General features: G+C 60.1%; 54 protein-coding genes and 1 other RNA gene (2 of these 55 running past the window's edge). 36 read left to right on the top strand and 19 right to left on the bottom strand.

Going from position 1 to position 56,258, the window contains the following annotated elements; genetic code table 11:
• From ADH66_RS13770 to ADH66_RS21345, 7 genes are all read left to right on the top strand, one after another.
• Positions 1-1,104, top strand: the 3' portion of a protein-coding gene (locus ADH66_RS13770; RefSeq protein ID WP_066539551.1) for a cell division protein FtsQ/DivIB. The gene continues 195 nt to the left of window position 1, outside the view; 1,104 of the gene's 1,299 nt are visible here — the last part of the coding sequence; its start codon lies beyond the left edge, outside the window; its stop codon occupies positions 1,102-1,104.
• A 223-nt stretch (positions 1,105-1,327) separates the two neighbouring features.
• Positions 1,328-2,527 (top strand): cell division protein FtsZ, encoded by a 1,200-nt coding sequence (gene ftsZ / locus ADH66_RS13765; RefSeq protein ID WP_066539552.1) that lies wholly within the window; start codon positions 1,328-1,330, stop codon positions 2,525-2,527.
• A 12-nt stretch (positions 2,528-2,539) separates the two neighbouring features.
• Positions 2,540-2,929: a VOC family protein gene (locus ADH66_RS13760; RefSeq protein WP_066539554.1), complete on the top strand. Its 390-nt coding sequence runs from the start codon at positions 2,540-2,542 to the stop codon at positions 2,927-2,929.
• A gap of 265 nt (positions 2,930-3,194) precedes the next feature.
• Positions 3,195-3,695 carry a GNAT family N-acetyltransferase gene (locus ADH66_RS13755; protein ID WP_084384463.1) on the top strand — a complete coding sequence of 167 codons (501 nt, stop codon included), beginning with the start codon at positions 3,195-3,197 and terminating at the stop codon, positions 3,693-3,695.
• A 7-nt stretch (positions 3,696-3,702) separates the two neighbouring features.
• Positions 3,703-4,239 (top strand): FumA C-terminus/TtdB family hydratase beta subunit, encoded by a 537-nt coding sequence (locus tag ADH66_RS13750; RefSeq protein WP_084384626.1) that lies wholly within the window; start codon positions 3,703-3,705, stop codon positions 4,237-4,239.
• Positions 4,236-5,372, top strand: coding sequence for a cation diffusion facilitator family transporter (locus tag ADH66_RS13745; RefSeq protein WP_066539563.1), 1,137 nt, complete (start codon positions 4,236-4,238; stop codon positions 5,370-5,372). Before ADH66_RS13750 ends, ADH66_RS13745 begins: the two co-directional genes overlap by 4 nt.
• A 140-nt stretch (positions 5,373-5,512) precedes the next feature.
• Complete coding sequence (locus tag ADH66_RS21345) at positions 5,513-5,641, top strand: hypothetical protein (RefSeq protein WP_257789529.1); 129 nt, start codon at positions 5,513-5,515, stop codon at positions 5,639-5,641.
• Positions 5,642-5,808: 167 nt separating this feature from the next.
• Here the strand turns inward: ADH66_RS21345 and ADH66_RS13740 are convergent, their stop codons facing one another.
• Positions 5,809-6,699, bottom strand: coding sequence for a hypothetical protein (locus ADH66_RS13740; protein ID WP_066539564.1), 891 nt, complete (start codon positions 6,697-6,699; stop codon positions 5,809-5,811).
• Positions 6,700-7,269: 570 nt separating this feature from the next.
• Entirely contained in the window at positions 7,270-8,646 is a 1,377-nt protein-coding gene (locus ADH66_RS13735; protein ID WP_066539567.1) for a citrate/2-methylcitrate synthase, read from the bottom strand.
• A gap of 141 nt (positions 8,647-8,787) precedes the next feature.
• Here ADH66_RS13735 and ADH66_RS13730 point away from each other — a divergent pair, with 141 nt between their 5' ends.
• Entirely contained in the window at positions 8,788-9,846 is a 1,059-nt protein-coding gene (locus ADH66_RS13730) for a SpoIID/LytB domain-containing protein (RefSeq protein ID WP_066539568.1), read from the top strand.
• Between the two features lie 392 nt (positions 9,847-10,238).
• The gene (gap, locus tag ADH66_RS13725; RefSeq protein ID WP_066539569.1) at positions 10,239-11,252 is read left to right on the top strand and encodes a type I glyceraldehyde-3-phosphate dehydrogenase; all 1,014 of its coding nucleotides are present in this window, start codon (positions 10,239-10,241) and stop codon (positions 11,250-11,252) included.
• A gap of 105 nt (positions 11,253-11,357) precedes the next feature.
• Here gap and ADH66_RS13720 read toward each other — a convergent pair whose 3' ends face one another.
• The gene (locus ADH66_RS13720) at positions 11,358-11,660 is read right to left on the bottom strand and encodes a hypothetical protein (protein ID WP_066539571.1); all 303 of its coding nucleotides are present in this window, start codon (positions 11,658-11,660) and stop codon (positions 11,358-11,360) included.
• Between the two features lie 430 nt (positions 11,661-12,090).
• On the opposite strand from ADH66_RS13720, the gene ADH66_RS13715 reads away from it, so the two are divergent.
• The 5 genes from ADH66_RS13715 to ADH66_RS13700 all read left to right on the top strand — a co-directional run bounded on the left by ADH66_RS13715 (position 12,091) and on the right by ADH66_RS13700 (position 16,185).
• Positions 12,091-12,738 (top strand): nucleotidyltransferase domain-containing protein, encoded by a 648-nt coding sequence (locus tag ADH66_RS13715; RefSeq protein WP_066539572.1) that lies wholly within the window; start codon positions 12,091-12,093, stop codon positions 12,736-12,738.
• Between the two features lie 241 nt (positions 12,739-12,979).
• Positions 12,980-13,963: a MerR family transcriptional regulator gene (locus tag ADH66_RS13710; protein ID WP_066539574.1), complete on the top strand. Its 984-nt coding sequence runs from the start codon at positions 12,980-12,982 to the stop codon at positions 13,961-13,963.
• Positions 13,964-14,099: 136 nt separating this feature from the next.
• Positions 14,100-14,249, top strand: a complete 150-nt coding sequence (locus ADH66_RS20135) for a hypothetical protein (RefSeq protein WP_157130679.1) — start codon at positions 14,100-14,102, stop codon at positions 14,247-14,249.
• The gene (locus ADH66_RS13705; protein ID WP_066539575.1) at positions 14,246-15,304 is read left to right on the top strand and encodes a Gfo/Idh/MocA family protein; all 1,059 of its coding nucleotides are present in this window, start codon (positions 14,246-14,248) and stop codon (positions 15,302-15,304) included. Before ADH66_RS20135 ends, ADH66_RS13705 begins: the two co-directional genes overlap by 4 nt.
• Before the next feature lie 41 nt (positions 15,305-15,345).
• Positions 15,346-16,185: a sugar phosphate isomerase/epimerase family protein gene (locus ADH66_RS13700; protein WP_066539576.1), complete on the top strand. Its 840-nt coding sequence runs from the start codon at positions 15,346-15,348 to the stop codon at positions 16,183-16,185.
• A 40-nt stretch (positions 16,186-16,225) separates the two neighbouring features.
• Here the strand turns inward: ADH66_RS13700 and ADH66_RS13695 are convergent, their stop codons facing one another.
• On the bottom strand, positions 16,226-16,564 hold the full coding sequence (locus ADH66_RS13695) for a helix-turn-helix domain-containing protein (protein WP_066539577.1): 339 nt from the start codon (positions 16,562-16,564) through the stop codon (positions 16,226-16,228).
• Between the two features lie 109 nt (positions 16,565-16,673).
• Here ADH66_RS13695 and ADH66_RS13690 point away from each other — a divergent pair, with 109 nt between their 5' ends.
• From ADH66_RS13690 to tsaA, 5 genes are all read left to right on the top strand, one after another.
• Complete coding sequence (locus ADH66_RS13690) at positions 16,674-16,907, top strand: helix-turn-helix domain-containing protein (RefSeq protein WP_066539578.1); 234 nt, start codon at positions 16,674-16,676, stop codon at positions 16,905-16,907.
• Between the two features lie 121 nt (positions 16,908-17,028).
• Positions 17,029-17,271 carry a helix-turn-helix domain-containing protein gene (locus ADH66_RS13685; protein ID WP_066539580.1) on the top strand — a complete coding sequence of 81 codons (243 nt, stop codon included), beginning with the start codon at positions 17,029-17,031 and terminating at the stop codon, positions 17,269-17,271.
• 101 nt (positions 17,272-17,372) lie between these two features.
• Positions 17,373-17,615, top strand: a complete 243-nt coding sequence (locus ADH66_RS13680; RefSeq protein WP_066539583.1) for a helix-turn-helix domain-containing protein — start codon at positions 17,373-17,375, stop codon at positions 17,613-17,615.
• Positions 17,616-17,641: 26 nt separating this feature from the next.
• Positions 17,642-17,815, top strand: coding sequence for a helix-turn-helix domain-containing protein (locus ADH66_RS13675; protein WP_236757043.1), 174 nt, complete (start codon positions 17,642-17,644; stop codon positions 17,813-17,815).
• A 6-nt stretch (positions 17,816-17,821) separates the two neighbouring features.
• Positions 17,822-18,496: a tRNA (N6-threonylcarbamoyladenosine(37)-N6)-methyltransferase TrmO gene (gene tsaA / locus ADH66_RS13670; protein WP_066539586.1), complete on the top strand. Its 675-nt coding sequence runs from the start codon at positions 17,822-17,824 to the stop codon at positions 18,494-18,496.
• On the opposite strand, the gene ADH66_RS13665 is transcribed toward tsaA, so the two are convergent.
• The 5 genes from ADH66_RS13665 to aroD are packed head-to-tail and all read right to left on the bottom strand — an operon-like array spanning position 18,490 to position 23,938.
• Positions 18,490-19,224 (bottom strand): ABC transporter ATP-binding protein, encoded by a 735-nt coding sequence (locus tag ADH66_RS13665; RefSeq protein WP_066539588.1) that lies wholly within the window; start codon positions 19,222-19,224, stop codon positions 18,490-18,492. The genes tsaA and ADH66_RS13665 overlap by 7 nt on opposite strands.
• Positions 19,221-20,270, bottom strand: a complete 1,050-nt coding sequence (locus ADH66_RS13660; protein ID WP_084384466.1) for a FecCD family ABC transporter permease — start codon at positions 20,268-20,270, stop codon at positions 19,221-19,223. The genes ADH66_RS13665 and ADH66_RS13660 overlap by 4 nt, the downstream gene beginning before the upstream one ends.
• On the bottom strand, positions 20,239-21,123 hold the full coding sequence (locus ADH66_RS13655) for an ABC transporter substrate-binding protein (protein WP_066539592.1): 885 nt from the start codon (positions 21,121-21,123) through the stop codon (positions 20,239-20,241). The genes ADH66_RS13660 and ADH66_RS13655 overlap by 32 nt, the downstream gene beginning before the upstream one ends.
• Positions 21,123-23,165 carry an AAA family ATPase gene (locus tag ADH66_RS13650; RefSeq protein WP_066539594.1) on the bottom strand — a complete coding sequence of 681 codons (2,043 nt, stop codon included), beginning with the start codon at positions 23,163-23,165 and terminating at the stop codon, positions 21,123-21,125. Before ADH66_RS13650 ends, ADH66_RS13655 begins: the two co-directional genes overlap by 1 nt.
• 32 nt (positions 23,166-23,197) lie before the next feature.
• Positions 23,198-23,938, bottom strand: a complete 741-nt coding sequence (gene aroD / locus ADH66_RS13645; protein WP_066539595.1) for a type I 3-dehydroquinate dehydratase — start codon at positions 23,936-23,938, stop codon at positions 23,198-23,200.
• 178 nt (positions 23,939-24,116) lie between these two features.
• Here aroD and ADH66_RS13640 point away from each other — a divergent pair, with 178 nt between their 5' ends.
• Positions 24,117-24,518, top strand: coding sequence for a type II toxin-antitoxin system PemK/MazF family toxin (locus tag ADH66_RS13640; protein WP_066539597.1), 402 nt, complete (start codon positions 24,117-24,119; stop codon positions 24,516-24,518).
• A gap of 41 nt (positions 24,519-24,559) precedes the next feature.
• Here the strand turns inward: ADH66_RS13640 and ADH66_RS13635 are convergent, their stop codons facing one another.
• A complete protein-coding gene (locus ADH66_RS13635; RefSeq protein ID WP_066539598.1) occupies positions 24,560-25,627 on the bottom strand; it encodes a CCA tRNA nucleotidyltransferase in 1,068 nt (355 codons plus the stop codon).
• Positions 25,628-25,720: 93 nt separating this feature from the next.
• On the opposite strand from ADH66_RS13635, the gene ADH66_RS13630 reads away from it, so the two are divergent.
• Genes ADH66_RS13630 through pepF form a run of 4 tightly spaced genes read left to right on the top strand, consistent with a single transcriptional unit; the run spans position 25,721 to position 29,328 of the window.
• Positions 25,721-26,215 (top strand): SEC-C metal-binding domain-containing protein, encoded by a 495-nt coding sequence (locus ADH66_RS13630; protein WP_066539600.1) that lies wholly within the window; start codon positions 25,721-25,723, stop codon positions 26,213-26,215.
• Positions 26,216-26,267: 52 nt separating this feature from the next.
• The gene (locus ADH66_RS13625; RefSeq protein WP_066539602.1) at positions 26,268-27,083 is read left to right on the top strand and encodes a sugar phosphate isomerase/epimerase family protein; all 816 of its coding nucleotides are present in this window, start codon (positions 26,268-26,270) and stop codon (positions 27,081-27,083) included.
• Positions 27,080-27,532, top strand: coding sequence for a low molecular weight protein-tyrosine-phosphatase (locus ADH66_RS13620; protein ID WP_066539603.1), 453 nt, complete (start codon positions 27,080-27,082; stop codon positions 27,530-27,532). Before ADH66_RS13625 ends, ADH66_RS13620 begins: the two co-directional genes overlap by 4 nt.
• A complete protein-coding gene (pepF, locus tag ADH66_RS13615; RefSeq protein ID WP_066539604.1) occupies positions 27,532-29,328 on the top strand; it encodes an oligoendopeptidase F in 1,797 nt (598 codons plus the stop codon). The genes ADH66_RS13620 and pepF overlap by 1 nt, the downstream gene beginning before the upstream one ends.
• 148 nt (positions 29,329-29,476) lie before the next feature.
• Here the strand turns inward: pepF and smpB are convergent, their stop codons facing one another.
• The 5 genes from smpB to ffs form a co-directional block, all read right to left on the bottom strand.
• The gene (gene smpB, locus ADH66_RS13610) at positions 29,477-29,944 is read right to left on the bottom strand and encodes an SsrA-binding protein SmpB (protein WP_066539606.1); all 468 of its coding nucleotides are present in this window, start codon (positions 29,942-29,944) and stop codon (positions 29,477-29,479) included.
• Between the two features lie 157 nt (positions 29,945-30,101).
• Positions 30,102-30,701 carry a recombination mediator RecR gene (gene recR, locus ADH66_RS13605; RefSeq protein WP_066539611.1) on the bottom strand — a complete coding sequence of 200 codons (600 nt, stop codon included), beginning with the start codon at positions 30,699-30,701 and terminating at the stop codon, positions 30,102-30,104.
• Complete coding sequence (locus ADH66_RS13600) at positions 30,701-31,051, bottom strand: YbaB/EbfC family nucleoid-associated protein (protein ID WP_066539612.1); 351 nt, start codon at positions 31,049-31,051, stop codon at positions 30,701-30,703. The genes recR and ADH66_RS13600 overlap by 1 nt, the downstream gene beginning before the upstream one ends.
• A gap of 53 nt (positions 31,052-31,104) precedes the next feature.
• On the bottom strand, positions 31,105-32,757 hold the full coding sequence (dnaX, locus tag ADH66_RS13595; RefSeq protein WP_066539614.1) for a DNA polymerase III subunit gamma/tau: 1,653 nt from the start codon (positions 32,755-32,757) through the stop codon (positions 31,105-31,107).
• Between the two features lie 37 nt (positions 32,758-32,794).
• An RNA gene (gene ffs, locus ADH66_RS13590) (signal recognition particle sRNA small type) lies at positions 32,795-32,892 on the bottom strand.
• Positions 32,893-33,039: 147 nt separating this feature from the next.
• Between ffs and ADH66_RS13585 the strand changes: the two genes are divergently transcribed.
• From ADH66_RS13585 to ADH66_RS13565, 5 genes are all read left to right on the top strand, one after another.
• Positions 33,040-34,305 (top strand): glycosyltransferase family 39 protein, encoded by a 1,266-nt coding sequence (locus tag ADH66_RS13585; RefSeq protein WP_066539616.1) that lies wholly within the window; start codon positions 33,040-33,042, stop codon positions 34,303-34,305.
• A gap of 58 nt (positions 34,306-34,363) precedes the next feature.
• Positions 34,364-35,365, top strand: a complete 1,002-nt coding sequence (locus ADH66_RS13580) for a stage V sporulation protein AD (protein ID WP_066539618.1) — start codon at positions 34,364-34,366, stop codon at positions 35,363-35,365.
• 125 nt (positions 35,366-35,490) lie between these two features.
• Positions 35,491-36,273, top strand: coding sequence for a 23S rRNA (guanosine(2251)-2'-O)-methyltransferase RlmB (gene rlmB / locus ADH66_RS13575; RefSeq protein ID WP_066539621.1), 783 nt, complete (start codon positions 35,491-35,493; stop codon positions 36,271-36,273).
• Entirely contained in the window at positions 36,270-39,491 is a 3,222-nt protein-coding gene (locus tag ADH66_RS13570; RefSeq protein ID WP_066539625.1) for a hypothetical protein, read from the top strand. The genes rlmB and ADH66_RS13570 overlap by 4 nt, the downstream gene beginning before the upstream one ends.
• A gap of 213 nt (positions 39,492-39,704) precedes the next feature.
• Positions 39,705-41,777, top strand: coding sequence for an elongation factor G (locus tag ADH66_RS13565; protein WP_066539626.1), 2,073 nt, complete (start codon positions 39,705-39,707; stop codon positions 41,775-41,777).
• An 82-nt stretch (positions 41,778-41,859) separates the two neighbouring features.
• Here the strand turns inward: ADH66_RS13565 and ADH66_RS13560 are convergent, their stop codons facing one another.
• From ADH66_RS13560 to ADH66_RS13545, 4 genes are all read right to left on the bottom strand, one after another.
• Positions 41,860-47,241, bottom strand: a complete 5,382-nt coding sequence (locus ADH66_RS13560) for an S-layer homology domain-containing protein (RefSeq protein ID WP_066539631.1) — start codon at positions 47,239-47,241, stop codon at positions 41,860-41,862.
• 168 nt (positions 47,242-47,409) lie between these two features.
• A complete protein-coding gene (locus ADH66_RS13555; protein WP_066539633.1) occupies positions 47,410-48,042 on the bottom strand; it encodes a PilZ domain-containing protein in 633 nt (210 codons plus the stop codon).
• Between the two features lie 11 nt (positions 48,043-48,053).
• Complete coding sequence (locus ADH66_RS13550; protein ID WP_084384467.1) at positions 48,054-48,455, bottom strand: EscU/YscU/HrcU family type III secretion system export apparatus switch protein; 402 nt, start codon at positions 48,453-48,455, stop codon at positions 48,054-48,056.
• Positions 48,436-49,860: a hypothetical protein gene (locus ADH66_RS13545; protein WP_084384468.1), complete on the bottom strand. Its 1,425-nt coding sequence runs from the start codon at positions 49,858-49,860 to the stop codon at positions 48,436-48,438. Before ADH66_RS13545 ends, ADH66_RS13550 begins: the two co-directional genes overlap by 20 nt.
• 237 nt (positions 49,861-50,097) lie before the next feature.
• Here ADH66_RS13545 and ADH66_RS13540 point away from each other — a divergent pair, with 237 nt between their 5' ends.
• The 7 genes from ADH66_RS13540 to flgK form a co-directional block, all read left to right on the top strand.
• Positions 50,098-52,176, top strand: coding sequence for a chemotaxis protein CheA (locus tag ADH66_RS13540; RefSeq protein ID WP_066539635.1), 2,079 nt, complete (start codon positions 50,098-50,100; stop codon positions 52,174-52,176).
• 105 nt (positions 52,177-52,281) lie between these two features.
• Positions 52,282-52,779, top strand: a complete 498-nt coding sequence (locus tag ADH66_RS13535) for a chemotaxis protein CheW (protein WP_084384469.1) — start codon at positions 52,282-52,284, stop codon at positions 52,777-52,779.
• On the top strand, positions 52,766-53,608 hold the full coding sequence (locus ADH66_RS13530; protein ID WP_084384470.1) for a CheR family methyltransferase: 843 nt from the start codon (positions 52,766-52,768) through the stop codon (positions 53,606-53,608). The genes ADH66_RS13535 and ADH66_RS13530 overlap by 14 nt, the downstream gene beginning before the upstream one ends.
• 43 nt (positions 53,609-53,651) lie before the next feature.
• Positions 53,652-54,698 (top strand): protein-glutamate methylesterase/protein-glutamine glutaminase, encoded by a 1,047-nt coding sequence (locus ADH66_RS13525; RefSeq protein WP_066539637.1) that lies wholly within the window; start codon positions 53,652-53,654, stop codon positions 54,696-54,698.
• Positions 54,699-54,854: 156 nt separating this feature from the next.
• Positions 54,855-55,163, top strand: a complete 309-nt coding sequence (locus tag ADH66_RS13520; RefSeq protein WP_066539639.1) for a flagellar biosynthesis anti-sigma factor FlgM — start codon at positions 54,855-54,857, stop codon at positions 55,161-55,163.
• 2 nt (positions 55,164-55,165) lie between these two features.
• On the top strand, positions 55,166-55,621 hold the full coding sequence (flgN, locus tag ADH66_RS13515) for a flagellar export chaperone FlgN (RefSeq protein ID WP_066539641.1): 456 nt from the start codon (positions 55,166-55,168) through the stop codon (positions 55,619-55,621).
• A gap of 109 nt (positions 55,622-55,730) precedes the next feature.
• Positions 55,731-56,258, top strand: partial view of a flagellar hook-associated protein FlgK gene (gene flgK / locus ADH66_RS13510; protein ID WP_066539643.1) — the beginning only. The gene runs 1,281 nt beyond the window's last position; only the first 528 of its 1,809 coding nucleotides appear in the window; it begins with the start codon at positions 55,731-55,733; its stop codon lies off the right edge, out of view.

Here is a 56,258-nt window from a genome sequence, read left to right as displayed (position 1 = left end):
AAGAAGAAGGCGAAGCCCTCAAAGCCCAGCACCACCTCCACCAGGGCCAGCGGGCGCCCAGCCAGCGGCCAGCGGCAGCGCCCGGGCTCCAGCCAGCGCCAGCGCCCAAACGAACGGAGCCGTTCAGCCGAGCGGAGCCGTTCAGCTGAACGGGGCCGCGAACGTCCACGCAAAAAGCCCATGAGCCTTTTGAAGCGGCGGGTGCTGATAGTGCTGACGCTGGCGGCGATGCTTTTGGGCACGGGCTTCCTGGTGGAGTCCCTGCTGTTGCGGGTGACCACGGTGCGGGTGTCCGGCGACCAGATATACGAGGAGACCGATATACTGAAAATATGCGGCTTCAAGACCGGCGATAACCTGCTGCTGATACCCGCCGCCGACCGGGAGAAAAAGCTGGAGCGGGAGCTGCCATATATAGCAAAGGCAAAGATAACCCGGCAGATACCCGGCACGGTGAACATAGAGATAACCGCCGCCGTCCCCCTCTGCTCCATGCAGGGGGACGGCGTGTGGTACGTGGTGGACGCGGGGGGCAAGGTGCTGGAGACCGGGGCGGGGCCCAAGGAGGGGCTCCTGCAGGTTATCGGAGTGTCCCCCAAGGCCGTGAGCCCCGGGGATATAATGGAGCTTCAGAACGAGGAGCGCTCAACGGTGTTTTTGGAGCTGATGGACGCTATGGGCAGCCTTTCCGAGGAGGGGCAAAACCCCGCCGGGGAGTTCACGAGGATGGACCTGTCGGACCTGATGAACCTCCGGCTGTGGTACCAGGACCGGGTGGAGTGCAGGTTTGGGGGCGAGGTGCAGCTGGAGTATAAGCTCAGATGGGCCTGGGGGAACCTTACGGACGAGAGGGGCATAAAGCCCGAGGAGAGCGGCGTGCTGGACCTTTCATACCTGCCCACAAAGAAGAGCTCCTACTTCACCCCCGGCGAGGGCAGCCCCACCCCCGCCCCCGGCGGCACTACGCCTGAGACCGGCGCGGAGCCCACCCCTGCCCCTGACGGTACTGTTCCCGAAGACGGCGCCGCTCCTGAGAACGGCGCGGAGTCCACGCCGGAGCCGGGCCGGGGGGAGGGCATCCCGGACACGCCCTTTACCGGGTGACCCATATATATTGTATGCGGGGGTTGGGTGCGGCGTATTTTTAAGAAAAAAACACGGTTTTCCAAGGTTTTTTACAAGTTTGACCTTGCAATTTCCCGTAAAAAGTGTTAAATTATACTTTGTAACATTAGGTTGACGTAATCCGGCGACGGAGGAGAAGCCAGGATTTGGACGTCGGATATATAAAGCTAAAAGAAAGAGAAATGAAGGGTGGAAGTAAAAAATGCCTTTTGAAGTTGACAATCTGCTGGACGAGACCCCACAGACCATAAAAGTGGTGGGCGTGGGCGGCGGCGGCGGCAACGCCGTGAACCGCATAGCTTCGGCCGGGGTGCGGAGCGTGGAGCTGGTGTGCATGAACACCGACAAGCAGGCCCTTCTGCGCAGCCAGGCCTCTATAAAGGTGCAGCTGGGGGAGAAGCTCACCAGCGGCCGGGGCGCGGGCTCTAAGCCCGAGGTGGGCGAGAAGGCCGCCGAGGAGAGCCGCGAGGTGATTTTGCAGACCCTGAAGGACGCGGACATGGTCTTTATAACCGCCGGCATGGGCGGCGGCACAGGCACGGGCGCTGCGCCGATGGTGGCAAAGATAGCCAGGGAGCAGGGGGCCCTAACGGTGGGCATAGTCACAAAGCCCTTCGCCTTTGAGGGCCGCCGCCGGATGGAGCAGGCGGAGCAGGGCATAGCGCAGCTGCGGGAGCATGTGGACTCTTTGGTGGTGATACCCAACGAGCGCTTGAAGCTGGTGTCCGACGAGCGGATAACCTTGGCCAACGCCTTCCAGGTGGCGGACGACGTGCTGCGCCAGGGCGTGCAGAGCATCTCCGACCTTATCCAGCTGCCCGGCATAGTGAACCTGGACTTTGAGGACGTGAAGTCCGTCATGCAGGACGCGGGCTACGCCCATATGGGCGTGGGCCACGGCAAGGGCAAGGACAAGGCCGAGCAGGCGGCTATGGCGGCCATCTCCAGCCCCCTCTTAGAGACCAAGATAGCCGGGGCCCGGGGCGTTATCATCAACATAACCTCCAGCGCGGACATAGCCCTGGACGAGATAGACACCGCCTCTCAGATAGTCACCGAGCGGGCCCACCCGGACGCGAACATAATCTGGGGCGCCACCTTTGACGAGAATATGCAGGACGAAATGCTGGTGACGGTCATCGCCACGGGCTTCGAGGGGATGAACGGCGAGAAGCGCCCGGCCCTGGACATCGACCTGGACGAGGACTTTCTGAGCCCCAACCCCGCCTCTAACGCCAACAAGGCCGACAGCCACATAATCACCAGCCGCAGCCCCGGGAACGCGGGCACCACGGTGCGCTCCACCTCCAGCTACCGCACGCCGGAGCCCAAGGTGGACCCGGCGGTGATAGACGACGACGACACCTTTACGGACATCATGTCCATATTCAACCGCAAATAAGAGAGGTACAGGATGACTAAAATCACAGGCGTACACCATATTGCCGTGTTCCCGACGGCGGATAAATATACCGAGACCGTGGATTTTTATACAAAGCTCCTGGGCTTCCCCATTAAGGACAGCTGGGGGGACGAGGACACCCCGTGCCTGATGGTGTCCTGCGGGGACAACTCCTGCATGGAGATTATACCCAGCGAGACCGCCCACGGGGCCGATGGCCCCCTGGTTCACGTGGCCTTCTGGTGCGGGGACGGACTGGACGAGATAGTTGAGGACGTGCGCAGGGCCGGGTACACCGTGCGGGTGGAGCCCCAGGATTTGGAGCTCTGCGGCAAGCCCATACGCAACGCGTTCTTCTATGGGCCCCTGGGTGAGGAGATCGAGCTGTTCTGGGTGAAGTGACTTCGCCCGCCCACCCACCCCATTTAGAGATGTGGGGGCAAGCCCCCACGCCCCCTGTTGGGCTTCGCCCAACACCTCTGAACTGACTGGGGGCAAAACTCGGCCGGTCAAGCTGGCCTTAAGCTTGCTAGGGTTTGGGGCGAGAGCCCCACGACCTGTTGCCGACGACATTGGCCTTTGGCCAAGTCGGGCTCTAAACATACCAAGAAAAAATCAAGCGGTTCCGGCATCGCCGGGACCGCTTACTATACCAAAGGAGAACCCCATGCCAATCCCAGGAATGCCCCAGCCCCATCAGATACAGCTAACCGGAGAGTACCGCCTGCACCGCTACGACGGCCATTACGAGCTGGCGCTAGAGGGCTACCGGGACCCGGCGGTCTACGAGAACTCCGAGGGTATCTTCGACCGGGACAAGATACCCGACCTTGAGTATGTGCGCTGGATGTTCGCATACCTTGACAAAAACGGCGAGCTCTACTTTATCGAGGCCCTGGAGAACGGCGAATACGTGCCTGTGGGCGATGTGACAGTGAAGGACGAGAACCCGCCCCTTGCCATCTGGCGGGGGGAGTACCGGGGGCGGGGCCTGGGCACGCTGGTGATGAAGGCGGTCATCGACAGGCTGAGAGAGCTGGGGTACACAAGGATTAGGAACTCCACGGTGTACAAATGGAACGAAAGCTCCCTTAAAATGCACCAAAAGCTGGGCTTTAAGGTGGTAAGGGAGACCGAAAGGGAGTATTTTCTTGACCTTGAGCTATGAGAGGGAGATGTCAGATATGGACGAGATAAAGCTAAACACATCGGAGCTAAAAGACCGCGCCAAAGACCTGCGGGCGGGCCAGCGGGTGCTGCTCTCCGGCACGGCGTACACCTCAAGGGACGCGGCCCATAAGCGCATAACGGAGATGCTGGACCGGGGCGAGGAGCCGCCTTACTCCCTCTCGGGGGCGGCAATATACTACGCCGGGCCCACCCCCGCGCCCGAGGGTATGCCCATCGGCTCCTGCGGGCCCACTACCAGCGCCCGGATGGACCCCTATACCCCGCGCTTTCTGGACCTGGGGCTTCGGTGCATGATAGGCAAGGGCGGCCGCTCCAAAGAGGTCATAGAGGCCATGAAGCGAAACGGCGCTGTGTACCTCTGCGCCATTGGCGGGGCGGGGGCCCTGGCGGCCAAGTGCATCACTGGGTGCGAAGTGATAGCCTTTGAGGACTTGGGCTGCGAGTCGGTGAAGAAGCTGACTTTAAAGGACTTCCCGCTGATAGTGGGCATTGACAGCCTTGGGGGGAGCATACTGCAATGAAGGAGATGTCGAGAGAGAAACAGGGAAGTTTTGCCGGGGCCGTGGGCATCGGCACGAACATACTGCTGTTTGTGATAAAGCTCTTGGCCGGGCTCCTCTCGGGCAGCGTGGCAATTATGGCGGACGCGGTGAACAACCTGACGGACTCCGGGTCCTCTATCATCATGCTGGTGGGCTTCCGGCTCTCGGAAAAGCCCGCCGACCGGGAGCACCCCTTCGGCCACGCCAGGATCGAGTACCTCTGCGGGGTGATAGTGTCCTTTATCGTGCTGTTTCTGGGCCTGGAGCTGGGGCGCACGTCCTTTTTGAAGATACTCTCGCCGGAAAAGGCGGAGTTCGGGCCCATAGCCCTCTCGGTGCTGGTCATATCCATACTCATAAAGCTCTGGCTCTGCCTTTTTTATACCCGGGTGGGCAAAAGGATAGACAGCGGGAGTTTACTTGCCACCGCCAGCGACAGCCGCAACGACGTTATCTCCACCGGGGTGGTGCTGCTGGGGGCTATTATCACCCGCCTCACAAGCCTTAACCTGGACGGCTTTCTGGGCCTTATTGTGGCGGCGTTTATCGTCATTTCCGGCGTAAAGCTCATTATGGAGACCGCCGACCCCCTTCTGGGACCAGCCCCCAAAAGGGAGCTGGTCCGGGGAATATGCGAGAAGATACGCGGCTATGAGGGCATAATCGGCATACACGACCTGACGGTCCACAGCTACGGCCAGGGCCGCACCTTCGCCAGCGTCCACTGCGAGGTCCCCGCCGAGGAGGACATACTCATAAGCCACGACCTTATCGACAACATCGAGCGGGACTTTCTGGAGCAGGAGGGCATTCACCTAGTGATACACCTGGACCCGGTGATAACCTGCGACGAAAAGGCCAACGAGCTGCAAAAAAAGGTGCTGGAGGGGGTGAAGACCCTCTATCCCCAGGGGGCCCTCCACGACTTCCGAGTGGTCTGGGGGGTGACCCACTCCAACGTGCTGTTCGACGTGGCGGTGCCCTTCTCCGTAAAGGACAGCGACCAGCAGGTGAAGGAGCGGGTGACCCGGGCCGTGGAGGCCCTGGACCCCGCATACCGGGCGGTGCTGGCGGTGGACCGGGTGGGGGTCGTCAACGAGCTGGAGGATTGACAGCCCGCAAAAAATAGGATATAATGTCGGATAAGGACAACTGTCAAAAACGGTGAGGGTTGAGGGATTCCTTCAACTCAGCGGCTGGGTCTTTTACGGAAGGCCTGATACTTCCGATTACATAGAGCTCCCCCTTTCGCGTGGAGACGCTCATATGGACGGAGGTGATACTTTTGGATACCTACCAGGCTCTTGAAGTTGTGCTGGACCTGCTCCAGCTTATCGTGACCATGCTTCTGGCATTCACGATTGGTAGCATGAAAAAGTAGCCGCACCCGGACCAGGGAAATGGCTACTTTTTCAAAAATAACTATTAACTGGGCCCAGCCGTTCCGGCTTCTTTTCAGAAGCAAGCTTCAAAGTCGCAAACTTTGAAACTTTTGGCAGTTGCCCGCTTTTTTCTCTATGCTTATTATACCCGATCACAGCCCCTTTGTCAAGCCCCCTCGCCCTTTGCCGTCACCGCGCCGTCAAGGCTCTTGTCCACGCCGGTCCTGTATACGCTCAGGATAAAGGACAGCAGGAACATACACACGGACAGCCGTCCCAGGGCGTATATGGCGGGCAGCTCCCCGAAGTAGGTCGTGCCCCTCAGGGCAAGGACTATGTTGGAGAGGTCATAGGGTATCGTCAGCACCGCCGAGAGCCCCCCGAAGATATAGAGCCGCATAAGGGCCCGGGGTTCCCCCGCGCCCGAGAGGGCCGCCGAGAGGTAGAACAGCGCCAGCAGCATAAGGCCGCTGGAAATAAGGGAGTAGAGGTTTTCCACCGTTGAGGAGGACCGGGCGTAGAACACGTACACGGCCACCAGCTGGGCCATGCCCCAGGCCACCCCGGGCAGGTACAGCAGGGGGGCCTTTTTAAAGGGGTCCCGGCCCGCGCACAGGCAGACGGCCAGAAAGCAGTGCAGGGCCCCCAGGACAAGGCACAGCACGCAGAGGGACAGGTGCAGCCCGGGGTTCACGGCGGTCTCAAATTCCGCAAAGCCCGTGGCGGCGCGGCTCAGGTGGTCCCGCAGCATATATAAGCCCATCACCAGCAGCACCCCCCCGGAGAAGCCCGCGAATATGCCGGGCCCACGGGCCATGCCCCGGTCTCGGGGCATAAAGGCCCCGGCGTTCTTATAGAAGCACCAGGCCCCCGCCCCCGCCATCGCCGCCGGAAGCAGCAGACCCAGCCAGGCCAGCGCCGCCCCCGGGCCGGTGTAGAAGCCGGTGTCGAAGTCGAAAAACAGGTTCATCTGTATCAGCCGGAGCGTCAGCCCCAGGGGTATCCCCCAGACCACCAGCTTCAGCCCGGTGTTTATGCTTATCCTGAATTTATCCATAGAATTGTTCCCCCTTTTTAGGTTACGGATTATTATAGCACATTTGCGGTGGAGTTCCAAGACCTTTTACTGTAGAAATTCCTTGACAAATCCCCGCCCGGCGATTATAATATAAACAAAGGGCACGACTGTATAGCGGTCTGGCCCGAAGGGTTTATAGCTGACTTAAAAGACAGCTGGCCGCCTGGGGGCTATCCGGGCGGCTAGCACGCTTTTTGGGATATGTAGATAAGGAGGAGCATCGCGATGATTAAGCACACCGCAAAGCGCAGAGCCCTTTTACCCATAAGCTCACCCCCCTTTCCAGAGGGATTCGCCAAACCGCCTTTATATACAGCCGTGCCGCCCCCAGTCCGGGGGCATTTTTATTATACATCTCCTGCGGCCGAATTGCAATATCTTAAGTTTACCTTGATTTGAAACAAAGAAGAAATCCCTGAGACTATCACTCTCGGGGATTTCTTCTTTTGTGGTGAATTATATGTCCTATATACACCTGTATTATACCACTCCGCCCCAAAAAAGCAGGCCCCTTACCGTGCATATTTCCGCCCGGGCAGAAATAAATATTTACCGTACCCGCCTTTCAGAGAAGGGCACATACCTCTGCTTCACCGGCAGGGCACGGTAGGCCGGGCGCATTATCCGGCCGCCGGTGGTCAGCTCCTCTATGCGGTGGGCGCACCAGCCCGCTATCCGGGACACGGCGAACATGGGGGTAAAGAGGTCCTCGGGTATGCCCAGCATCTCGTACACCAGCCCCGAGTAGAAGTCCACGTTGGCGCAGAGGACCTTCTCGCTGCCGGTGACCTTCAGGAAAGCTTTGGGCGCAAGCCGCTCCACGGTTTCGTAGAGGGACAGCCTTTGAAGATAGCCCTTCTCCTTTGCCAGGGCCCTGGCCTTCCCCTTGAGTATCACCGCCCGGGGGTCCGACAGGGTGTAGATGGCGTGGCCCACGCCGTAGATAAGGCCGCTGCCGTCGTGGGCCTCGCCCCGCAGTATCTTCTCGAGATAGGCCTCCACCTCGTCCTCGTCGTCCCAGTTCTTCACGTTCTCCATTATCTCCGTCATCATGTTCTTTACACGGTGGTTCGCCCCGCCGTGCCTATAGCCCTTTAAGGAACCCACCGCCGCGCCTATGGCCGAGTAGATGTCCGTCCCCGCCGAGGTCAGCACCCTCGTCGTGAAGGTGGAGTTGTTGCCGCCGCCGTGCTCGGCGTGGAGCACCATGCAAAGGTCCAGAAGCTCCGCCTCTTCTCTCGTGAACTGCCGGTCCGGGCGCAGGGCGTTGAGTATGGCCTCTGCCGTGCACTGGCCGGGCTCATAGGGGTGGAAGAACATACTCTCCTTGTCAAAATGCCGGCGCTTCACCTGATAGGCGTAGGCCATTATAGAGGGCATCCGGGCAATAAGGGATATGCTCTGGCGCATATTGTTCTCAAGGGACATATCCTCCGGGTCGTCGTCATAGGAGTATAGGGCCATCACGGACCGGGCCAGCTTATTCATGATGTTCTTAGAGGGGGCCTTTATTATCATATCCTCGGGGAAGTATTCGGGCAGCTCACGGTTGTCAAAAAGCAGGTCGCACATACGCTTATACTGGCGTTGGTCCGGCAGCTCCCCGAAGATGAGCAGCCACGCCACCTCCTCAAAGCCGAAGCGCCCCTCAGCCGCACAGCCGCTTACGATGTCCTCTATGTCTATGCCCCGATAAGTCAGCCGCCCCTTGTCCGGGACCTTGTCGCCGTCGTCGATAAGGTAGCCGTGGACGTTGCACACATGGGTAAGCCCGGCCATGACCCCGGTGCCGTCGGCATTCCTAAGGCCCCGCTTCACGTCGAAGCGCTCCAGCTCCCGGCGGCTGATGGAGTTGTTCCTTCTGTATTCCTCACAGAGCTCGGAGACGGTGGTGCTCTCGGGGCTCTCTTTATTAAGTCTCTGCATAATCCACTTACCTCTCTTTCATTACTCTATATTATATTACCCCTTCGGCCCGGACAAGTCAAGGGATTTTGCAGGTTTCGGCATTATGTTATGCAAAACCGCCCGGTTCAACAAAAATTCTGGAAGAAAAAGGAGCGTAAAATGAAAAAGTCCAGCCGCCCGGCCTTAAAGCGTCTGTTTCTCTGCTTTCTCCTGCTCTATCTGCTGATAACCCTCCTGCCGCCACTTTTGTACTATTACATACCCGGCCCCACGGCCAGCGCCCCGGGACAGGCCGTGCCGGAGCCCACGCCCGGTCCGGCCCTGTCGCCCGCGCCGTCCCAGGACCCCGGCGTAAGCTCAGCCCTGCCAGAGCCCGCGGCCGGACCCGGAAGCAGCGACAGCTTCACCCTATACGACTCCGCCACGGAGAAGTCCCTGACCGTCCCCGCCCGGGAGTTCCTCATGGCGGACCTGGCCTGCGAGATGGACCTGCACGCCCCTAAAGAGGCGCTGAAGGCCCAGGCCGTGGCCGCCTATACCTATTACAGCCGCCAGAGGGCGGCGGGCGGGGAGATAGCCTGCGACAGCGGGAAATGGCTGGTCTACGTGCCCGAGGAGGTCATGAGGGAGCGCTGGGGAGAGGACTATGAGGAGTACCGGCAGATACTCAGCGGGGTGGTGGACGAGGTGTACGGCCAGACCCTGACCTATGGGGGCGAGCTTATCCTGGCCTCATATTTCGCCATCTCTCCGGGCGGCACCGAGAGTGTACAAAATGTCTGGGCCGAAGATGCGGATAAGGACCACCCCTACCTACAGGCCGTGGCCAGCCCCGGGGATATGTTCAGCGACGGGTACCTGAGCTATGCCGGGTTCACCCTTGAGGAGCTTGAAGGTGCCCTGGGGGTTTCCGGCCTGGACCCGGAGGAGCCTCTCTCCGGGGCGGAGTACACCCCCTCGGGCACGGTGCTGTCCGTGGACATAGGCGGCGAAAGCTTTACCGGCCAGGAGGTCCGCGCCGCCCTGGGCCTGAGAAGCGCCGCCTTCACCTGGGAGCCCACAGAGGGCGGCCTGCGGTTCACCGTCCGGGGCTGGGGCCACGGTGTGGGGCTGAGCCAGGCCGGGGCGGTGTTCATGGCAAAGGCCGGGGCGGGGTACAGGGAGATACTGGAGCATTATTATCCGGGGGCGGAGCTGGAGGTGGATAAACGGTCCTAGAGGGTTATATAATAAAGACATAAAAAAGCGGAGCCCGCCGGCAGACAGCTGGCCCGGTCGTGCTATACTTTTGATTTAGATACAGCGAAACAAGCCCCTGGGGGACTTGACAAACCCGCTCCATTGGTGTATAATATCTCTTAAGATTCAAGAAAACAAGATGGCCATCGCTGGGGGTTTCTGCGGAGCCCGCAGGGCCATAAGAAAATCTCCTTTCTCAAAAGGCAGCCGTTTGCAGCGGCTGTCTTTTGTTTGCGCATTTTCCTTTTGGGCGCAGAAGATATCCCGCGGAATTTTCCCGTTAAAAATATTGGAGGGGTCTTGTAATTTTGGAAAAAATGTATTAGAATAAGAGTAAGTACGGCACCATAAACTTTTAGGAGGTCTTTCCAATGTCTGTAAAAGTTGCAATCAACGGTTTTGGCCGCATAGGCCGCCTGGCCTTCCGCCAGATGTTCGGCGCAGAGGGCTACGAGGTCGTGGCTATCAACGACCTGACCAGCCCCAAGATGCTGGCCCATCTTCTGAAGTATGACTCCGCCCAGGGCCGCTACGCCCTGTGCGACAAGGTGGAGGCCGGCGAGGACTCCATCACTGTGGACGGCAAGACTATCAAGATCTATGCCGAGAAGGACGCCAAGGACCTGCCCTGGGGCCAGATTGGCGTTGACGTTGTGCTGGAGTGCACAGGCTTCTACTGCTCCAAGGAGAAGAGCCAGGCCCATATCGACGCGGGCGCAAAGAAGGTCGTCATCTCCGCCCCCGCCGGCAAGGACCTGAAGACCATCGTGTTCTCCGTCAACGAGGGCACCCTGGACAGCAGCGACACTATCATCAGCGCCGCCTCCTGCACCACCAACTGCCTGGCCCCCATGGCCAACACCCTGAATAAGTACGCCGAGATTCAGAGCGGCATCATGACCACCGTGCACGCCTTCACCGGCGACCAGATGGTTCTCGACGGCCCCCACCGCAAGGGCGACCTGCGCCGTGCCCGCGCCGCCGCTGTGAACATCGTTCCCAACTCCACCGGCGCCGCCAAGGCCATCGGCCTGGTTATCCCCGAGCTTAACGGCAAGCTGATAGGCTCCGCCCAGCGCGTGCCCGTACCCACCGGCTCCACCACCCTCCTGGTGGCCGTTGTCAAGGGCGAGAACGTGACCGTTGACGGCATCAACGCCGCCATGAAGGCCGCCGCCAGCGACTCCTTCGGCTACACCGAGGAGCCCCTGGTGTCCTCTGACATCATCGGCATCACCTACGGCTCCCTGTTCGACGCCACCCAGACCATGGTCACCGAGATAGGCAATGGCCTGTATCAGGTCCAGGTCGTGTCCTGGTATGACAACGAGAACAGCTACACCAGCCAGATGGTACGCACCATTAAGTACTTCGCTTCTATCTAAGAAGTAATTCAGAACGCAAAAAGGCCCCCGGGGACAGGCTCCCTGGGGGTTTCTTTGTTGGTTGACAGAAAACAGGAAACGCAACTGAAATCTGCCGATGTTATACTATGCCGGACTTCTGGAAAATTTTATAAATTCATATGGCAGTCCCATATCTTCAGAATATTTACAAATCTCCCGCCTTTCGTCATCACTCATTTCGTCATAGAAAGGGCGGTCTGACACTTTCCAGTATGTTTCAACTTTGTCTATTCGCAATACATCGCCCCACGGGGCAGTATATAATTCCCCGGCTTTATATTTCCCGACCTCTTTATACACCCTCGTGGTGTAACAATACCCCAGTTTATCTAAATAATTTTGAATTGACTCATACTCGTGCTCGGGGAAGGATATTTCTTCAAGCATACTGTAGACCTCCTGACAAGGGCGAAGCTGCCGGCGCGAAAGATAAAAAGGGGATTTTGTTTGACATAATATAGGGAATGTGGTAGAATGTCTATAGACGCTGTCGTGCGGTTAGCCCTCCCGAAAGGGGGTGGTCACTTTCCTTGATGTTTAATTTCCATAAGGAAAAATAACAAGGGAGGTGGCGCTGATGGGAAAAGTATGGAAGTACGCCCTGGCCATTCTTTTGTGGCTTGCGGTGCTGATATACATAGCCCCAAAAGTCTGCTAGCCGCCCGGCTAGGCCCCGGACGGCTAGTGTGGTAAAATAAAATCACATAAAACGTTCAAGGTGAGCTAACCGCTCAACGGCAGCGTCCCCTTATGCTTATTATACCCCGGATCCGCCCAAATGTCAAGGGTGCTCCCCGGGATTTTTTGGAGGTGCAAAATGATAGAGATAGGCTCATGGACCCGGGAGTTCGCCCAAAGGCTCCGAGCGGAATTCGGCCCCCGGCTGCTGTTTATGGGGTATCAGGGCAGCTACGCCCGGGGAGAGGCCACGCCGGAGAGTGACATTGATATTGTGACTATCCTGGATAAAGCTGACATTGCCGGTTTACGGCGCTACCGCTCCGTCGTGGGCGCTATGCCCCAGAGCGGGCTTGCCTGCGGCTTTATCTGCGGGCGGCGGGAGCTTGAAAATTGGCCCCGGTACGACCTTCTGAGCCTTGCCCTGGACACGAAGCCCGTTGTGGGGGAGCTTGCGCCGTACCTGCCGGAGTTCACCGATGGGGACCGGCGGGAGGCACTGCGAATCGGGGCCGCGAACCTCTATCACGCCGTCTGCCACACCTACCTTTATGGGGACCTGGCCGGGGCCCTTCCGGGGCTTTTGAAGTCGGCCTTCTTCTGCCTGCGGCTTTGGGCGCTGGTGAGAGACGGAGGGTACCGCGCCACAAGGGCCGAGCTTGCGGGGGCGCTGTCAGGGCGGGAGCGCAGGATACTGGATATGCTGGCGGGCCCGCGCCCGGATAATGTGGGCGAAGCCTACAGCCTGCTGATAGACTGGTCCTCAGAGGTGCTCAGGCAGACGTAACGGGCCATTAATTCCTTGATATCGTAAGACTTGGGAGCGGTTGAAAGAGTTTAAGCGGTCTATATATGTCACTTGGTTCACCTCCTTATTAAAACCCCTCTCAACCTTCCCTCTAAAACCCCGAAATGTTTCGTATGAAAGGCGAACTTTTCCAAAAATATTTTCTGTTCTTTTTGAAATTTATCCCTTGACTTCGACACCGTGTCGCACCTTATACTGATACCCAGAGAGGAGTGAGTCCATGGAAAACATGCTGACCGTCACTGACGTTTCGAGAAGCCTGGGGCTCTCCACCCGGATGCTCCGTTACTATGAGGAGCAGGGGCTCATAGAGAGCGGCCGGGCAGAAGGGTATGCCTACAGGATGTACGACCAGGAGGCCGTGAGACGGCTGCGGCAGGTCATCGTCCTGCGCCGCCTGCGCATACCCCTTCGGGAGGTGAAGCTTATCCTTGACGACCCCAGCGCCCAGTGGGCCATCTACGTGTTCCAGCAGAAGCTTTCGGAGCTGGGCACGGAGCTGGAGAGCCTCGGGGCACTGAGGGAAGTGATCGGGGAGCTTTTGGGCTCGCTTAAAAGCCGGTACTGGCTCCCGGCCGGGGACGTGCTTTTGGACGAGGATATCAGCGCTGTGCTTCCGGCTCTCACAAACTCATACGAATTAGAAAAGGAGCGTGCAAGGAAAATGGAGAATTTACAGAAGGCCGAGGAGAACATGAAGCTGACGGACGTGCGCATAGTGCACCTGCCCGCCGCCACCGTGGCTGCCGCCCGATACTTCGGGCCCGACCCCGAGGACCACGCCGGGCTGATGATAGCGGACTTCACAAGGGAGCATAAGCTCTGGAAGACCGGCGACGTGCGCCTCTACGGCTTCAACTCCCCCAATCCCCCGCCCGAGGGCGGCGAGTACGGCTATGAGTTCTGGGTGACAATACCTGACGACATGGACGTGCCGGAGCCTCTAGAGAAGAAGCGGCTTGAGGGGGGCACCTACGCCGCCCACGCCATAAAGATGGGCGACTTCCACGAGTGGCAGTGGCTCTTCAAGTGGGCCAATGAGAGCGAGGAGTATGAGATAGCGGGCTCCGGCACCCCGGAGGATATGTACGGCTGCCTTGAGGAGCACCTGAATTTCTACGGCCATATCCAGGAGACCACCGAAGGCGAGCCGGAGATACCCCAGCTGGACCTGCTGATACCGGTGAGGAAAAAGGGGGGTTGACACGCGCCGCGCCCCACTGAAAAAAACTTTCAGCCGGGAGGGAGATTATTCTCTCTCCCTATTGCTTTTTCCCTCAGCTTAGGTTATAATCACACTAATACCGGGGCGACCTGAAAATCCAAAGGAGAGTGCGATAATGCCTACAGAAAGAGAACAGCTTATCATCACAAAAGCGGCAGTGTTCGATTTGATTGAGATATTTGAATCAAACAGCGAAAAGGATAGCTATACCATCGAGGAGATAAAGACTATCCTTAAAGCGTATTTAAAGGAGGTAGCAAAATGAAAGTAGCAGTTATCGGCTGCGGCACCATTGCAAACGCCGCGCATATCCCGTCCTATATGAACAACCCCGAAGCGGAGATAGTCTATTTCTGCGACATAATCCTGGAGCGCGCCCAGAAGGCCGTGGCACAGTACGGCTGCGGCAGGGCTGTCACGGACTATCACGAGGTTCTAAATGACCCGCAGATAGAGGCGGTGTCCGTGTGCACCCCCAACAACGTCCACGCCCAGATAGCCATCGACGCCCTGCGGGCCGGTAAGCACGTACTCTGCGAGAAGCCCGCCGCCAGGACCTATGCCGAAGCTTTGGAGATGCAGAAGGTCCAGCACGAGACCGGCCGGGTGCTGAACATCGGCGTTGTGAACCGTTTTAACGACAGCGTCAACCGCATAAAGGAGTATATCGACGCCGGAAAGCTGGGCGACGTGCACCACGTGTACGCAAGCTTCCGGGCCCACCGCTCTATCCCGGGCCTGGGCGGGGCCTTTACCACCAAGGCCATCGCCGGGGGCGGGGCCCTTATCGACTGGGGCGTGCACTATCTGGACATTGTCATGTATTGCTGTGGGGATCCGAAGGTCAAGACCGTCACCGGCGAGACCTTCTGCAAGCTGGGTAAGGACATGAAGAACTACACCTATGTGGATATGTGGGCCGAGCAGAGCAGCGACAAGGAGAACGGCACCTATGACGTGGACGACTCCGTCACCGGCATGATTCGCACCGAGGGCCCGGTGATTACCCTGAACGGCGCCTGGGCCCAGAATATCGGCGAGAGCGAGACCTACATCGACTTTATGGGCGATAAGGGGGGCATACGGCTCCATTACGGCTCGGACTTCACCCTTTATACCACGGAGAACGGCGCTTTGGTGGAGTATACCCCCAAGTTCAAGATGCGCGACCACTTCCAGAACGAGATAGACGCGTTCATCGACTGCATCAAGACCGGGCGGAAGCTGCCGTCACATATTGACACGGTTATCATCACGGCGGAGATGATGCAGGCTATCTACGATTCAGCAGAGCAGCACCACGAGATAGATTTGACTTGAGGACAATATAATCATAATTTGCGAGAAACAGGAGAACAAATATGTATAACTTTCCCATAGGCGTACTGCTGGAGAGCTTCAAGCTTCCCGTCATCGAGTCCCTGGACAAGGCCAAGGCCCTGGGCATGGACGGCGTGCAGATAAGGGTCACCGACGGCGAGCTGACCCCCGAGAACCTGACCCCAGACAGGCGTCGGGAGCTCCTAAAGGCCGTGAAGGACCGGGGCCTTACGGTGTCGGCCCTCTGCGGCGACATCGGGCGCTTCGACGACCCGGAGATAAACCCCGGAAGGATAGAGCGCTCAAAGCGCATACTGGACCTTGCCCTGGACCTTGAGACAGACGTGGTCACCACCCACATAGGCGTTGTGCCAAAGGACAGCAAGCACCCCAGGTATGGCATAATGCAGGAGGCCTGCGGGGAGCTGGCCCAGTACGCGGACAGTCTTCGGGCCCACTTCGCCATAGAGACCGGCCCCGAGGAGGCGGCCACCTTAAAGGGCTTCCTGGACGGGCTGCACTCCAAGGGCGTGGCGGTGAACCTGGACCCCGCGAACTTCGTCATGGTCACCGGCGACGATCCGGTTGGGGCGGTGTACACCCTTAAGGATTATATTGTCCACACCCACGCCAAGGACGGCAAGCGCCTTCGCTATGTGGAGCCGGAAATAGTCTACGGTCTTGCCGAGGCGGAGATGCTGGGCAGCAGCAGCTTTGAGGAGCTGCCTCTGGGCGAGGGCGTTGTGGACTTCCCGGCGTACCTTAAGGCCCTCGAGGAGATAGGTTTCAAGGGCTTCCTTACCATCGAGCGCGAGGTGGGCGAGGATCCCGGCAGGGACATCGCCGCGGCGGTGGGGTTCCTTAAAGATATCTGCCGGTAAATACAGTGATAAAAACCCCTAGCTTACTAGGGGTTTTTACTTAGGGCTTCTCCGCCCGCAGCCGGGCGATAAGCTCCTTCTCCGCCTCGCTGAGGTCGCCGATGGTCCGGGGGTCGGCGGCGGGAGTGTGCCGGGCCCTCACGCCCTGGGGGGGCAGCTCGGGGCTCTCCTCGGGCAGCGCCAGCTGCCCGAAGGATACGCCGTATATCTTGGCGAGCTTTGTCAGGGTCTCTACATCGGGGACGGTCTTGCCGCTCTCATAGTAGGAGTAGGTGGGCCGGGACACGCCCAGAGCCGCCGCCACCACGTTTTGGGTGAAGCCGCAGGCAACGCGCAGGCTTTTAAGATTGTTCCGCAGAAATTCACTGTATTCAGACATATTTTTCCTCCTTGTATTTTAAAATCAGCATTACAATCAGTGACACATCACTAACAAATGTCCTCTTGAGGGCTTATCATGTAGAGCATAATCCTTCAGGAGGGCTGTTATGAATACATACGAGATAATTGCAAAAAGGATCTGCCGGCTGTGCGGTGAGCGCGGTATTACCCCGAACCAGTTGAGTGCTGCCGCCGCCGTGCCAAAAAGCACTATTAAGGGAATACTTAATGGGGAGAGCAGGAACCCCGATATCGCTACCATCAAAAAGCTATGCGACGGTTTCGGGATAACCTTGGGGGAATTTTTCTCGGACCCCGAATTTGAGCAGAAAACTAAGTAAGGTGGTGATATCTGTCCTTATGTAGAATAAATTAACCCTTTATGGTTATTTTAACCCTTTAGGGTTAGCTTTGTCAACCCATTTCTTTTATCCTCAGTTTTGCAGGAGCGAGGTGATTGAAATGGAACTTAAAGAAGCCATAACGGACAGGATACTGGCCCTGTGCCAGCAGAGGGGGATATCGGTCAACAAGCTGTGCAATATGAGCGGCGTGACCCAGTCCACGGTGAACAACATCATCAACAGGAAGAACAACACCACAACGGTGTCGACTATAAAGAAGCTCTGCGACGGCCTGGACATCACCCTGGGGGAATTTTTCTCCACCCCGGAGTTTGACCGGCTGGAGCAGGAGGTGCGGTGAAGTTTTATGACCGCAAACCTATTATATCATGTTATTTCGATTTAGGCAAGTGCCTAATTGCGTGTGCGTAAATTTGGCTACACTGTCTTTGAGGTGATTTTATGTACGTCAAAGACGCGGTAGCAAAGCATTTCGACGAGCTGTGCAGAGAGCGGGGCATATGCTACAACGAGCTGGCCAATATCTCGGGCGTTCCGCCCACCACGGTCTACTGCATGATGAAGCCCGAGCGCAGAAAGCTGCACATAGATGTAATAAAGAAGCTCTGCGACGGCTTAGAGATTTCTCTGGCCGAATTTTTCTCAGGACCGATTTTTGACGAATTGGAGCAGGAAATAAGATGATACGCTATGCGCCATTATGGAGAACAATGGCCGAAAAAGGCTTTACTACCTATACCCTGCGCTTCAAGTGCGGCATGAGCCACGCCACCGTCCAGCGGCTGCAAAGGGATATGCCTGTTTCAACCCATACGCTGGACAAGCTCTGTAAAATACTTGGCTGCGGCCTTGATGGGGTCGCGGAATATGCAGACGAGGAGTGACAAAAAATGGAGCTGCGCCCCATTGCCCACATAAGGACCGGCTTCCCGGAAAAGTTCGGCATACCCCGCCAGAGCGGGGTGGTGAAGGAGCTTCGGGGCCGGGTGGTGTTCGGGCCGGAGTACAGGGCCCGGGAGGCCTTTAGGGGGATAGAGGGCTTCTCCCACCTGTGGCTTATATGGGGCTTCTCAAAGAACCCACCGGGGAAGTGGTCGCCCACGGTGCGGCCGCCGCGGCTGGGGGGCAACCGGCGGGTGGGGGTGTTCGCCAGCCGGTCGCCCTTTAGGCCGAACCCCCTGGGGCTGTCCTGCGTGGAGCTCTGCGGGGTGGACTATGAGGGGCCCGAGGGGCCGGTGCTGGTGGTGAAGGGGGCGGATATGGCGGACGGCACGCCCATTTATGACGTGAAGCCCTACCTGCCCGGGGCGGACAGCATAGAGGGGGCCCGGGGCGGCTTTACGGACCAGGAGCCCTGGGAGCCCCTTTCGGTGGACTGTCCCCCGGAGCTTTTAAACAAGGTGCCCCCCGGGGACCGGGAGGCACTTTTGGCCGTATTGGCGGCGGACCCCCGACCCCACTACCATAGGGACCCGGAGCGGGTCTATGGAATGGGCTTTGCGGGGGTCCAGGTCAGGTTCACGGTGGGAGAGGGCCGGGTCCGGGTGGTGGAGATAGTTCAGTAGAAAATTATCTGCTCCCGGCCCTCAAGGGTGACAAGGGCCTGCTTCACGCCGAAGGCTTTGGCGGCGGACTCCCGGACTTCATCAGGCGTGCCGAAGGCTGTGAGTTTTCCGCTCTCCATAAGGGCCACATAGTCGCTGTACATAAAGGCCAGGGGCAGGTCGTGGAGCACGGCTAAAATGGTCCTGCCCTGGACGTTCAGGTCCCGGACAAGCTCCATCACCTGGTTCTTCTGGCCTATGTCCAGATAGGTGGTGGGCTCGTCCAGCAGCAGAAGCTCGCTGTCCTGGCACAGGGCCATAGCGATATACGCCCTCTGCCGCTCGCCCCCGGAGAGCTCCCGGAGCTCCCTATGTCTGAGCTCCCAGGCCCCCGCCCGGCGAAGGGACTCCTCTATCTGCCCCTTTGCGCTTTGCATATCCCCGTGGGGATAGCGCCCAAAGGCGGCAAGCCGCTCCACTGTCAGGCGGGGGAGCTCCCGGGACTGGGGCAGAAGGGCCATGAGCCGGGCCAGCTCCCTGCGCTTATAAGAGGGAAGGGGCCTGCCGTCCAGCAGTATTTCACCGGCGCTGGGCTTTATAAGCCCCCCGGCGGTGTTCAACAGAGTGCTTTTGCCGCAGCCGTTGGGGCCGATAAGGGCGGTTATCTTGCCCCGGGGCACGGTGAGGCTCACGTCCGAAAGGACCGTGCGGCCCGGGTAGCCCGAGGTGATATGGCGAAACTCCATCATAGTACCCGCCGCCTTTCCCTTATGAGCAGATATAGGAAGAAGGGCCCGCCCACAAAGCTCAGGAGTATGCCCACCGGCAGCTCATAGGGGGCGAAGAGGAGGCGGCTCAGCAGGTCGCAGAGGGTGACAAAGCCCGCACCAAGAAGGGCCGCGGCGGGGAGGAGCAGCCGGTGGGAGGTTTTGGACTCCTTAAAGAGCCTGCGCACGATATGCGGGGCCAGAAGGCCCACAAAGCCCAAAAGCCCCGAAAAGCTCACCGCGCACCCGGCCAGCACGCAGGACAGGAGTATCAGAGCAAGGCGTGTGAGGCTCACGTTCATGCCAAGGCTCCGGGCCGGGGTTTCACCCAGCCCCAGCAGGTCCGCCTGGGGGGAGAGCCCCAGGGAGAGCCCCAGGGCCAGAAGTATCACGGCCCAGGCGGGGGACAGGTCCCGAAGGGACACCCCCGAAAAGCCGCCGATAAGAAAGGCGCTGCCGTTATAGAGGGTGTCGGGGCAGAAGGTCTTTACGGTGTTTATGCCCGCGGTGAAGATGCTGCTGACCGCCACGCCGCTGAGTATGATGGTAAGCCTGCCCGCCCCGGCGGACACGGCCAGCACCAGGACCACGGCCACAAGGGCCCCGAAAAACGCCCCCAGCTGTCCCGCCCCCCGGACCCCGGGCAGCAGGGCCATACTTAAAAAGGTGAAGAAGCCCGCCCCGGCGTTGACCCCGATGACGTTGGGGGCGGCCAGGGGGTTCGAGAGCACCGCCTGGAGGAGCATACCGCTGACGGAGAGGGCCGCGCCGGAGAGCAGGGACGCTATGACCCTTGGCAGGCGCACGTACAGGAGTATGCGGCTCTGGGCCGAGGCAAGGTCCCCGGAGAGAACCCCGCTTAAAGCGGCGGGCAGGTCTATTACCGTAGAGCCAAGGCAGAGCCCAGAAAGGGCGCAGAACAGCGTAAGGACTGCCAGAAGGGCCAGCTTAACGCCCCCGGGCAGCCCGGATTTTTCATACTCTTTTTTACTCTCCCTACTCCTTGAGAAGCTTCCCCAGATACTCATAGCTTTCCCCCCAGCGGTGGTTGGGCTTATAGTGGAACAGGTCCTTGGGCAGCACATGGAAGCGGCCCGCCTTTATGGCGGCAAGGCCCTCCCAGGCGGGGTTCTCCTCTATCACGCCCTGAAGGTAAGAGAGGGCCGCGTCCTCGTCCCCCATGGTGGTGACGAAGATATAGTCGGGGTCCGAGGAGATGACCTCCTCAAGGCTCAGGTCCTCCAGCATAGAGGGGTGGTCGTCGGCGATGTTATTGCAGCCCAGGTCCTTCATAATGGCCCCGGCCAGCTCGTCGTCGGTCTTGGCCTTTATGCCGCTGGAGAAGGCGCGTATCAGCAGCACCCGGGGTCCCTCCTCTTTAAAGCCGTATTTGTCCCGGGCGGACTCTATCTGCTCCCGGGGCTTCTCGACGTACTCCGAAAGAAGCTCCTCGTGGCCGGTAATGCCGCAGAATTCCTCCATCATCTCCGAGTAGTCCCCGAAGGTGTCCACCCGATAGCCACTGACGGCTATCCCAGCGTCCGTGAACACGTCCACCATGTCCACCTGGGCGGCGATATCCTCTGAGAAGATAATAAGGTCCGGCTCCAGGGCGATAATAGCCTCGGCATTGGGCTCCTTCACGGTGCCTATTACCTGGGCCTCCCCCACGTCCAGGTCCCGCTCCTTCACGGCGTCCTCGGTGACCCCCACAAGCTCCCCGCCCGCCAGCAGCCATGCCTCGGCATAGGAGCCGTACAGGCACACCACCCGGGAGTCCCCGTTGAAGGCGGCGGAGCTCTCCTCTGAGGGCTCGGAGCTCCCCTTACAGCCTGACAGGGTCAGGGCCAGCAGCAGGATAAAAGCGAGTATTCTTTTCATCACATTCCCTCCCACAGATCTGTTTCGGGGACCGGCTCAAGGCCGAAGTCCTCCGGCAGCAGCAGCTCCAGGTCCCGCTCCTGCTCCCCGGCCTTCATGTTCCGGCGGGAGCAGGCTATCACCGCCGCCTCCACCCGGTTGCGGGCCATGCGGCCGTTGCCGTTTACCCGGGGGTCCCCGCTTATCTGCTGGTGGGTGTAATACTTTATAAGGGGCCTTTTGCAGCTCTCGTCCAGCTTATACCCCATCCCGGAGGCTATGCTCACGGTGATGTCCCAGAGCTCCTCGGGGGTATAGTCCGGGAACTCGATAATGTTGGGGAACCGGGACCGAAGGCCGGAGTTGGCCGTTAAAAACTCCTCCATCTCCCGGGAGTAACCCGCCAGTATCACCACAAGCTTGTCCCTGTGGTCCTCCATGCCCTTTACCAGCGCGTCGATGGCCTCCAGCCCGAAGCTGTCGTCCCGGCCCCGGTAGAGGGAGTAGGCCTCGTCGATAAAGAGCACCCCGCCCATGGCGGACTGTAGGGCCTTTTGGGTAAGGGGCGCGGTGTGGCCCACGTACTGGCCCACAAGGTCCGCCCGGGTGACCTCCACCAGCTGCCCCCCGGACAGGGCCCCCATGGCCTTTAAATACCTTGCCACTATCCTTGCCACGGTGGTCTTGCCGGTGCCGGGGTTGCCGGTGAAGATCATGTGCATACTGGGGGTCTCGGCCTTTAGGCCCCGCTCCTTTCTCAGGCGCTGCATATTGAAGTTGTCCTCCAGGGACAGCACATACTCCTTCACGTTTTCAAGGCCGGTTATGCCGGAGAGCTCCTCCTTCACGGCGGAGAGCTCGGCGGCGCTGGCCGCCGTCTCCGGGGACCGGGGGATTATTATGCCCTGAATTTCAGGGCCCTCGTATTCTATCACGAGCCCCTTCTCCCCGCAAACCAGCGCGGCGTTTACCGGCCCCAGGGACCGGCGCAGCTTCTCCTCGCTCATGGCCTTATAGAGCCCCTCTGCGGCGGAGCCAAGGGCGGCGGCGCCCCGCTCCCGGCTGTATTGGGCGGCGAGGGCTTCTGTCTCTTTTTCGCCGAAGCTGAGGGTGAAGGAGAGCTGGCGCTCTGTCCGCTCCTTTAGTTCCTCAAGGCGCAGCCTTGCTATCGCTGTAAGGCTCTCCTTAGAGAACTCCCCGGTGGAGAGCACGTCGTCAAGGCCCCCCGTGAACACGCTGCCGAAGGCCCCCGAGAGCCTTGCCGGGTCCGGCCCCGCCAGCAGGAACAGGTACTTGCCCCCCAGGGACAGCTCCGACACCGCCCCGGGGGCCAGGGCCGTGCCCACGTCTATAAGCAGTCCCTTCTGCTGGGCGTAGCGGCCGGGAAGGGGGACCCTGCCGGTGGTGAAGGCCGAGAACAAGAGGGGCAGCACAGAGGGGTGGCACCCCTCATAGTTCACAAAGACCAGAGAGGCCGCGCCGCCCTTTAAGGCGGAAAACAGGTCCTGGACCAGCAGCTTCTCGGACCCCGGCGCGCTGTAGGCGGCAAGGTCTATCTGTGAGGTCTTCGGGGTCTTCAGCACCCCCAGCCGCCCCAGGGAGGCGGTCATGCTCTCCACGGCGCTGCGGCGGCCTGTGCCCTGGCTCCCCAAAAGAGCCGCCCGGCACAGGGGCAGCTGGTCCGGGGACCCGGCCACGAAGGGCCGCTTGAAGGCCAGGGTCAGGGCGTTCACGAACTCCTCCTGGCCCAGGACCCTGCCAAGGGTCTCCCGCCTGGCGGTCTCAAAGGCCCCGGCAAGGGCGGCGGGGCTGCCGGTGTTGCCGGAGGTTTCGGAGCTTACGCCGTCGCTCTCAAGCCGTCTTTGGAGCTCGTCCATGTCGGCCTGGGCCTCTCTTGTCATGCGCTCGATGCTCTCCTGAAGGGACTGGCTCATGTCCTGCTGGGCCCGCCCCACGGCTTCTAAGGACTTCTCCGCGTCCTTGGCGGCCTGGCTCTTTACATTGAGGACGCCGCCCCTGAACATGGAGTCCAGTATGGAGTCTATGTCGTTTCTGTCATTCATGATCTGCTCTCTCCTTATAAAAGGCCGGGCCTTTAAAGGCCGCGCCCGAGTATGTCCAAGACCTGTCTTAGCTCCGCCGCGCCCAGCTGTCCCGGGGCCGAGGCCCTTGCCCCCGCGCCGAAGGTGATACAGGACCCGGTAAAGCTGCCCGCCGCCCGGCTGAGCCGTCCTATCTCGCCCATGCTCATGGTTATCACCGGGCCCAAAAGGGCGTAGGCCTCGAAGCTTGCGGACATCAGGCTGAACACGTCTAAGGGGTTCTTTGGCATGACCGCCAGCTTCGGCAGGTCCGCGCCCAGGTCCTTCATATGGACAAGGGTCCTCAGCATCTCCTCTCCGGGGGGCGTGTCCGCAAAGTCGTGCTGGGAGACAACGGCCAAAAGGCCCCTCTCGTGGGCGGCCTCTGTGAGCTCCCGGACCGCGCTGTCCCCGGCACAGAGCTCAATGTCAATAAGCTGGAAATGCTCCGATAGCTCTATAAGCTCCCTTACCCGCCGGAGGTACTCCGGCGGGTCCAGCTCTATTTCGCCCCCTTGGCCCTTGGTGCGCAGGGTGCACAGCAGTGGCAGGCTTACGGCACGTTTATATATCCCCAGGCCCAGCTCTATGTCCCCCTCATAGCGGTCCAGCCGCCACTCGTACAGGTCCCCGGGCAGGGTCCTGTTCTCAAGGAGCTGTAGGGAGAGCCCGGCAAGGTCCTTGGCCATAAGGGGTATACATATCTTCGGGGTCCTCTCATAAAGGCCCAGGCTTTCAAGAGACGGTTTCTTCATACGGCTTACCTCTTGGTATTTTTTTCTTTTGCAGTATACAGTATACCTTTACCGGCCCGAAAAGTCAACAAGCCCTTCTCCCGCATAGAATGGAACGGAAGTTTTTGTCCCCGTGATTAAAAGCTTTCCGCTTTGGCAAGAATACCTGTGACAAAATCTTTTTGGAGAGTGAAAAGCCGTGAACGTACACAGAGGAGACATCTATTACGCCGACCTGAGCCCGGTGGTGGGCTCGGAGCAGGGGGGCGTGCGGCCGGTGCTTATCATACAGAACGACGTGGGCAACCGGTTCAGCCCCACGGTTATCGCCGCCGCTATCACCAGCCAGAGGGACAAAGCCAGCCTGCCCACCCACATCGAGGTGGACGCCCAGGGCAGCGGGCTGATAAAGGACTCGGTGGTGCTTTTGGAGCAGGTGCGAACCCTTGACAAGCACCGCCTTCGGGAGAAGATGGGCAGGCTGGACCAGAGCTCCATGGACCGGGTGAACCAGGCCTTGTCCATCAGCTTCGGTCTTGGGGGCCAGGACCCCAGGGGCAGCGGGGCTCCCCGGGGCGGGGAGCCCCCCCAATTCAGCTAAAGCAAAAGAAGGGTAAACATAGGGCCCGGGCACCTTGGGCCCTACATATTTTTTGCGGCATGGGAGAGGAGCGCTTCCCGGCTGTTTTGAAGCTCCCCGGAGAGCACCCCCCGCAGGAGCCCCTCAAGGGCCGCCCCCAGCCCCGGGCCCGGGCTGTACCCAAGAGATATCAGGTCCCCGCCGGAGACGGCCAGGTCCTTTAAGGTGAGCCCGGCGGTCTCCAGCCGTTTCCAAAGGCTCAGACCCTGGGGGGTGAGGGGCAGCTGCCTTATGAGCCGGGTTATCTCCGATATCTCCCGGTTTGGAAAGCGCAGGCGGCGAAGAAGCCCCCGGGCGCTGTCCGGGGCGCAGTCCCGCAAAAGCGCCGCCCAGCGGGGTACGAGTTCCGGCGGAACCTCCTGGGGAGAGGGGAGAGAGGAGAGCTCCGGCAGGGCGGCGAGGATTATCCGGGGGTACCTTTTCAGCGCGGTCCCCGCCCCCGGGGCGCAGAGGAGCTTTGTGAGCTCCTGCCGTACCCGCTCGCCGGACAGGCTCTTTATAAGGCCCAGGCTGTCCAGCGCCGCCGAGAGCGTGCCCTTCTCTATCTCAAACCCCAGCGCCGCCGAGAAGCGCGCGGCCCGCAGTATGCGCAGGGCGTCCTCGTCAAAGCGGCGCATAGGGTCCCCCACACAGCGCAGCAGCCCCCTGTGAAGGTCCTCCTGTCCGCCGAAGGGGTCCAGAAGGCCCCGCTCCGGGTGGTACGCCAGGGCGTTCACCGTGAAGTCCCGGCGGGCGAGGTCCTCTTTTATGTTCCGGGAAAAGCTGACCCCTATAGGGCGGCGGTGGCCGGTATACTCCCCGTCCACCCGGAGGGTGGTCACCTCCACCGGGCCTTTGGGGGTGATAAGGGTAACGGTGCCGTGGGCCGCGCCGGTCTCAAGGACCCTGAGCCCGGGAAAGCAGGCGGCGGTCTCCTGGGGCAGGGCGGCGGTGGCTATGTCCCAGTCCGAGGGTTCCCGCAGGAGCAGCGCGTCCCGGACGCAGCCCCCCGCGCACCAGGTCTCAAAGCCCCGGGACTCCAGCCGGGAGATGATTTCCAGTATATGTCCCGGCGGGGATATTTTCGGCATAATTGAACCCCCTAACTTTACTTTGGTTTGTTGACAAGCCCAGGCTTGCTGTGCTAATATTATAACATACAAATTTTTGAGGAGGAGTCAAAAGTGGCACTATTGGAGCAGTGGCGCACCTATGCCCAGGAGCAGCAGGAGAAAAAGGGCGCGAAATTCTGGCAGGAGTATTTCAAACAGGAGACCGAGTTCTATAAGGCGATCCTCCAGAGCAAGCCCAGAAAGAGCACCGTGCAGTCCTACGCAAAGAAGTTCGGGGTGGACCTTGTGACAATGACCGGCTTTCTGGACGGCATAAACGACAGCCTGAAAACCCCGAACGATCTGGAGAGCATAGAGGCCGACTCTGAGGTGAGCCTGGCCTATGACAAGGAGCTGCTGTATAAGAACATGGTGGAGGCCAAGGCCGAGTGGCTGTATAACCTGCCGGAGTGGGAGCCCCTTCTGACACAGGAGCGCCGCCGTGAGCTCTATCGGGAGCAGAAGCAGTCAAAGACAGTGGTGAAGGGCCCGAAGATAGGCCGCAACGACCCCTGCCCCTGCGGCAGCGGGAAGAAGTACAAGAAGTGCTGCGGAAGAGATCAGTGATCTCTCGAGATCAATAATCCCTGATATTATCATAACATAAGGAGTGCCCCATATGCAACAGCCTGTCATAGCTACCTTTTACGACCATATACTGGATATCTCCAAGCAGGAGGGCTGCTCTGTAGGCGAAGCTTTACAGGAGGCCAAAAAGCTGGGCGTTGCCGCGCTGGAGGTCTCCTGCTTCAACACAGCGGGCCGGGCTGAGGAGCTCTCCCATGAGCTTGCCAGCGCGGGGCTGGGGGTGACTACTATGCCCGCCTTCTTCAGCTTTGAGAGCGACGGGGAGGTTGAGAACAGGGCGAAGGGGATATTTGAGGACGCGAAAGCTATCGGCGCGAAAACCCTGCTGGTGATTCCCGGCTTTATCCCCGAGGGCGAGGACCCGGAGGAGTGCACCCGCCGGAGGATAGAGCGCACAAAGCGGCTCTCAGAGCTGGCGGACAGAGAGGGCCTTGCCCTTACCATGGAGGACTTCGACAACGAGAGCTCCCCTATCGCCACAAGCCGGGGTATGCTGCGGTTTATGGACGCTGTGCCGGGGCTTTCCGCCTGCTTTGACACGGGCAACTTCTACTTTGCCGGGGAGGACGCTCTCGAGGCCTATGAAAGGCTCCGGGGGCGCATAGGCCACGTGCACCTAAAGGACCGGGCATTGGGCACGGATTTTGGCACGGAGCAGCGCAGGACCACAAGCGGCGGGCCCATGAACCCCAGCCCCGTGGGGGCGGGGGTGATACCTATGAGAGAGCTGCTGGACAGGATAAGGGCCGGGGGATACAGGGGCGCGTATACCATAGAGCACTATGGGGCGGGGCCTATGCTGGAGTGCCTTAAACGCTCGGTGGAGTGGCTGGTGCAAAGGCTATGAGAATACTCTTTGTGTGCCTTGGAAACATATGCCGCAGCCCTATGGCCGAGTTCGTGATGAAGGACCTGGCCGCAAAGGCGGGGCTTGAGCTCACCATAGCTTCGGCCGGCACCAGCGGCGAGGAGCTGGGCAACCCGGTATACCCGCCCGCAAGGCGCAAGCTCATGGAGCACGGCATAGACCCGGCGGGCAAAACCGCCCGGCAGCTTAGCAAAAGCGACTATGGGGAGCATGACCTGATAATAGGTATGGAGCGGAGCAATCTGCGGGCCATGGAGCGGCTTTTTGGCGGCGACCCGGAGGGTAAGCTCCGGCTGCTGCTGGACTATACGGACAGGCCGGGAGACGTGGCCGACCCATGGTTTACCCGGGATTTTGAGGCCGCCTGGCGGGACGTTTCAGAGGGCTGCCGGGGGCTGCTTAATAGTATTGTAAAGGAGAAGGTATAATGGAACTTATGACCCGCAAGGACGTGCCCCAGGAGCTCACCTGGGACCTTACGGCACTGTATAAGACCGAAGCCGATTTTCAGTCGGATATTGACAAGGTGAAGGCCCTGACTGATAAGATAGAGGGGGAGTATAAGGGAAAGCTCACCACCCCGGAGAACCTCCTCGGGTGCCTGGACCTCTACCGGGAGTGGCAGCAGACCCTGTGGTTCGCGGCGAACTACAAGAACCTGGCCGCTTCGGTGGATTATAACGACCCGGAGCTCCAGGAGGAGGACGGGGCCATGTCCCGGCTCTGCGCCCAGCTTGCAAGCCGCCTGAGCTTTATAGACAGCGAGATCACCGCCCAGCCGGACAGCGTGCTGGAGGCGGCTATAGCCGTGGGCGGGCCCAATACCGGCTACTTAAAGGAGCTGCTGTGGTGGAAGCCCCACCAGCTGGAGCCCCAGACCGAGAAGGTGCTGGCGGCCCTTTCGCCCGCTCTGGGGACCCCCTATAACGTTTACAATATGGCGAAGCTTGCGGATATGCGTTTCCCCACCTTTAACGCGGCGGGGGAGGAGCACCCCCTGGGCTACTCCCTGTTCGAGGATAAGTACGAGTACGACCCCTGCACAGAGGTTAGGCGGGAGGCCTTCCGCCGCTTTTCGGATAAGCTCCGGGAGTATCAGAACGTCACCGCCGCCGCCTACCAGAGCCAGGTCCAGAAGGAGAAGACCATGGCCGCACTCAGGGGCTTCGGCTCGGTGTTCGACTATCTCCTCTTTGACCAGCACGTGACCAGGGAGATGTACGACCGGCAGATAGATTTGATAATGGGGAAGCTGGCCCCGCATATGCGCCGGTACGCCCGGCTGATACAGAAGGTCCACGGTCTGGATAAGATGACCTACGCGGACTTAAAGCTCCCGGTGGACCCTTCGTTCTCCCCGAAGCTCACCATAGAGGACTCTAAAAACTACATTGAGAAGGGGCTCTCCATACTGGGAGAGGACTATGTGCAGATGGTCCGGGACGCTTACTCTGAGCGCTGGGTGGACTTTGCCCAAAACCAGGGCAAATCCACCGGCGGCTTCTGCGCCAGCCCCTATGGCGGGCACTCCTTTATCCTCTTCAGCTGGCACGGCGGTATGTCAGACGTGTTCACCCTGGCCCACGAGCTGGGCCACGCCGGGCACTTCAAGGCCTGCAACGCCGCCCAGTCCATCTTCGACACCAACGTGTCCACCTACTTTGTGGAGGCCCCCTCCACCATGAACGAGCTCATTATGGCCCACTACCTCTTGAGCACCAGCGAGGACAAGCGCTTCAGGCGCTGGGTGCTGAGCAATATGGTGGGCAACACCTACTACCACAACTTCGTCACCCACCTGCTGGAGGCCGCCTATCAGCGGGAGGTCTACAGGATAGTGGACGCGGGGGGCAGCGTGCAGGCCGAGACCTTAAGCGCCATTATGAAGGACACCCTCCAAAAGTTCTGGGGGGATGCGGTGGAGCTGACAGAGGGCGCGGAGCTCACCTGGATGCGCCAGCCCCACTACTATATGGGGCTCTACTCCTATACCTACTCCGCGGGCCTGACCGTGGCCACCGCCGCCTGCAAGCGCATACAGACCGAGGGGCAGCCCGCCGTAGAGGACTGGAAACGGGTCCTCAGGGCCGGCGGCACCGGCACGCCCCTGGAACTGGCGAAGATGGCCGGGGTGGATATCTCCACCGATGGGCCGCTGCTGGATACCATAGAGACCATTGGCGGCATGATAGACGAGATATGCGCCATATCGGACCAGCTCTAAGTATTTGAAATATGAAGCCCGCCCGGGAGTAAGCTGACTCCCGGGCGGGCTTTGCGTTTATACACTAAATTAACTATACACCTTTAGAGTGTTAAATGCAATAACAAAAGGCACGATTTTTTATCGTGCCTTAAAGAAAATAATAATACTATCGGTTTCGCTCCTTCAGGGCCCGCTCCATGTCCCGCTGGGCGTCCCGCTTTGCCATGTCGGCCCGCTTATCATAGAGCTTCTTGCCCCTGCAGAGCCCCACCTGCACCTTGACTCTGCTGCCCTTAAAGTAGAGGGACAGGGGGATAAGGGAGTAGCCCTGCTGCTTCACAAGGCCGTACAGCCGGTTTATCTCCCGCTTGTGCAGAAGGAGCCTTCGCACCCTCATAGGGTCCCGGTTGAAGATGTTGCCGTGTTCATAGGCGCTGATGTGGCAGCCGTTAAGGAGCATTTCCCCCTCCACCACCGAGCACCAGGAATCCTTTAAGTTGGCCCGGCCCTGGCGCAGGGACTTGACCTCTGTGCCCACCAGCTCTATGCCCGCCTCAAGGCTCTCCTCTACGAAGTAGTCGTGGTGGGCTTTTTTGTTTTGGGCGATGGTTTTGGTATTGAGTTTTTCGGGCATTTCAGTCACCTCTTTTTTCCTAGTACGTTTTAGGCCTGCGTCGGCACAGGCCGCCGCCCGACTTGGCCGTAGGCCAACGTCGTCGGCAACAGACCTTGGGGGTCCCTCACCCCCAAGCCCCCCGCAAGCTTAAGACCAGCTTGACCGGCCAACTTTTTTATAGGTCCCTGCGGCCCTCCAGGGCCCGCTGCAACGTCACGTTGTCCGCGTATTCCAAATCGCCGCCCACGGGTATACCATATGCCAGCCGCGTGACCCGCACCCCCAGGGGCTTTAGGAGCCTTGCCACATACAGGGCCGTCGCGTCCCCCTCTACGGTGGGGTTTGTGGCCATGATGACCTCCTGTACCCCCGTGCCTATCCGGGCCAGCAGCTCCTTTATCTTCAGCTGGTCCGGCCCCACCCCCGCCAGGGGAGAGATGGCCCCGTGCAGCACATGGTAAAGCCCGGGATAATCCCCGGCCCGCTCCAGGGCGAACACGTCCTTGGGCTCCTCCACCACGCAGATAAGGGTCCTGTCCCGCCTGTCGCTGCGGCAGACCGGGCACAGGTCCCCGTCGGTGAGGTTGCAGCAGTCCTTGCAGTAGTGTATCTTCTCGTGGGCGTTTATAATAGCCTCCGAAAAGGCCTTCGCGTCCTTCTCGGGCATATTCAGTATGTGATACGCCAATCTCTGGGCGGTCTTATGACCTATCCCCGGCAGGGACTCCAGCCGGTCCACCAGCGCGTCCAGGGGGGCCACGATATAGTTCGGCATCAGAACAGCCCCGGTATGCTCGCGCCCCCGGACACGGCGGACATCCTCTCCTCTTTCTCGGCGTTTGCCTGGGAGAGGGCGGCGTTCACCGCGGCAGTCACCAGGTCCCCCAGCATCTCCGCGTCCTCGGGGTCGATGACCTCGGGCTTTATCTCCACGTTCTTTACCTCCAGCTTGCCGGTGACGGTGGCGCGCACGGCATCCCCCCCGGCGGTGGCGGTGTATTCCTTCTGCTCCAGCTCCTCCGTTATGGCCTCCATCTGCTCCTGCATCTTCTGGGCCTGGCGGGCGAGCTGCTGTAAATTTGCGGCCCCCGGGGTCTGGTATCCTTGTGGCAGTCTGGCTTTCATAATTGGTCATCCTTTCAATCTTTATAGTCCCTTATAGTGCAATAGCTTTACGCTTATGTCTCCTCTACAGGTATGCCGGCCTCTCTGGCCCGCCGGAGCAGCTCGTCCATGGGGTCCGTCTTCGCCCCTTCACCGGCCCTCTTATAGGGCCCGAGCTTATACGCCCGCCCGGTGACCCGGCTGATGGCCTCCCGCAGCCTTGTGCGCTGGTCGGACTTTTTCAAAAGGTCAAAGGCTATTTCCGGCGCGTCTATGAGCATATAGTCCCCGGAGATATACGCGCTGCTGCCCTCAAAGGCCATGGCGACGCTCTTGCTCCCGGCGCTCAGCTGCTGTAAAATATCCGGCCACGCCCCAAAGCGCTTGGCGTTTTCCATGAGCTCCTCCACCCCGGGGTCGGCCGCGGGCCTGGGGTTTGGGGCGGGGGGAGCCTTTGGGGCCGGCGCGGCCTTTGGAATTGGGGCCGGCTCGGGAGCCGGTTCCGCCGGCGGGGGAGGCTCCGGCGCGGGGGGCAGGTCAAAATCGCTGTCCCTATGGGGCTCCGGCCTCTCCGCGCTCTCCCGGGGGGGCTGTGTGCCGCTTTCCAGCGCTTCAATGCGCCGCAGCAGCGACTCCGGCGTGGTATCAAGCTGTGGGCTGCAAAGCCGCACCAGAGCTATCTCCAGCTGGGTGCGCTGGTTCCCAAGGCGCATCTTGTTCAGGGCCTCCTCAAGAGCGTCAAGACAGTGTAAAACTGTAGCAAGGCTCATGGCCCCCGACAGCCCCGAAAGCTCCTCCCGCTCCGCCGGGGAGACTTGTAATAGCGGCCCCGGGTCCTTCATGGTCTTATAGAGCAGGAGCCCGCGGAAATACTCAGCCAGCTCCGCGCAGAGCCGGGACAGGTCCTTTGACTCCCTATAAAGCCGGTCTATAACGCCCAGGGCCGCCGCCGGGTCCCGCTCCGCCACGGCCCGGGCCAGCTGCCCGAGATAATCACGGGCGGCAAGGCCCGCCGTCTCGTACACTGTCTCAAGGGTGATATGCGTCCCTCGGCCCAGGCACTGGTCCAGAAGGGACAGGGCGTCCCGAAGGGCCCCGTCCGCCGTCCGGGCGATGAGCAGGGCCGCCTCCTGGTCCAGCCGCGCCCCCTCAAGGCCGCTGACCTGCTCCAGGCGCGCAGCCATAAGCTCCGGGTCTATGCGGTGGAAGTCGAAGCGCTGGCACCGGGACAGGATGGTGGGCAGGAGCTTGTGCACCTCGGTGGTGGCCAGTATGAACACCACGTGGGCCGGGGGCTCCTCCAGGGTCTTTAAAAGGGCGTTGAAGGCCGCCGGGGAGAGCATATGCACCTCGTCGATGATATATACCCGGTACTTCGCCCTGGCGGGGGTAAAGCTGGTCTCCTCGATAATGGCCCGCACGTTCTCCACGCCGTTGTTGCTGGCCGCGTCTATCTCCATCACGTCCAGTAGGGAGCCGTCCTCAAGCCCCCGGCATATCTCGCACTCCCCGCAGGGGTCGCCGTCCACCGGGCGCAGGCAGTTGACGGCCCGGGCCAGTATCTTGGCGCAGGTGGTCTTGCCGGTGCCCCGGGAGCCGGTGAAAAGGTAGGCGTGGGAGATCCGGCCCCGCATGAGCTCGTTTTTAAGGGTGACAGTCACCTGGGGCTGGCCCACCACGTCCGCAAAGACCCGGGGGCGGTATTTCCTATACAGGACCTTGTACATTTCGGCACCTCACAGAAAAGAAAAGCTGGGATATGCGAGCGGACAGGCGACCTGCATCGCCCGGAAACATCCGCTTAATGCTGCTCGGTTCCCCGCCTGACATGGTTCACGGCTCTCCGCCGCGCAGACCTGTCCGCTCACATATCCCAACTTCTTGGCTTTACAAAGAACATTATAACACATACCTCCGGGATTTGCAAGCCATTATTTATTATGGTTTGACAGGCAGAAGATATTATTATATAATATTACATTATATATCCTTCGAAGGGTGGGCGGTATATGCTGACAGATATCCTGCTGACTGTCCCCGTGGCGCTGCTGTTTTTGGCGGTGGCACTGCGGTGCCTTTGGGGCTTCGGGCTCGCGCCGGGGTGCTGTGAAGCCCCCGGGGGCTGCGTCCCGGCGCGCCCCCGGGTTATAAAGGTGTTCTGCGCGGCCCTTGCCCTGCGGCTGTTCCTGCTCTTGATAATGTTCCTCTGCTCCATGCTCTCGGGGGGCGAGGGCGGCCTTGAGAGCTTTCCCGGCAAGTTTTCCCGCTGGGACGCGGGGCACTATATCAACCTGATAGAAAAGGGCTACTCAGGGTATCAGGAGGACGGCAGGCACCTGTTCCTGGTGTTCTATCCCCTGTATGTCTGGGCGGCGCGGCTGGTGCGGCTGATAATCCCCAACACGGTCATGGCGGGGCTAATGGTCTCCCTCTTGAGCTACGCCGGGGGCTGCTGCTATGTGTATAAGATTGCAGCGAAGCTTCTGGGCCCAAACGCCGCAAAAAGCGCGCTCCTGCTCTTGTCCTTATATCCCCACTCCTTTTTCTTCGGGCTGGTGATGACCGAGGGGCTGTTCCTTCTGACCACCTCGGCGGCCTGTTACTACGCCCTGGAGCGCCGCTGGCTCCTCTACGGCCTGTGGGGGGCCCTGGCGGCCCTGACCCGCATGACCGGGGTGCTGGTGACAGTTATGGCGGCGGTGGAGCTGCTCTCGGCGCTGCGGCCTCTGGAGCGGCCCCTGGGCGTGTCCCTTAAAAGAGCGCTGCCGGGGTTCCTTAAAAAGCTCCCGGCCCTGCTCATGCCCCTTCTGGGCTCCCTCGCGTATCTTCTCTTAAACTGGCGCGTGGACGGCGACCCCTTTGCCTTTCGGGTGCACCAGGGCCACTGGCACCAAGGGGGCAAGTGGATATCGGGGGTGCTTAAATACCTTTGGAGCTATTTTTGGGACAATAAAGCTGATGCCAACGGCTATGCCATCTGGCTGCCGGAGCTGGTGATTTTCGCGGCGAGCTTTGGTGTGCTGCTTCTTGCGGTGCGCAAAAAGAACTTTCCTCCAAGCCTTTTGGCCTACGCCTTCTGCTATCTTGTGGCCAACTACTCCCTGTCCTGGCTTTTAAGCGCCGGGCGGTATATGAGCTGCTGCTTCCCGCTGTTCCTCTTTGCCGGGGGGCTTTTAGAGGGGCGGGAGAGCCTTCGGGAGGGGATATGTCTCGGGGGCGCGGCTTTAACCGGCGTGTATCTGTACGCCTATCTCACCGGGGCCCAGGTGATGTAGGGAGTATAAGCCCGGCGGCTTTGGGGCAGAATAAACCCAAAACCACCGGGAGGAAAGTATGAAACGAATCGGAGCGCAGACCTTGGAATTTACCGCCCCACCCACCGTGCTGGGCCATGGGGCTGTGGGGGGCCGCAAGGAGTCCGAGGGGCCCCTTGCGGCGGACTTCCACCAGACCTTTGACGATACCCGGCTACAGACGGACAGCTGGGAGAAGGCCGAGGCCCAGCTGCAAAAAGAGGCGGTGTCCGTGGCCCTGGCGGGCGCGGGCCTTGGGGCCGGGGAGGTGGACATGATATTCGCCGGGGACCTTCTGAACCAGTGTATCTCCTCCACCTTTGGCCTTTTGGAGTATCAGATACCCTTTTTGGGCCAGTACGGGGCCTGCTCCACTATGGCCCAGACCCTGCTGATGGCGGGGATAATGGTGGACTGTGGAGCAGCCCGGAGAGCTGCGGCCGTTACCAGCTCCCACTTCTGCTCGGCAGAGCGGCAGTTCCGCACGCCCCTGGAGTACGGGGCCCAGCGCACCCCCACCGCCCAGTGGACGGCCACGGCCTCGGGCTGCGCCATAGTGGGGCAGGGGGGGAGGGTGAAGCTCCTGCACGGCCTTGCGGGCAAGGTGGTGGACCTGGGGGTGAAGGACCCCAGCAACATGGGCGCGGCCATGGCCCCGGCGGCGGCGGACAGCATTTACCGCTTTTTAGAGGACACCGGCACGGCCCCCAAGGATTATGACGGCATCTTCACCGGGGACCTGGGGTATGTGGGCAGCACCCTGCTTTTGGATATGCTCCGGGACAACGGCATGGAGCTTTCGGGCGTGCACAACGACTGCGGGCTTATGCTCTTTGACCGGCAGCGCCAGGATGTGCACGCCGGGGGCTCCGGCTGCGGCTGTTCGGCCAGTGTCCTCTGCGGGCACCTTCTGAACCGCATGGAGCGCGGTGAGCTTAAAAATATCCTGTTCTGCGCCACCGGGGCGCTGATGTCCACCACCAGCCAGCAGCAGGGCGAGGCCATACCGGGGGTATGCCATATAGTGCATCTGGGGATTTGAAACGCCGGTTTACTTTGGGCGGGGCCTTGCTCCGCCCTACATAATTGCAAGAAAATACCGGCTTGCGGATTCCGAAGCATTGTGTTATAATATATTATATTATGCCCAAAAAAGGGGGCAATACTTTGGAAAACCATGGACCGAAGGACGAGAGCTACGGGGACGGCGTGATTGCCGGGCGCAACCCTGTGGCGGAGGCTTTGCGCTCTGGCCGGGCCGTCGACTGCGTGTATGTGGCCAAGGGCCCGGCGGCGGGCCCGCTGTCCGCAATTCTCGCAAAGGCCAAAAAGCTGGGGGTGCCCATAAAGGAGTGCGACCCCAGAAAGCTCTCCCATATGTGCAATGGGGCCAACCACCAGGGCATAGTGGCCCTGGCCGCCGCCGTGGAGTATTCAAGCCTTGAGGATATGCTGGCCCTGGCTGACGAGAGGGGAGAGCCCCCCCTGCTCATTATCTGCGACGGCCTTGAGGACCCCCACAATCTTGGGGCGGTGATACGCTCGGCGGAGTGCGCCGGGGCCCACGGGGTCATCATACCAAAGCGGCGCAGCGTGGGCCTGACCTATGCGGTGAGCAAGGCCTCCGCCGGGGCGGTGGAGTACCTGCCGGTGGCAAGGGTACAGAACCTCTCCGTCCTGATAGAGGACCTGAAGGCAAGGGGGATCTGGTGCTATGCCGCCGACATGGACGGCGGGCCCTGGGACCGGGCGGACCTTACCGGGCCCGTGGCCCTTGTGATAGGCTCCGAGGGCAGGGGGGTCAGCCGCCTTGTCCGGGAGAGGTGCGACGGGGCCCTGTCGCTGCCTATAAGGGGGCGGGTGAACTCCCTGAACGCCTCGGTGGCGGCGGGGGTGCTGTGCTATGAAGCCGTCCGGCAGAGAACGGCCGGTGAGAGGAGTAAGCCATGAAAGACGATTTCACATTGGAAGATATTCTCGAGGAGGAGCGCCAAAAGCGCGAGGCCAGGGCCGGGGGCCAGCCCACAGAGGAGGCCCCGGTGATAGAGTACGTCCCCGAGGAGCCGGGGGAGGAGTACGCGCCCGAGGAGCAGGGCTATGAGCCGGAGGAGTATGCCCAGGACCCCGGGCCGGAATACGTGCCGGAGGACCCGGGCCCGGAGTACGTGATAGAGGAGCAGGGGTCCGAAGCCCCGGAGCCGGAGCGGGGCAAAAAGAAAAAGAAGAAGCGCTGGGGCCTGTTCGGCCGGAAAAAGGTGCCCGACTTTGACGAGAGCGAGGAGGACATCTACTACGGCATACAGCTGAAGCCCATCGACGAGTACCGCATGGACGGCGACGCGCCGCCTTTGGGAGAGGAGGGCTATAAGGTCCTGTTCGACGACTCCAAGACCATCGACGACCAGGTGGAGGAGAACTTCCAGCGGCTTCAGAAGGAGCGCCGCCGCCGGGTGGCCGAGGCCGTCCAGAGCGCCGGGCTGGACCAGCAGCAGGTGGAGGAGGAGTTCGGCGTGGTGGCCCCGGTGCCCCTTACCTCCTATGCCGCCGACCCCTATGCCCGCCAGCACGGCCTTGAGACAGAGGGCCAGGAGCTTTCCGATTTGCAGAAGGCCCTGCTCAGCACCGACCAGACCATGGAGATAAAGCTGAACGTCCTCAACAGCACCATCGAGCTGCAAAAGCTCCAGGACGGCCAGCCGGTCAGCGAGGAGACCGTAGAGCGTATCCTGCGGGAGGCCCCGGAGCCGCCGGAGGAATACGTGGAGCAGGAGTATGCTCCCGAGCCGGAGCCTGCGGCGGAGTACGTGGAGCGGGAATATGCCCCCGAGCCGGAGCCTGCGGCGGAGTACGTGGAGCGGGAGTACGCCCCCGAGCCGGAGCCTGCGGCGGAGTACGTGGAACGGGAATACGCTCCCGAGCCGAAGCCTGCGGCGGAGTACGTGGAGCGGGAATACGCTCCCGAGCCGGAGCCTGCGGCGGAGTACGTGGAACGGGAATACGCCCCCGAGCCGGAGCCGGTGGCGGAGTACGTGGAGCGGGAATACGCCCCCGAGCCGGAGCCTGCGGCGGAGTACGTGGAGCGGGAATACGCCCCCGAGCCGGAGCCTGAACCCCAGCCCCCAGCTCCAGCCGAGTTAAAGACCATCGAAATACCAGTGGCGAAGCAGGAGCCCGCGCCCGGGCCCGCTCCTGAGCGGGAGCCCCCGCCCAGGCCCATACAGCAGGTGCCCTATGTGGAGACTGTCTACCAGTACCGCTCACGGAGCATCGCCACTCATATCATAAACGCGGACCTTCTGCACAGCGCCCTGCTGTCGGAGACGGAGAGCCTGCAAAGGGAGAGGGACGCCCTGGAGGGCAGGCAGGCGCCCCGCCGCAGGATAAAACCCAGAAAGACCATGGAGCCGGAGCCGCCGGAGCCAGAGCTGCCCCGGGAGGACAGCAACGAGTCCATAGAGGACTATACCGGGCCCGAGGACGCAAGGTCCATCTCCAGCGAGATCAAGGGGCAGATGGGCAAGTTCTCCCTTACCATGATGATAACCGGGGTGTGCACCCTGCTGCTGGCGGTGGTCAGCCTTGTGTGCAGGAACAACTTCACCCCCAAGGGCACCACCTGGCCCCTGGCCTATGTGGTACTTACCCTGATATTCCTGGTGGTGTCTGCGGGCATATCCTATAAGACCGTGGGCCGTGGTCTAAAAGGGCTGTTCGCCGCCCAGGCCAACGCCGACAGCGGCGTGGCCGTGGCCACGGTGGCCGCCCTGGTGCAGACGGTGGCCTCCGTGTTCTTCCGCTCCCAGCTGGACGGGCTGTACCTGTACGCCCCGGTGGTGTCGGCGCTGCTGTTCATGAACTCGGCAGGCAAGCTCACCATGCTGCGGCGCATACACAGCAACTTCCGCTTTGTGACCTCAAGGGAGCAGAAGTACGCCGTGCGCACCTATGAGGACTATAACACCTCTTTAAAGATGGCCAAGGACTGCGTGGCGGAGAAGCCCCTGATAGCCTATCAGTGCAGGGCCGGGTTCTTAAAGCGCTTTTTGGAGCTGTCCTACTCCCCGGACCCCTCAGAAACCTCGTCACAGCTGCTGGCGCCTTTGGGACTGATATCCTCCCTGGTGCTGTGCATCGCCTGCCTGCTGATAACCAAGGACGTGCCCACCTCTATAGGGGCGCTGGCGGCGGCCTGCTGCGCCTGTGTGGCGGCGGGGAATATGCTGACCGTTAACCTGCCCGTGTCGAACCTGTGCAAGACCGTGCGCCGTGCCGGGGGCATGATAGTGGGCCACGTAGCCGTGGAGGCCTTTGGCGACGTGAACGCGGTGATAGCCGACGCGGGGGAGCTTTTCCCCACGGGCACGGTGGTGATCTCCGGCATCAAGCAGTTCGGCAGCCAGGTGGTGGCCGAGGACGCCATCATGTGCGCCACGGCCCTGGTCAAGGAGGCCGGAGGGCCCCTTCTGGGCGTGTTCGAGCAGGTAATAAGCGACACCGAGGATATGCTGCCCGAGGTGGAGCGCATAAGCTATGAGTCCGGTGCGGGGCTTGTGGGCCGGGTGGACGGGCGGACCGTCTATATCGGCAACCGGGCCTTGCTTACGAACCACCGGCTGGAGGCCCCGCCCAGGGAGCTGGAGGTGCAGTATTCCTCCGGCGGCAAGGACGTGCTGTACCTGGCGGTGGACTCTGAGGTGGCGGCCATGCTGGTGCTGACCTATTCGGCGGACCGCCGCAAGAAGAACGAGCTCCAGCGGCTTGAGGACAGCGGCATAAGCGTGCTGGTGCGCACCGCCGACCCAAACGTGACGGTGGCCCAGGTGTCAAGGCTCTTCGGGGTGGACCCGGCAAGCATCGGTATACTGGACGGCCAGCTGGGGGACACGGCCCGGCAGCTTTTGGAGTCCGACCCGCCGAGGGCGGACGCGCTGGCGGCCACAAAGGGGCGCATGGAATCCATGATGAGCCTTATCGCGGCCTGTGTGGAGCAGAAGCGCACCACGGGTATGCTGGTGGCCATACAGTCGGCGGCGGTGATACTGGGCTTTGTGCTGGTGGCGTTTATGTCCTGCTTCGGAGAGATACGGCAGGTGTCGTCGTTCCTGCTGTTTGCGTTCCAGATGTTCTGGACGGCGCTGCTGCTGGTGCTGCCCAGGTTCCGAAGATAAAATGCGGAGAGAAAAGCGCCTATAATAAGGCGCTTTTTTTGTGTGCCGCTCACCCAAAAATAAATAATCAAAAAACGAAAAAACTTATTGTAATTTACTGAGAAATAGATTATAATTAGAGTATGCCTTGTGGTAAAACTTGTGCAAATTTAACAATACACGCCCCGGGCCATTAGCAGTTTTGCCAGAGGGGCCGTGAAAGGAGCCATTCCCATGACCCAATATTCCGAAAAGAACATAATAAATCTGGCTGTAGCCGGCCACGGCGGCGCAGGCAAGACCACCTTGAGCGAGGCTATGCTGTACCTCTCCGGCGCCTCTGACCGCCGGGGCAAGGTGGGCGACGGCAACACCGTCTGCGACTATGACCCCGAGGAGATACGCCGCAAGGCCTCTATCGCCGCCGCCGTGGCGCCCTTAGAGTGGAGGGGTAAGAAGATAAACCTTTTGGACGCCCCGGGCTTTTTCGACTTCGAGGGCGGTATGTGCGAGGCCATGCGCGCGGCGGATACGGCCCTTATTGTGGTCTCCGGCAAGGACGGCCCCTCTGTGGGCACGGAAAAGGCCGTGGCCGCCGCGGAGAAGCGGGGGCTTTCAAAGATATTCTTCGTCAACGGCCTGTGCGACGAGAGCGCGCGCTTTTACCGGGTCTTTGAGGATTTGAAGGCCCAGTTCGGCCCCTCTGTCTGCCCCGTTGTGGTGCCCTTTATCGAGGGGGACCAGGCCAATATTTACGTGAACCTTCTGGAGTACCGGGCCTACGACTACTCCGGCGGCAAGCCCGTGCAGGTGGCCATACCCGACATGGGCGACAGGCTGGAGGGCCTGCGCACCGCCATATATGAGGCCGTGGCCGAGACCGACGACGCGCTGTTTGAAAAGTATTTTGCCGGAGAGGAGTTCACCCCCGAGGAGGTCATCGTGGGCGTAAGCAAGGGCGTTAAGTCCGGCACCATCACCCCGGTGTTCTGCGGCGACGCCATACTCATGCGTGGCATGGAGCAGTTCCTGGACGGCCTTACCTGGCTGGCGCCCTCTGCGGCGGACCACGCCGGGGAGATAGGCATGGATCCCGACGGCAACCCGGTGGAGCTCACCGTCAGCAGCGACGGCGCGGCTGCTGCCATCGTCTTCAAGACCGTGGCGGACCCCTTTATCGGCAAGCTGTCCTATATCAAGGTCATTGCCGGAAAGATCTCCACCGAGACCCAGCTTATAAATATGCGCACCGGCGCCTCCGAGCGGGTGGGCAAGACCGTTATGCTCACCGGCAAGAAGCAGGAGGACGTGAAATATATTGGCGCGGGCGACATCGGCGCCCTACCCAAGCTCAGCACCACCAACACCGGCGACACCCTCTGCGCCCCCGCCAGGAAGGTGACACTGGACGGCGTGAACTATCCCGGCGCGGCCCTGTCCATGGCTATAGTGCCCAAGAAGAAGGGCGAGGAGGACAAGGTGGCCCAGGGTATGCTCAGGCTCTCCGAGGAGGACCCCACCCTGCACTTCTCCACCAACAACGAGACCCACGAGCTTATCATCAGCGGCCTTGGGGAGCAGCACCTGGAGGTGGCCGTAACAAAGCTTAAAACCAAGTTCGGCGTTGAGGTCACTTTGAAGGACCCCAAGGTGCCCTATAGAGAGACCATCCGCAAGACCGTCCAGGTCCAGGGCCGGCACAAGAAGCAGACCGGCGGCCACGGTCAGTTCGGCGACGTGTGGATAGAGTTCTCCCCCTGCGACAGCGACGGCCTGGAGTTCAGCGAGCGGGTCGTGGGCGGCTCGGTGCCAAAGGGCTTCTTCCCGGCGGTGGAGAAGGGACTTCGCGAGTGCATCGTGAAGGGCCCCCTGGCCGGTTACCCCGTTGTGGGCCTGTCCGCCGTGCTGTACGACGGCTCCTATCACCCGGTGGATTCCAGCGAGATGGCCTTTAAGACCGCCGCCTCTATCGCCTACAGGGACGGCCTGCCCAAGGCGAACCCGGTACTGCTGGAGCCCATCGGCCATCTGAAGGCCACGGTGCCCGACGGCAACATGGGCGATGTGATGGGCGAGGTGAACAAGCGCAGGGGCCGGGTGCTGGGCATGGAGCCCGCCGGCGCGGGCCGCCAGACCGTGGACGCCGAGGTGCCCATGGCCGAGATGCACGACTTTAGCACCTTCATGCGCCAGAGCACCCAGGGCCGCGGCAGCTTCACCTTCGAGTTCGAGCGCTACGAGGAGGCCCCGGCCATGGTGGCCCAGAAGGTCATCGAGCAGGCCAAGGCCGAGGCCGGCGAGGGCTGATAGAAATTTTAGGGTAATCAATGTGAGCATATGAAAGTCCCCCCGGAAGGGTTCCGGGGGGACTTTTGGTGTGGTTACGGCTTTAGTTTACGATTGGCGTTTTCAGCCAGGATTGGCCGGTGGTGGCGCTGACCTCCACCCGCTGGGTGCTGGTGTTGACGCGCACCCGAAGGGTAAGGGTGTCGGTCCTCTCCTCAGAGGTCTTGCCTGAGAAGGTGCCGTTTAGGGTAACAGTAAAGCTGGAGGCGGTCACATTGCTGAAATCAAGAGTGACCGAATGGAGCTCCTGGCCCTCGTTGTTGGGCGAGGCTCCGACAAAGTCTACATAACTGGACACCGTTTTCGATACCACCAGATAGTTCTGTATGCTCTGGCTGGAGTTGCCTGTGGGGGTGCCGGGAATTATGGGGGTATTATAGAGGGGGATCCTCTCCCTGGTCTGTGTGTTGAAGAAATGCAGGGCATCGGTAAAGGCAAAGGACAACGTACCGCTTATTTGTTTTGTATCCGGGTCGTAGTCCAAGCCGTTGCCAATAGTCACCTGTATCTGCTCCTTGCGCTTGTTGATGGGCTGTATGGCACTAAAGGACTTGTCGGACATATTGGTCTTCGTGCCGCAGTAACCGTAAGCGATAAGGCAGTAGGTGCTGTCGCCCATGTCCGTCCAGACCTCGTCGCACATAAAGTTGATACTGTCGTCTATTGTGTTTTCAACTTTGCCAAGAGAGGAGGCGCCGTCGGCAACTGTGCCGTCTATGAGGTTGGCAATAGATTCCTTTAAGGATTCGCTTGCGCACCTGTCAAACAGTGACTGCTGTTTGCCGTCGACCGTGACCGTCTCCAGCATAGCGTCAAGAACGGTGAACCGGGAGTCCTCGTAATTTATGCGGGTAGTCCCCACGTACTTGGACGAAGGCTTTCCTCTGTATGACAGGTCAAACACTGAGGTTACATGGTCGCCGGTAGCGAAGGTCTCACGGAAAGCCTGGTTCATGGTGGAATCATAGGGGATAAGCTTATAGACCAGGTTGGTGCCGTTCTGGTCCGTGTTGATAGTGGCGTTTGCCCCTGTGGCCTGGGTGGTGATAGTGGGCTTCACCATCGGCAGTGTCTTAAAGCGGTACACCGTTACCGGCGAGTAGATGTCGGAGTTGCCGGTGGTGGTGACAAGGTACATCAGGTACTCGGTGTCAGCCCGCAGGCCGGATATTTTGAATCCCTTTTCCGCCTTGTTCGCTTCGAGGGAGTCGTGGACCAAGTCGTCGCTGGAAACGTCGCTGAAGTCCACGTTGGTGACGTTGGTGGTGATGGGCGAGTCGAACTTGTAAGCGGCCATGTCCGGGTTGGGAATAGAGATTTCATTCCCATTGGCGTCCGTTGAGGGAATTGTGAAGTCGTCGGGGAACATCCGCTCCATAATGCTAAGATTAGAGGCCATGGTGTACTGGTGCCCGATGGGCCCGTTGATACCGCATTCAGGTATTTTCTCCAAAATCTCGTCGTAGGAGATATTCTCGGCCCGGCCGCTGGCATTGTTCTTCTGGGGGGTCACCACAAAGTTCTCGCCGCCGGCGGTCTGCGGGGCCAGCACGTAATGTATGGTGCCCGGGGTGTTCAGGGCGAACCAAGCGGTAACGCCGCTGGAGGTGGGTGAAAACCGGGGATAAGAGGACACCAGCACCGGCTCGCGGCCGTCCTCAAACTGCTTTGTCAAAAGGCGTGTGCGGGGGTCAAGAAGGTCGCTGTCCTTATTGGGCCAGGTGATGTCGGTTATCAGGGTCTTGCCCTGGCGCAGGTTATTGTAGGAGTCCACGTTGGCGGGCCGGAAGTCCCGAAGGGAGGCCGCGCCGCCGGTGACGAAGGTGACCTGGCCGTTTATCAGCTGGTCAAAGCTGGAGCGGTCCGTGCGGTCGCCCACCTTTGTAAAGTATAGGGCGAAGTCATACTGGTTCTCAGTGGCGTCGTTAAGGCCGCCGTCCAGCATACCCAGGGTATAGGGCTCGTTGATGTCGTGGTACTGGGGTATGGACACGCTGGTGCCGTTGCTGGTCAGATTCTTTATAACGCTTACTCCGGCGTAGTTCTTTGCGGTGGCGGGCACGGTTATCTTCAGTATGCCCGGATCGCCGTTTTCATCTACGCCCACAGGCACCCACTTGCTGTTCTCGTCGCCGTGTATGCGGGTAAACAGCATGAACTCCACATCCCGGTCAAACCAGAAGATCATGTCCCATTTGACGCCGTTGGCCGCAGTGCCGGTAGAGCGCGGGTCGGCGGTGAAGGCGATATCCGCGGAAATCTTGTCGGTTCCGTCCCGCTTGTTGTTTATGTCGTTGTACACATAGACAGGCTCATCGCTGGTTATTGGATTGCCGTTTTCATCCCTTCCGATCTTAAAGGCATTCAGATCCAAATCGTCCAGCTTACTGATCCCCACCCGGGCCGACACCGTGGTGAACGCGTCCATGTCCTGTTCGCCCATCTGGTTGCGGGACTGGGAATCATCGGTAATGTTCTGAAGGTGGAAGAAATACTGGGCGCCGCTCTCCAGGTTCAAAGCGGACTTGGAGGGCTCGCTGGGGTCGTTTACGAAGCTGACCACCATGTTTTTGCCGTCCTGGAGGACCTGCACGTTGCGGTAGTCCACCACCCAGTCGGTGCGGTCACTCTGCTGGTCCCAGTCGCGCACCGGGACAGCCTGGCCCGAGGAGTCGCAGAGGATTATTGTGTCCCTAAGGGCCCCCACATACTCCTCCTCGGCCTTGGCCTTATCCGCCGGGGTGGCGGTTCTGTACTTATTATACAGCTCTATCAGACGCAGCTCGCTGTATATTACAGGCGCGTTGGCGGGCTGGCGGTAGCGTATGGCCTCGCTGAACACCACGTCGATGGTGGAGTAGGCGTAGGGGGTCTCGGGGCTCTCCGCCGGGTAGCTCTCAAAGCGCAGGCTCGCCGAGGGCGGCGTCTCGTCCAGGGTATGGGCGGTGTACATACCTATGACCTGGGAGTAGTTGTTGGCGCTGTCCTGGGCCAGGTAGTACACGTCATAGGCGCTCTCGGGCTGAAGGCGGGAGATGGTGATGTTGAACTGGGTGTTGGCCTTGGCGTTCACCTTGCCCGCCTGGGACTGGGAGGTGCCCACCCCGGCGGCCACCTGTATCTTCGCGGCCTCCGTCTTCAGGAACTCGCGCCAGGGGTCGGTGTTGGGATAGACCTCCGGGTCCGCTTTCGGGTAGGGGTCGCCGCTGGGCACGGCCACCCAGTAGACCGTCGCGTCCTCGTCAACGGTATTGCTCAGTGTCACGGAGGTGGCCTTGGTGTCGGACTGGAACATCTCGCCCATGGTGAACTCGGGCGGGGTCACGTCCTTGGTGGTGACCGTGACCTTCTGCACCTGTGAGCTCTGCTCGCCGTTGGCGTCCGTCAGCCAGTAGTACAGGTCATAGCTGGTCTTTTCCTTGACCTGGCCCAGGCCGTCGGGCGTGCCGTCCAGATCCATGTCAATCTCCGTGACCTTGAAGGAGTCCAGAGTGTTCTTTATCAGGTGCAGCCGCCCATAGCCGTAGGGGCTGGGGAAGGCGGCGGACAGCAGCTCGCCGGTGCTGGGGGCGGTGCTGCCGGCGGCCAGGAGCACGTAGTACAGGTCGCAGCTCTTGTTGGCCATGACCGTGGCCTGCAGATTCGCTATCTCGGAGAAGTCCCAGCCGGCGTTCTCCTCGTTGCGGGTGGGAGTGGCGTCGGTGATGGAGGGGTAGTCGCGGCTGGCCATGGCGGGAACGGTGCCGTCGGGGGTCGTGATGCGCTGGGACTTCACATGACTCCTGCGGCCGTGGGCGTCCACCAGGGTGGCCGAGATGTAGTAGGTCCCGCCCTGGGTCAGCTCGGTAATTGGCAGCAGGAACTCCTTTTTGGAGGAGTCGATATCTATCGTGCCCATTTTCCTAAAGCCGGAGCCGTAGGCGGGCTGCTCCACCAGGGTTTCGACGTCGGCGTCGGTCAGGGGCCCCTTGGCGTTGTCTGTCAGCGCCCAGTAGAGGGTGCCGGCCTTGTTGGTGGAGAAGTACGCGTCGGCGCTGGTGGGGGCGATGTTTTTGGCCTTGGGATAGCCCTCCAGAAGCCTGGGCTCCTGAGAGAGCTCCTTGGCCTTCTCAGAGTCGATGCCCGTCATGCCGGCAATCTCGGTGACCACGCCGGGGCGCACGGTCAGGGTGTCTGGGAGTATCTCGGAGGTGCAGCCGTTGGCGCCCACGTCGATATGGCCTATGTCGCCGGTGCCGGTGATGGTGGCCGAGGTGTCCAGCTTGATATCGTCCACAGAGGCGTTTATCTCCAGGTCCACAAAGGAGTTCACCGCCTCCTCGTCAACAGTGATCTTGGTGACGGACCCGGTGCCCGTGTCGCCCACTATCAGGTGGGAGCCGGGGGCCTTGTTGGTCACGTCCTTCATGTTCCCGGCGATGGTGAACTTGCCCTCGGGGGGTTCCTCGAAGATGACCTTTCTAAGGCCCATATTGTTGTTGCGCACGTCGTCCTGTATGTAGGCGTTGGACCGCACCAGGGTCTCGGGAATGTCGGTGTTGCCAAGGGCCCTAAGGGACACGTACTGGCCCGTGGCGGGGTCCACCACCAGCTGGCGGGCCGTGACGTTGTTGAGCAGCACGCTGGCCTCGCCGCTCTCGCCCTCGCCGCCGCCGGCCACGATGATGCGGCCCAGCACCTTGACGTTGTCCAAAATCACGTTTCCAAGGCCCACGCCGCCGGTAAGGTACAGGTCGCCGGCGATGGTGGTGTTCCTAAGGGTGACGTTGGGCGCGTTCACGGTAACGTTGCCGAACACGCCCCCAAGCTCCGTGACCCCGGAGGAGCTCACCAGCTCGCCCATGGCCTTGGAGAGCATGACGGCAATCTCGCCGCGGGTGGCGGCGCTCTTTGGGCGGAAATTGCCGCTGGTGCTGCTGATTATCCCGGCAAGAAGGGCGGAGCGCACATAGATGGAGCTCCAGTTGCTGAAATTCTTGCCGTCGGTGAAATCGGTGACCTCTCCCGCGTTCTCCTGATAGCGCAGGCAGCGGCCCAGAAGGGCAAGGGCCTGCTCGCGGGTGACGGCGGCCTTGGGCGAGGCCGTGGTGCGGCTGGTGCCCGAGAGTATCCCCTCGTTATAGGAGACAACGATGTCGTTATAGTACCAGGCCTTTTTTGACACATCGGTAAAGGGTATGGGCCCGGTGCGCCGGAAACCGAAGGCGCGGTTCAGGACCGCGGCCATCTCGGCCCGGGTTATCCTGTCGTTGGGGCGGCCGCCCACCATAACGCCGTATTGCTTGAGCCGGTCCATATACGGGTCGGCCCAGGAGGCAGCCGAGGCCCCCGGCAGAAGGTCCAGGGGCACCGCGCCTAAAAGGAGCAGGGCGCACAGGACCATGGCCACGGTGCGTTTTATAAGCTTTTTCGTAAGTTTGAGCATTTTTTTCCCTTTCTCTATAAATCATCAGAAATTTATTCAGACCGAACGGACCTCCAGGGTATGGGCCTCCCCCTCCTCTCCGAAATAACCTTATAATTGGATTTTATTCCATTATTTAAGATAATGCAACAGGTTTTGCATATTTACCGAAAATTTCCAGGGCCCCGCTTACCGCCTTGAGCGCTGTATGCTTTTCAGCTGCACGTTGAAAACGGCCTCTCTTAGCATACTCTCCTGCTCGTTTAAGACCTCGGTGAATTTTGCCGCGTAGAACCGGGAGCCGTCGTCCATCACATTGGTGCGCAGCAGCTCGCAGCCTAAAAGCAGCGGCCCGCCCCGGGTGATGGGCACCACGATCTCTATTATGTCCCCCACCTGGAACACGCCCTGGGTATAGAAGCTTATGCCCCCGCAGCTCAGGTCGTTGCCCCGGGCCCGCCAGCGGCCGGGGGTTCCGTCGGTGGGATAGATAAAGGTATCGAAGTCCACCGGCATCCTAAGGTTGGCGCGCACGGTGTTCCCCACAAGCTCCCTAAGGGGCTCCAGCACCAGACGGGTGCCCTGATAGTGTATAACATGGCCCAGCTTTGGGCTCATCTCCTCGTCGGCGGGGACTATCTGTACATGATCGGTGCTGACCACGGCCATGGCGTCCCCTTCGGTGACGTTTATCTGCATATTAAGGCCGTCGGCGGGCCCCTCCAGATACCCCCGGGCCAGCACCCGGGAGGTGTTGCTGTCCAGCAGCACGCAGAGGGTGGCGTTTTTGGCCGCCTTCTCCTTTTTCTTAAAAAACAACATGGGTTGACCTCCTAATTCTCCGGGGGGTTACTGCCCCCGGGACTGCCGGTTTCTCCGCCGGACTCCTCTTGCGGGTGAGAACGGCCCCCGCCCGGTATCAGGCTGCGAAGCTGCCTGAGCCCCTGGGACTGGCGGTTAAAGTCGAAGTTTAAAAAGTACACGTATATCTCCACCACCGCCCGGTACAGCTCCTCGGGTATCTGCTGCCCAAGGTTCAGCTGGGACAGGATGGTGGCAAGGGAGTTGTCCTCGTATATGGGCACGCCGTTTTCCTGGGCCACGTCCAGGATTTTTTCCGCCAGATGGCCCATGCCGGCGGCCACTATCACCGGCGCAGAATCGCTTACGCCGTACTGCAAAGCCACCGCCCGCTGGCGGGTGGGCCGGGGTTCATCAGACCTTGACGTCGACACCGCTTTTCACCTCTTGGAATAGATTTGGGAACGCGTCGGAAATGTTTATGGGCTTCTTCATGGCCGACACCCGCACGTCTCCCGGGGACAGGCCGTTTCTTGTGAGGATATCCGTCAGGTCCCGGCTGATATCCCCGGAGAAGACCGCCACCTCCTGGGGGCAGGAGACCATAAGCGAGGTCTTTCCCCCCGCGCCGTCTATCACCAGGTCGAAGGGCCCCACCCCCTCGACGTCCATCTTTATCAGCAGCCGGGGGGCGGGGGCCTCCTGCCCCCCGGAGTGCTCCGCGTCCGGGTCCACCCACATCTCGGAGAACACCGCCTTGTCCTCCCACCGGAAGGGCAGCATCAGGTGCTGCAGGGGCATATATACGCTCTCGTTTATCAGTATGGAGCTCATAAGGCTGCGGAATATATCCTGGGCCGCCGTGCCCCCCTCGCCTTGAAGAGAGCGCTGGGCCAGGTCTATAAACCGCTGGGTGAAATTGTCCGACTTCGAGGCCTTGCTGAATTCCGTGTCCGAGAGCAGCCGCAGGATATCCGCGTCCGAAAGGCCGTTCAGATCCGCCTTGAAGATATTATAGTTCCCAAGGTGCCGAAAGGCCTGTATAAGGGAGCTCTCGCTGCCGTTTTCATAGCGCACTATGTCCAAAGTCAGCATAGAGAGAAGCCCTCTTGCCATGCCGTGGTCGTGGGTGCGGCGCACATAGTCCGAGATAAGGGGGAACACCTGGCCCCGCAAAAGGTCCAGGTTCCCCTGCCGGTCCCGGGCGGCAATGCCGTTTTCCATCAGCGCCGCCAGGTCCGTCAGCTGGTTCGCCCAGTGGGAGGGCAGGGACCGGGTCATGTCGTAGAGGGTGCGAAGCATACGGCTCTCCAGGTGCCCGGTGGAGGACCAGTCGCTGTACTGGCGCAGAAACTGGAGTATCTCCGTGCGGAACATCTCGGACTGGGAGGTGTTGAAGGCGTTCCTTAAAGCCGCGAACAGGGCCCCGCCGAAGCGCTGGCCGCTCTGCAGCTGGTTCTGGAGAAATTTCGTAAGCGACGCCTCGTCCATCTTGAGCATCTCCAGAAAGGCCTGGAGCTCCTCCGCAAGCCCCGCCGTAATGCCCGACGAGACCTGGAGCCCCTGGCCCTGCAAAAGACGCAGCATGGCCGAGGCCGAGTCCGGGGAGTTTGCCATGCGCTGCAAAAAGGTGAGGAAATTCGACTCGTACCGCACCCTATGGGACACGGAGGCGTCCCCGGCCTGCTGCTGGTCGCTGCGCTGGTCCCCACGGGTGACACGGTTGGGGTCCACTATATTGCGTATATTCGTGTTTGGGTCCTGGGGGTTTATGGGCTGCCGCCCAGATACGTTGTCATACCCCGGGACGGGATTTGTAGGACGCAAGATCTCAGGCATATTATCTGCTCCTGTGTTTCTATAATATGAAAGTTAAGTGGATATTTAGTGGTGGCCTCTCTATTTTATAATAAAATCTGCCAAAAGGCAAGAATAAACCGCAGTATCTATTATTTTTTAATTTGCACGGCCGAATACTAATCCAGAGGGCTTGCGTTTTTGTGCGGGCCTGTGCTATAATAAAGGGGCTGGGGCAGATAGGCGCCCGGCAATCTATGCAGAAAAGGTGGAAACGGTATGGCCAACGATATGATGGAAGCCTATCTCTATGAGATGAACACGCTTTTGGAATCACTTGACGAGATGGTGCTGGGCGCGGAGGATCGCAAGACCTTCTCCCAGGAGGACGTGAACGAGATATTCCGTATTATGCACACTATAAAGGGCTCTTCGGCAATGATGGAGTTCGACAACCTTATGACGGTCGCCCACCGCATTGAGGATATGTTCTTCATAATCCGGGACAAGGGCATGGAGGCCGTGGCGGAGGACCTAAGGCCCGAACTCTTTGACCTTATCTTCCAGGCCATCGATTACTTCAAGGCCGAGGTGGAGAAGCTGGAGAACGGAGAAAGCCTCACAGATGATATCGACAACATAATGGCGAATATTAATAGCTTTTCAAATAAAATTCAGGGCAAGCAGGAGGAAGAGGAGCCGGCCGAAGCTGCCGCCCAGCCCGGGGCCCAGGAGGCCGAGGGCCCGGAGAGCCACGGCAGCAGCCAGTTCCCCTTTGGAATACAGGTGTTCTTCGACGAGGGCGCGGGCATGGAAAACCTGCGGGCCTTTATGCTGGCAAGCGCCGTGAAGGACACAATGGACAGCGAGAACGACTTTGACTACTACCCGGCGGACGTGGACAGCAACGCGGAGACTGCGGCCATAGTGGTGGACGAGGGCTTCTCCCTGCGCTTCCTTACCGACGAGCTTCGGCAGAAGGCCCTGGCCGTGGTGAAGGACGCGGGCTCTATAGGCAACTATAACCTGTTCGAGTATGAGGAGCCCGAGGCCCCGGAGGCCCCAGCTCCGAAGCCCGCAGAGCCTGCCCCCCAGCAGGCCGCCGCCCAGCAGAGCGCGCCCGCCGCCCCCCAGCAGGCCGCCCAGCAGGGGAATAACAATAACCAGAAGAGCCAGAAGGAGAGCCTTATCAGCGTGAACCTCTCAAAGCTCGACGAGCTGAACGCGGTGGTGGGGGAGATAGTCATCACCGAGTCCATGGTCACGGCCTCCCCGGACCTGGAGGGCTTAAAGCTTGATAACTTCACCAGCGCCGCAAGGCAGCTTCGCAGCCTTACCGACCAGCTTCAGGACGTGTCCATGTCCCTTCGGATGGTGTCCGTCTCCGCCACCTTCCAGAAGATGCGCCGTATTGTCCGGGACATGAGCAAGAAGCTGGGCAAGGAGGTGAACCTGGTCCTTGAGGGCGAGGAGACCGAGATAGACAAGACAATAGTGGACAGCATCGGCGACCCGCTGATGCACATTGTCCGCAACTCCATGGACCACGGCATCGAGGAGAACGTCCAGGACCGCATAGACGCCGGCAAGGACCCGGTGGGCAGGATAACCCTTTCCGCCCGCCACACCGGCAGCGAGGTCATTATAGAAGTCATTGACGACGGCCAGGGAGCCGACGATGACGCGATTCTGGGCAAGGCCCTGCGCCAGGGGCTGGCGGTGCCGGGCATGGAATACTCCCACAAGGACATACTCAACTTCCTTCTGATGCCTGGCTTCTCCACCAACACCGAGGTCACCGAATACTCGGGGCGCGGCGTGGGCATGGACGTGGTGAAGTCCAACGTGGAGAGCGTGGGCGGCACGGTCACCATTACCAGCGAGAAGGGCTTCGGCATGACCACCACCCTGAAGATACCCCTTACCATGGCCATTATGGACGGAATGGAGGTCTCTGTGGGCGACTCGGTGTTCACGGTGCCCATCAACAATATCCGCTCCATCGTAAAGATGGATAGCGGCGATGTGATACACGACGCCACCAAGGGCGAGATGCTCCGGGTCATGGACAATTTCTACTCGGTGGTGCGGGCCAAGGAGTTCTACCAGATGGAGAAGGGCTACGACGAGATAGGCGACGGCATCATCCTCTGGGTGGAGTCGGGCGACAACTCCTTCTGCCTGTTCGTGGATAAGCTCATAGGGGAGCAGCAGGTGGTGGTGAAGCCCCTGCCGGACTATGTGAACAACTATGGCATCAGGAATTACGGCGTTACCGGCTGTACAATCCTTGGCAACGGCGACATCAGCATCATACTGGACGTGGCCAGCATTTACGCCGCCTCTCAGGAGGGCTGAGGACTTTGGGGTTGCAAACGCCGAAGTCGTTTGATATAATAAGTACGGTGCCTTTTAGTATAAAATTAGCAAGACATAAAAGCAATAGGAAAGGATTTGCGCTGTATGGAGAATATGACTGAAATGACAACAGACGCAGCCACGCTGGCCCTGGGCGAGGATCTTGTGGAGGTCGAGACCGACAAGTATCTGATTTTCCTCTCCGGCGGTATTTACTACGGTGTTGACACCAAGTATGTAAAGGAGATGCTCACCCAGTGGGAGACCTCCATCACCTGGCTGCCAATGCTGCCCCCGGACATAAGGGGGGTCATGAACCTGCGCGGCGGTATTGTGCCCATCGTGGATTTCAGGCTGATGACGGGCTGTATGCCGGAGGATAAGTTCTGCACGGTTATTCTGGATATGGAGGGAACCCAGATTGGGATCATGGTGGACGAGGTGGATCAGACCATTGACATCCAGAAGAACCATATCCTGCCCGTGCCCCACCAGAGCGACATGACTGCCCAGAAGATGGTGACGGGTATGTACAGCCTGCCCGGCGGCAAGAAAACACTTATGGTGCTGGACTGCACCCAGCTGCTGTATGGACACCAGTAATAAGACGTCCGCGGCCGCCGCAACCTCCATGGTGATCACGGACAAAGACTTTAACCGGCTTGTGAGCTTTGTGCAGAGCAAATACGGCATAGATTTGCACCAGAAGCGCCAACTGGTTACAAGCAGGCTTTCCAGCACGGTGAAGGGCATGGGCTATAACAGCTTCACCGAGTATGTGGACTATCTGCTGAAAAAGGGCTCCGGGGACGACATAAACCAGCTGCTCTCCCGGCTTACCACCAACTATACCTATTTCATGCGGGAGGTGGAGTCCTTTGACTATTTCACCAGCACCATACTCCCGGATATAGTGCGCAGGCACCAGAGGGACAAGTGCCTGTCCATCTGGAGCGCGGCCTGCTCCTCGGGGGAGGAGCCGTACAATGTCTCCATGTACATAATGGACCACCTGGGCGGCCAGGCCTCGGCCTGGGACACCAGAATGCTCGCTTCGGACATCTCCGTGGACGCCCTCAATAAGGCCAAGAAGGGGATATACGAGCTGCCGGACACCATACCTCCCCAGTGGAGAAAGAACTATTTTAAGCCCGTCGGCGGCAAGATGTTCGAGGTGGCGCCAAAGATAAAGCAGAACGTCATCTTTAAGCAGTTCAACCTTATGGACCCCATACATTTTAAAAGGAAGTTCGACGTGATCTTCTGCCGGAATGTGATGATCTATTTCGACCAGCCAACCAAGTCGGCCCTTGCCCGGAGAATGTTCGACGCCACAGTGCCCGGGGGGTATCTGATCATCAGCAAGGCTGAGAACCTGCCGCCTGACACGCCCTATACCCGGGTGGCGACCTCTATATTCCAGAAGCGCTGAAGGACCGGGCGCGATTTTTCAAGAATCACAGGGGGGAAAGAAGTTGGCAAATAAGATAAGGGTCCTGGTGGTGGACGACTCCATCATCGCCAGGAAGATCATTATGGAGGGCCTTGCAAAGGACCCGCGCATCGAGGTGGCGGGCTACGCCATCAACGCTATAGACGCGGAGAATAAGCTAAAGTCCCTGAACCCGGACGTTATGACCTGCGATGTGCAGATGCCGGGTATAACGGGCATTGAGTTTTTAAAGAAGATACTGCCCCAGCACCCGCTGCCGGTGGTGCTTGCGTCGTCGCTGAACCTTCGGGTCTTTGACGCACTGCACGCGGGGGCGGTGGGCTTTGTGCGCAAGCCCGACGGCGTGCAGAGCCGGGACGAGTTCGTGCGCTCCCTTACCGAGGCGGTGATAGAGGCCTCCCACGCAAAGGTGCGCCGTCCGGCCAAGGTGGGAGCGGTGGCTGTGCCGGAGCTGCCCGTGCCGGCGACGGTTGGGCCCATAAGGGGGTCACAGCAGTACATAATCGGCCTTGGAGCCTCCACCGGCGGCACAGAGGCCACCCTCGAGGTGATGAAGCGCCTGCCCGCGGATATCCCGGCCATGGTGATAGTGCAGCATATGCCACCGGGGTTCACAAAGATGTACGCCGAGCGGCTGGACCGCCTGTGCCAGATGGAGGTGCGGGAGGCCGTGAACGGCGACAAGCTGCACAAGGGTCTGGCCCTTGTGGCCCCGGCGGACTTACAGTGCCGGATAAACCGCAACCCGGCCGGGGAATACTACGTCTCCTGCACGCCCGGGGAGAAGGTCAGCGGCCACAGGCCCTCGGTGGACGCGCTGTTTATGTCCATGGCGGAAAACGTGCACTGCAAGATGATGGGCATAATCCTTACGGGCATGGGCGCCGACGGGGCCGAGGGGCTCCTGCGTATGCGGCGGCGGGGGGCTTACACTATCGGCCAGGATAAGGAGTCCTGCGTGGTATACGGTATGCCCGGCGTGGCCTATGAAAAGGGCGCGGTGTGCGAGCAGGCCAGCATAGAGCGTGTGGCAGGCGTGCTGCTAAGAAGCCTTCAGGCCGGCAAGTAAGCCAAAAATTGAGGCTGAAGCAGCCGGACCACAATATATAGAATAAATAAAGTTGAAGAAATATCGGAGGACCCCTTAATTTTTCCGGGGCTCATCCGATATTTTATTTAGAGGAATCGAAAACCATACCCCCCAACCAGAAAAGAGGGATGTCAAATGATCAATATGTCCAATATCAACCCCATCAGTCCCGCCGGCTCCAGGAGGGTGAACCAGCCCCGCAGCTATGGCGGCAGCCCCGTCAAGCCCGGCCCCTCTGCCGAGAAGTTTGACCAGGTGACCCTGTCCACCCGGGAGGGCGAGGACCCCATGAAGATGGAGCTGCAGGGGAAGCTCTCACAGGAGGTGCGCACGGCCACCACCACCGGCACGCTGAACGCCCTTCGTCAGGAGGTGCAGAGCGGCCAGTACCAGGTGGATGCGAGAAGTATTGCCAAAAAGCTTCTGCTGATGGGGGAGGTCTGAGCTTGAGCCAGGTTTATGAGGACTACCTGCAATACCTTGAGGAACTGGCCGATACCCTTGAACAGATGGCCGAGGTCACCAAGGCGAAGAATAAAGCGGCCCGCGTCGGCGATCTTGTCACGGTGGAGAGCCTGATGAAGAAGGAACAGGTCTTTAGCATGACCCTTCGGGGCATGGATATCAAGCGCGAGAAGATGCTTTCTGAAATGGGCCTTCAGGGCGTGCCCCTGTCGAAGCTTGCGGAGAACTATCCGGCGGAGCTCTTTGACCGGGCCAGGAAAACGGTGGAGCGTGTGCAGAACCGCTATACAGTTTTCCACAGCGCGTCCGAGGCCGCCCGGGTCACCATGGAGATCGCGCTGCACGATATAGAGCGAATGCTCCCGGAGAACCAGCCGGCGCCCCGGCGGGATAAGGGCGAGCCGCCGCCGAGAATGAAGACGGACTTTAGGGCTTAGGGCGCGGGAAAGTCCATTTAAAGGGTGCGGGCAAAGGAAAAGCCGCGCCTTATTGAGGTTCGACACATATACCACAGCAATACCCCAATCATAAGGGAGGACGATAACTATGAGCACTGTTTCCACGTTCAGCGGCTTTACAATGGCCAGGCTGGGCATAATGGCCTCGTCAAAGGCCATGGAGGTCACCGGCAACAACATTTCCAACATCAATACCGTGGGTTATACCCGCCAGTCCCTGGACCAGCGGGCCCTGTATATAGGCGGAGCGGACGTATACGCGTCACAGTTCGACGTGCGCGTGGGCGCCGGGGCCCTTACCACCGGCGTGTCCCAGCTTAGGGACCCGTACCTGGACATCCGCTTTAGGAACGAGAACGCCCAGGTGGGCTTTTATGAGGGCAAATATTCCATATTAGAGCGGCTCTCCATTATCTTTGACGAGGTGGGCAAGGGCGAGGAGGACGGCGGCGTTTTGGAGCTGCAGTTCAACAAGCTCCTTGAAGAGCTGCAGGTGATGAACACAGAGCACGCCGGAGATAAGTCCTATGACGCCTCCGTGCGGGGCGCGGCGCAGAGCATGGTGCAGAAGTTCCATGCCTATGCCGACGCGCTGGACAGGGTCCTGAAGGACACC

The organism is Acutalibacter muris (assembly GCF_002201475.1).
Classification (GTDB): domain Bacteria; phylum Bacillota; class Clostridia; order Oscillospirales; family Acutalibacteraceae; genus Acutalibacter; species Acutalibacter muris.
Note: the sequence above shows the minus strand (reverse complement) of the source record. Positions and strands in the feature narration are given on the sequence as shown.

What these genes read in the sequence shown, in the direction of transcription:
- ftsZ (WP_066539552.1), top strand. Translation starts at nt 1,328, where the DNA reads ATGCCTTTTGAAGTTGACAATCTGCTGGACGAGACCCCACAGACCATA.
- ADH66_RS13760 (WP_066539554.1), top strand. Translation starts at nt 2,540, where the DNA reads ATGACTAAAATCACAGGCGTACACCATATTGCCGTGTTCCCGACGGCG.
- ADH66_RS13755 (WP_084384463.1), top strand. Translation starts at nt 3,195, where the DNA reads ATGCCAATCCCAGGAATGCCCCAGCCCCATCAGATACAGCTAACCGGA.
- ADH66_RS13750 (WP_084384626.1), top strand. Translation starts at nt 3,703, where the DNA reads ATGTCAGATATGGACGAGATAAAGCTAAACACATCGGAGCTAAAAGAC.
- ADH66_RS13745 (WP_066539563.1), top strand. Translation starts at nt 4,236, where the DNA reads ATGAAGGAGATGTCGAGAGAGAAACAGGGAAGTTTTGCCGGGGCCGTG.
- ADH66_RS13740 (WP_066539564.1), bottom strand. Translation starts at nt 6,699, where the DNA reads ATGGATAAATTCAGGATAAGCATAAACACCGGGCTGAAGCTGGTGGTC.
- ADH66_RS13735 (WP_066539567.1), bottom strand. Translation starts at nt 8,646, where the DNA reads ATGCAGAGACTTAATAAAGAGAGCCCCGAGAGCACCACCGTCTCCGAG.
- ADH66_RS13730 (WP_066539568.1), top strand. Translation starts at nt 8,788, where the DNA reads ATGAAAAAGTCCAGCCGCCCGGCCTTAAAGCGTCTGTTTCTCTGCTTT.
- gap (WP_066539569.1), top strand. Translation starts at nt 10,239, where the DNA reads ATGTCTGTAAAAGTTGCAATCAACGGTTTTGGCCGCATAGGCCGCCTG.
- ADH66_RS13720 (WP_066539571.1), bottom strand. Translation starts at nt 11,660, where the DNA reads ATGCTTGAAGAAATATCCTTCCCCGAGCACGAGTATGAGTCAATTCAA.
- ADH66_RS13715 (WP_066539572.1), top strand. Translation starts at nt 12,091, where the DNA reads ATGATAGAGATAGGCTCATGGACCCGGGAGTTCGCCCAAAGGCTCCGA.
- ADH66_RS13710 (WP_066539574.1), top strand. Translation starts at nt 12,980, where the DNA reads ATGGAAAACATGCTGACCGTCACTGACGTTTCGAGAAGCCTGGGGCTC.
- ADH66_RS20135 (WP_157130679.1), top strand. Translation starts at nt 14,100, where the DNA reads ATGCCTACAGAAAGAGAACAGCTTATCATCACAAAAGCGGCAGTGTTC.
- ADH66_RS13705 (WP_066539575.1), top strand. Translation starts at nt 14,246, where the DNA reads ATGAAAGTAGCAGTTATCGGCTGCGGCACCATTGCAAACGCCGCGCAT.
- ADH66_RS13700 (WP_066539576.1), top strand. Translation starts at nt 15,346, where the DNA reads ATGTATAACTTTCCCATAGGCGTACTGCTGGAGAGCTTCAAGCTTCCC.
- ADH66_RS13695 (WP_066539577.1), bottom strand. Translation starts at nt 16,564, where the DNA reads ATGTCTGAATACAGTGAATTTCTGCGGAACAATCTTAAAAGCCTGCGC.
- ADH66_RS13690 (WP_066539578.1), top strand. Translation starts at nt 16,674, where the DNA reads ATGAATACATACGAGATAATTGCAAAAAGGATCTGCCGGCTGTGCGGT.
- ADH66_RS13685 (WP_066539580.1), top strand. Translation starts at nt 17,029, where the DNA reads ATGGAACTTAAAGAAGCCATAACGGACAGGATACTGGCCCTGTGCCAG.
- ADH66_RS13680 (WP_066539583.1), top strand. Translation starts at nt 17,373, where the DNA reads ATGTACGTCAAAGACGCGGTAGCAAAGCATTTCGACGAGCTGTGCAGA.
- ADH66_RS13675 (WP_236757043.1), top strand. Translation starts at nt 17,642, where the DNA reads ATGGCCGAAAAAGGCTTTACTACCTATACCCTGCGCTTCAAGTGCGGC.
- tsaA (WP_066539586.1), top strand. Translation starts at nt 17,822, where the DNA reads ATGGAGCTGCGCCCCATTGCCCACATAAGGACCGGCTTCCCGGAAAAG.
- ADH66_RS13665 (WP_066539588.1), bottom strand. Translation starts at nt 19,224, where the DNA reads ATGATGGAGTTTCGCCATATCACCTCGGGCTACCCGGGCCGCACGGTC.
- ADH66_RS13660 (WP_084384466.1), bottom strand. Translation starts at nt 20,270, where the DNA reads ATGAGTATCTGGGGAAGCTTCTCAAGGAGTAGGGAGAGTAAAAAAGAG.
- ADH66_RS13655 (WP_066539592.1), bottom strand. Translation starts at nt 21,123, where the DNA reads ATGAAAAGAATACTCGCTTTTATCCTGCTGCTGGCCCTGACCCTGTCA.
- ADH66_RS13650 (WP_066539594.1), bottom strand. Translation starts at nt 23,165, where the DNA reads ATGAATGACAGAAACGACATAGACTCCATACTGGACTCCATGTTCAGG.
- aroD (WP_066539595.1), bottom strand. Translation starts at nt 23,938, where the DNA reads ATGAAGAAACCGTCTCTTGAAAGCCTGGGCCTTTATGAGAGGACCCCG.
- ADH66_RS13635 (WP_066539598.1), bottom strand. Translation starts at nt 25,627, where the DNA reads ATGCCGAAAATATCCCCGCCGGGACATATACTGGAAATCATCTCCCGG.
- ADH66_RS13625 (WP_066539602.1), top strand. Translation starts at nt 26,268, where the DNA reads ATGCAACAGCCTGTCATAGCTACCTTTTACGACCATATACTGGATATC.
- ADH66_RS13620 (WP_066539603.1), top strand. Translation starts at nt 27,080, where the DNA reads ATGAGAATACTCTTTGTGTGCCTTGGAAACATATGCCGCAGCCCTATG.
- pepF (WP_066539604.1), top strand. Translation starts at nt 27,532, where the DNA reads ATGGAACTTATGACCCGCAAGGACGTGCCCCAGGAGCTCACCTGGGAC.
- smpB (WP_066539606.1), bottom strand. Translation starts at nt 29,944, where the DNA reads ATGCCCGAAAAACTCAATACCAAAACCATCGCCCAAAACAAAAAAGCC.
- recR (WP_066539611.1), bottom strand. Translation starts at nt 30,701, where the DNA reads ATGCCGAACTATATCGTGGCCCCCCTGGACGCGCTGGTGGACCGGCTG.
- ADH66_RS13600 (WP_066539612.1), bottom strand. Translation starts at nt 31,051, where the DNA reads ATGAAAGCCAGACTGCCACAAGGATACCAGACCCCGGGGGCCGCAAAT.
- dnaX (WP_066539614.1), bottom strand. Translation starts at nt 32,757, where the DNA reads ATGTACAAGGTCCTGTATAGGAAATACCGCCCCCGGGTCTTTGCGGAC.
- ADH66_RS13585 (WP_066539616.1), top strand. Translation starts at nt 33,040, where the DNA reads ATGCTGACAGATATCCTGCTGACTGTCCCCGTGGCGCTGCTGTTTTTG.
- ADH66_RS13580 (WP_066539618.1), top strand. Translation starts at nt 34,364, where the DNA reads ATGAAACGAATCGGAGCGCAGACCTTGGAATTTACCGCCCCACCCACC.
- ADH66_RS13570 (WP_066539625.1), top strand. Translation starts at nt 36,270, where the DNA reads ATGAAAGACGATTTCACATTGGAAGATATTCTCGAGGAGGAGCGCCAA.
- ADH66_RS13565 (WP_066539626.1), top strand. Translation starts at nt 39,705, where the DNA reads ATGACCCAATATTCCGAAAAGAACATAATAAATCTGGCTGTAGCCGGC.
- ADH66_RS13560 (WP_066539631.1), bottom strand. Translation starts at nt 47,241, where the DNA reads ATGCTCAAACTTACGAAAAAGCTTATAAAACGCACCGTGGCCATGGTC.
- ADH66_RS13555 (WP_066539633.1), bottom strand. Translation starts at nt 48,042, where the DNA reads ATGTTGTTTTTTAAGAAAAAGGAGAAGGCGGCCAAAAACGCCACCCTC.
- ADH66_RS13545 (WP_084384468.1), bottom strand. Translation starts at nt 49,860, where the DNA reads ATGCCTGAGATCTTGCGTCCTACAAATCCCGTCCCGGGGTATGACAAC.
- ADH66_RS13540 (WP_066539635.1), top strand. Translation starts at nt 50,098, where the DNA reads ATGGCCAACGATATGATGGAAGCCTATCTCTATGAGATGAACACGCTT.
- ADH66_RS13535 (WP_084384469.1), top strand. Translation starts at nt 52,282, where the DNA reads ATGGAGAATATGACTGAAATGACAACAGACGCAGCCACGCTGGCCCTG.
- ADH66_RS13530 (WP_084384470.1), top strand. Translation starts at nt 52,766, where the DNA reads ATGGACACCAGTAATAAGACGTCCGCGGCCGCCGCAACCTCCATGGTG.
- ADH66_RS13520 (WP_066539639.1), top strand. Translation starts at nt 54,855, where the DNA reads ATGATCAATATGTCCAATATCAACCCCATCAGTCCCGCCGGCTCCAGG.